We start from the raw sequence: 57,671 nt of genomic DNA on the forward strand, positions 1-57,671 counted from the left end.
TTGAAATGCCCCTGTTATCGATATCGGCCCGATACGGCGGTCAGCCGGATGAGGCGATAAGAAAGCGCTGACTGGCGCCTCTTATCAGTGTAGGAGATCTGCACAAAATTTTTCCAGCACTCTGTACGACATCCGCAATAAACGGAGGAAAATTCATGTTGATCCTGTTCGCAAAGACCGCAGGCTGCCACAACATCCTTTAACAAATTTCGCTATACTAAATCGTATCCCGCATGTATCAGAACTTACGCGAAAAGGAGTATTCATCATGGCTTACAAACATATTCTGATTGCTGTTGACCTGTCGCCTGAGAGTAAACTGCTGGTTGATAAAGCAGTATCGATGGCTCGTCCTTATGATGCAAAAGTCTCATTGATCCACGTTGATGTGAATTATTCCGACCTCTACACCGGTCTGATCGACGTTAATCTGGGTGATATGCAGAAACGGATTTCGGAAGAAACCCACACCGCGCTGACCGAGCTGTCCAACAGCGCCGGTTATCCGATTGCTGAAACCCTCAGCGGCAGCGGCGATCTCGGCCAGGTGCTGGTTGATGCGATTAAACAGTATCAGGTGGATTTAGTGGTCTGTGGCCACCATCAGGATTTCTGGAGCAAACTGATGTCTTCCGCCCGCCAGCTGATCAATACCGTGCACATTGATATGCTGATTGTGCCGCTGAACGACGAAGACGAAGACTAAGCTCGTTGTCTTGCACAGGCCGGGTTCGCCCGGCCTTTTTATTGCCGCCGTGCTTCAATCCAGTCCTGAACTTCCACCACGAACGTCTGCGGTGCCTTGCGGTACATCTTCAGCGCTAAATCCAGAATAGAGTGCTGCGCCAGCGACTCTTCCATGCGCTGCTGCGCCATCTCCATCACCGAACGCACCCCGCAAATTCCCGAACAGGCCCACTCCGGCGGGGTTTCATCAAAAATCACCGTGCGCTGGCGGATCTCGCGGCAGGCAAAAACCTGTTTTTCGCCGTCAATGGCGTTCACCACGTCGAGCAGCGTAATGTTGGCAGCAGGCAGCGCCAGCTGAAAACCGCCGCCCTTGCCTTCGCTGCTGCGCACCAGCCCCGCTTTTGACAGGCGGGTAAAGATCTTGGCCAGGTAGTCGTAGGGCACGTTTTGCAGATCGGCAATCTCCCGCACGCTCATTTCACGCGCGTCACCGCTGCTATCAACCATAAACATCAGGCTGTGAATGCCGTACTCAACGCCAGAACTATAGAAAGCCATGTACTTATCTCAACCCTGTTAACTCGCGCTAGTGTAGCGTTTTCAGCGCCGCCTTGCGCGCAAATCACCTTTGCCTTTTTAAACTACGACAAATATAATCCGAGTTAATAACCGTAACAAGAGTGACAGTAAAATGCGTAAACAGATTCTGATCGTCGGTGCTGGTTTCTCGGGTATGTGGTCAGCGCTAAGCGCCGCACGGCTGGCAGAGGGCAATGCCGATATCGACATCACCGTGATCGCCCCACAGCCGGAGCTGCGCGTGCGACCGCGTTTTTATGAAAGCGCCGTGCGTTCGCTGGTTGCCCCTTTGCAGCCGCTGTTCGACGTCACCGGAGTGAATTTCCTGCGCGGCACGGTCAGCCAGATCGATGCGGCGGATCGCCGGGTTAGCTGGCGTGACGAATCCGGCACCGTGCAGCAGCAGCGCTATGACCGCCTGATTCTGGCCAGCGGCAGCCACGTTAATCGTTCGCAGGTGGCGGGCGTGGCAGAGCACGCGTTCGACCTTGACCAGCTGGAGAGCGCCGAGGTACTGGAGCAGCACCTTAACGGCCTGGCTCAGCGCCCGGACAGCCCAACACGCAACACCGTGGTGGTCTGCGGCGGTGGCTTCACCGGTATTGAGATGGCGACCGAACTTCCGGCACGCCTGCGGGAGATCCTCGGCGCCCAGGCAAAAACCCGCGTGGTGGTCATTGAACGCGGCCCTCAGCCAGCCGCGCGATTCAGCGAGGAGCTACGCAATGTGATTATCGAGGCTTCAGCCGAGCTGGGCGTGGAGTGGAAGGTCAATGCGGAAGTGGAGCAGGTGACGGCGGAGGGCGTGACGCTGAAAGACGGGCAGACTATTGCTGCGCAGACCGTGATCTGGACCGTTGGCGTACAGGCCAACGATCTGACGGCACAGATTGACGCACCGCGCGATCGCCAGGGCCGCCTGCATGTTAACGCCCAGCTACAGGTCATCGGTCATGAAGAGATTTATGCCACCGGCGACGTGGCGTATGCCGCCACCGACGACAACGGCAACCACGCGCTGATGACCTGCCAGCACGCGATTCAGCTCGGTAAATTTGCCGGTAACAACGCGGCGGCGAGCCTGCTGGATATCGCACCGCTGCCTTATCGTCAGGAAAACTACGTCACCTGCCTCGATCTTGGCGCGTGGGGCGCGGTCTACAGTGAAGGCTGGGATCAGCAGGTCAAGCTGACGCGGGCGGAAGCGAAAAAGCTGAAAGTGTCGATCGTCAGTGAACTGATCTACCCACCGGCAGCGGATAAGGCCACCGCGTTCAGGATCGCCGACCCGCTCGCGCCGTTTGTGTGATCGCAGCCTGCCCTCCCTACTGACCAAAAAAAGGGCACGGCCTGAGTACAGGCGGTGCCCTCTGTTCCGATCGCCCCGTTACGCTGTTAGCGGCGCATAAATATCAAAGCGATGGCCTTTGGTTGTCACCGCGTTCGGCGTGGCCACATCGGCCAGCGGCGGCGCATAGTCCGGGCGCTTCACGACGACTCGTTTGGTCGCCAGCTGCCGCGCCGGTTGCAGCAGTCCGTCGGCATCGAGGTCCGGCCCCACCAGCGACTGAAACACCCGCATCTCTTTCTTAACCAACGCGCTTTTCTGTTTGTGTGGAAACATCGGATCAAGGTACACCACCTGCGGCCGTGGCGAGATATCCGTCAGCGCCGTCAGGCTGGAAGCGTGCAGCAGCGTCAGCCGCTCGCGCAGCCACGGGCCAATCTCCGCATCGGCATAGCCGCGCGCCAGGCCGTCATCCAGCAGCGCTGCCACAACAGGATTACGCTCCAGCATTCTCACGCGGCAGCCAACGGATGCCAGCACAAACGCATCGCGCCCCAGGCCCGCCGTGGCATCGACCACATCCGGCAGATAGCCACTTTTAATGCCGACGGCTTTTGCCACCGCCTCACCGCGACCGCCGCCAAACTTGCGGCGGTGCGCCATCGCACCACCGACGAAATCCACGAAAATACCGCCGAGCTTCGGCTCGTCGCGCTTGCGCAGTTCAAGGTGCGTGGCGGTCATCACCAGCGCCATCAGGGCACTGTCGTCATGCGTCAGCTGCCAGCGATCGGCCAGAATAGATAAGGCACCGTTTCCGGTGCCCGTTTCATCCAGTAAACAGATGTTCAAAACCGCTTATCCCTTGATGCCGTAGTGTTTCAGCATCGCATCCAGCTGCGGTTCGCGGCCACGGAAGCGTTTAAACAGCTCCATTGGCTCTTCGGAACCGCCGCGCGTCAGGATGTTATCGAGGAACGACTGCCCGGTTTCGCGGTTGAAGATCCCTTCCTGTTCAAAGCGAGAGTACGCATCCGCCGCCAGCACATCCGCCCACAGATAGCTGTAGTAGCCTGCGGCATAGCCACCGGCAAAGACGTGGCTGAAGGCGTGCGGGAAGCGGCCCCATGATGGACCTGGAACAACGGCTACCAGCGCTTTCACTTCTTTCAGCGTTTCCAGGATCTGCGCGCCTTTCGCCGGGTCGAACTCGGTATGCAGGCGGAAGTCGAACAGGCCGAACTCCAGCTGGCGCAGGATAAACAGCGCGGCCTGGTAGTTTTTCGCGGCCAGCATTTTTTCCAGCAGTTCCTGCGGCAGCGGCTCACCGGTTTCATAATGACCGGAGATAAACGCCAGCGCTTCCGGCTCCCAGCACCAGTTTTCCATAAACTGACTCGGCAGCTCGACCGCATCCCACGGCACACCGCTGATACCGGATACGCCCGGGGTTTCAATACGGGTCAGCATATGGTGCAGGCCGTGACCGAACTCATGGAACAGGGTGGTCACTTCGTTGTGGGTGAACAGCGCAGGCTTGCCGCCGAGCGGGCGGTTGAAGTTACAGGTCAGATAGGCCACCGGCTTTTGCAGGCTGCCGTCGGCTTTGCGCATCTGGCCAACGCAGTCATCCATCCAGGCACCGCCGCGCTTGTGCTCGCGTGCGTAAAGGTCCAGGTAGAAGCTGCCGCGCAGCTCGCCGCTTTCGTCAAACAGATCGAAGAAACGCACGTCGGGATGGTACACATCGACATCGTTGCGTTCGCTGGCGGTGATGCCGTAAATGCGTTTCACCACTTCAAACAGGCCGCTCAGCGCACGCTGCTCCGGGAAGTATGGGCGCAGCTGTTCGTCGCTGATCGAGTACAGGTGCTGTTTCTGCTTTTCACCGTAGTAAGTCAGATCCCACGGCTGCAGCTCGTCCACGCCGAACTCTTTTTTCGCAAAAGCGCGCAGCTCGGCCAGCTCCTGCTCCGCCTGCGGACGCGCACGTTTCGCCAGATCGGTCAGGAAGTCGATCACCTGCGCCGGGCTTTCCGCCATCTTGGTCGCCAGTGATTTATGTGCGAAGGAGTCAAAGCCCAGCAGCTGGGCCAGCTCGTGGCGCAGGGCCAGCTCTTCGGCCATCACTTCGCTGTTGTCCCATTTACCGGCGTTTGGACCCTGGTCAGAAGCGCGGGTGGAATAGGCGCGGTACAGTTCTTCACGCAGCGCCTGGTTGTCGCAGTAGGTCATCACCGGCAGATAGCTTGGGATGTCCAGGGTCAGCAACCAGCCCTGCTGCTCTTTCGCTTCCGCCTGCGCTTTCGCAGCGGCCAGCGCGCTTTCCGGCATCCCGGACAGTTCGCTTTCATCGCCGATCAGCTTGCTCCAGCCCATGGTCGCATCCAGCACGTTGTTGCTGTAGGTCGACCCCAGCTCGGAGAGGCGTGCGGCGATTTCACCGTAGCGCTGCTGCTTCTCTTTCGACAGGCCGATACCGGACAGTTCGAAATCACGCAGCGCGTTATCGACCGCTTTTTTCTGTGCCAGATCGAGTGCGGCGTAGTGGCTGCCCTCTTTCAGATCGCGATATGCCTGATAAAGCCCTTCATGCTGGCCCGCCCAGGTGCTGTATTCCGACAGCAGCGGCAGGGTTTGTTCGTAGGCCTGGCGCAGCTCGGGGCTGTTTTTTACCGAATTCAGGTGGCTGACCGGGGAGAACAGGCGGCTTAAACGATCGTCGACTTCTGCCAGCGGCTGCACCAGGTTATCCCAGCTGTAGGGCGCACCCTGGGCCACAGCTTTCTCAACCGCCGCACGGCAATCATCCAGTGCCTGGGTCACGGCGGGAACCACATGTTCAGGCTTGATGGCGGAAAACGGGGGAAGAGTAAACGAAGAAAGTAACGGGTTGGTCATAGCGCAGTAGTCCTTTAATCGGTGTAAGGAGCGCGTTTTTACGCACGATTTCTTTAACATGAGGCTAAGTGTAGCGAAAATCAATGGTTGCCAGCGTAACATCTCCCCTTCATCGGCTATCGGAGCGGCTTCTCACCGCACGTTCGGCTTTGCTGGTGCCGGGACGGCATTGCATACTCTTTCGCTTTGTTACGCTGTATTACTCATTTAAACAGGGAGTGAAATGATGTGGTTTTTGCTGGCGCTGTCTTTGCTGTTCTTGTCATTTAGTCTGCGCAGCTCACTGGTATTGTTATTTATTGCTCTGGCAATGGCGATTATCGATCAAACGCTGCTGCCACCGGGCATTATTGCTCTTGGCATTATGTTCTGCATCGCCATTTGCTGGGGATATCGCCAGCGGCAAACGCCGTTTGCGCTACCGGGCGAGATCCTGCTGGTCGCCGGCGCAATCGCGCTGGGGCTGCATATGATTCCGGGTTTTAATAATCAAATCGCGGCTTCAGGCGTGCAGGCCGGGCCGCAGAGCCTGCCGTTCACCTTCTATTTTAATCTTGATAAAGCGCTGATCCCGTTCCTGCTGCTGGGCTGCATGCCAACGCTGATCGCGCGTCCGTCACAGCAGCCGCAGAATCCGCTGTGGTGGTTGGTACTGCTGCTGTCGATGCCTCTGCTGCTGTTAGTGGCGACCGTAATCGGCGCGCTGCGGGTGGAGCCCCATATTCCAGCCTGGATTGGCTCGTTTATGCTCGCCAACCTGTTTTTCGTCTGCCTGGCGGAGGAAGCCCTGTTCCGTGGCTATATTCAGCAGCGCCTGAGCCAACTGCTGGGCGACAAGCGCGCGCTGTTGATTGCCTCGGTATTATTTGGCCTGGCGCACTTTTCTGGTGGACTGATGCTGGTATTTTTCGCCACGCTGACGGGCGTGATTTACGGTCTGGCCTGGCTGTGGAGCGGACGTCTTTGGGTGGCTACGCTGGTGCATTTTTCCTTTAATATGCTGCACCTGCTGTTCTTCACCTATCCTGTATGGCAACGCCTGCCGACCTGATATAATCGGCGCAATTCGTTCTCATGCTTTTTCCTGCATCCGTTGCTGTGCGCCGTTCTGTAGGGTAATCCGTGGGGTAATAATTGTAGAAAATTGATTCACCATCAATTAAAGCCGCATAAAATCAACAGGATAAATAATGCTCAGCTATCGCCACAGTTTTCACGCCGGCAACCACGCCGATGTACTTAAGCACACCGTACAAAGCCTGATTATCAGTTCGCTGAACGAGAAAGATAAACCCTATCTTTACCTCGACACCCACGCGGGCGCCGGTCGGTATCTGTTGAGCGGTGAGCATGCGGAGCGTACCGGCGAATATCTGGAAGGTATCGCCCGTATCTGGCAGCAGGACGATCTCCCTGCCGAGCTTGAGCCGTATATTAAAGCGGTCAAGGATCTGAACCCTAACGGTAAGCTGCGCTACTATCCGGGTTCTCCGCTGATTGCTCGCTACCTGCTGCGTGAATACGACAAGCTACAGCTGACCGAACTGCACTCCAGCGATTTCCCGCTGCTGCGCGGTGAGTTCCTGAAAGACAGCCGCGCGCGCACCGATCGTGCCGATGGCTATCAGCAGCTGAAAGCCAAGCTGCCGCCGCTGTCCCGCCGTGGTTTTGTGCTGATCGACCCGCCTTACGAGCTGAAAAGCGACTATCAGGCCGTCGTGAAGGGCATCGAGGAGGGCTATAAGCGCTTCAGTACCGGCGTTTACGCGCTGTGGTATCCGGTGGTGCTGCGTCAGCAGATTAAGCGCATGTGTAAAGATCTGGAAGCTACCGGTATTCGCCGTATTCTGCAGATCGAGCTGGGCGTGCGCCCGGACAGCGACCGTTTCGGCATGACTGCGTCGGGGATGATTGTGGTTAACCCGCCGTGGAAGCTGGAGCAGCAGATGAAGAATGTGCTGCCGTGGCTGGAAAAAGTGCTGGTACCGTCCGGGACCGGGCATTCTAAGGTTGAGTGGATCGTTCCGGAGTAATTTCTGCGGGTTCGCTGCGTGAGTCGTGCGAGAGCACGGTATTCAGTGCGGATGGCTGCGTGAGTCGTGCGGGAGCACGGTATTCAGTGCGGATGGCTGCGTGAGTCGTGCGGGAGCACGGTATTCAGTGCGGATGGCTGCGTGAGTCGTGCGGGAGCACGGTATTCAGTGCAGGTGGCTGCGTGAGTCGTGCGGGAGCACGGTATTCAGTGCAGGTGGCTGCGTGAGTCGTGCGGGAGTACGGCCTCTGCGGCGGCGGCGGGCGGTCCTCACGCCGCGCTTTGCGCGGTGCCCTCGTCTCCGGCATCTGACCGACGGACCGTTTGAGAGCGGGCTTCCTGCCCGCGCTCAAACTGACACCAGCGTCCCTGCTGTCGTCTCCTGGTCAGTTGCCTCCACCTCAGCGCTGCGGATTGCCACTTTGCCGCCGCAGAGGCCGTTCTCCTTCAGTTTTCGTGCTCGCTTTCCGTTAAGTCGGCGTTCGATCTTCGTTCGGCAAATCGGTTTTACTTCCTCATTTCCTCAACACCCAAACTGTGCGCAGGTAAAAGCACAGCATCGACATCGCCCGTTTCGCTGGCATCGTACTGATGCATCACATCAATGCTTTCGGATCTGAAGACAGCTCCGGGATCATAGCGCTGACGGGGCGTGGCCACGGCTGGCAATTCGCAGCGCTGAGCAGAGTGAGGAAGCCAGGATGTGCCCGCAGGACGCGGGCACAAGGCTCGGCCGGCACAGGGACGTGACGTCCGAGCCGGTCCGACAGGCTGACGAACGAAGCGAAGGCACCACGCAACGCGTGGCGCGAGGACCGCCAGACGTGGCCACGCCCCGTCAGCGCGGGCACCAGAACACCAGACTGCACAGCCCCCTTTTAGACAACAAACACCGCAAAATCATGCGCCATCTCCGTCGCCGGAAACACCGCCCGACACTCATCCAACAGCCGCTCACAGTCCTGGCGTAAATAACGCGAACTGAGATGGGTGATAATCAGCCGCTTCGCCCCGCTCTCCTTCGCCACCCTGGCCGCCTGCACCGTCGAGGAATGACCGCGACCGTTGGCTTTTTCTTCCATCGCCACTTCCAGCGTCGCCTCATGCACCATCAAATCAACACCCGCCGCCAGATCGGTGGCCGCCGCGGTGGGCGCCGTATCGCCAAAGATGGCCAGGCTGCGTCCTTTGATTGTGCTGCCAACATAATCCCAGCCATTCACCACCCGACCATCATCGAGCGTTACGCTGCGCCCCTGCTTTAAATCGTAATAGTAAGGGCCGGGCAGATAGCCGTCCGCTTTCAGCCGCCCCGCATCCAGCGCGCCGGGTTTGTCATGCTCATCAATCCGGTAGCCGTAACACTCCACCGGATGCGTCAGCGGAAACGCGGTCACACGAAACTGCTCGTCGTTGCACACCTCTCCGGCGGTAATCTCAACGATCTCCAGCGGGAAAGTCAGCCACGACCCGCTCAGCTGCAGCGAGGTTTCCACAAAGGTCTTAATCCCTACCGGACCGTATAGCGTTAACGGCTCGGTGGCACCGTTCATCGACCGGCTGGTCAGCAACCCCGGCAGGCCGAAAATATGATCGCCGTGCAGATGGGTAATAAAGATTTTCTCAATTTTCCCCGGCTTAATCGGCGTACGCAGGATCTGATGCTGGGTCCCTTCTCCGCAGTCAAACAGCCAGCTGCCGCGATTGTATTCACTCAGGTTTAGCGAAATGCTGGTAACATTTCGCTCGCGGCTCGGGGTACCGGCACCGGTACCTAAAAACTGTAATTCCATACGCTTTCTACTCCGTCATAGCGTTGTTTCCTGCAACGAGCAGGAGAAAAGGGGGCGAGTTTAGCACTGGTTATCCCCGTGCAGCTGCTCCCAGCTCAGATCGAAACGGGCCAGATACTTACGCAGGCGGTCGGCATCGTTGGGCTGCTTTTTCTGCTGGCGGGATACGGCAAACAGCCTGCGTCCGGCATCGGACAGCGACGATGACGTGCGGCAAATCGCCAGTACGCTTTCCAGCTGGGTACGATCAAAGAGATCCAGCTCGCCCATTCCTTCCGGCAGGCTGCCGCCCTCTACCTGATACCAACTGCGGCGCAGTCGGTCAATCTCCTCTTCCACCTGCTCGCTACCGATACGTCCTTCATCCGCCAGCGTCGCCATCCGCGTTACAGAAGCGCTTAACTCGCGAAAATTTCCCGGCCAGCGGGCTTCAGGCGAACAGGCAAACTGCAAAAAACGCTGCCTCGCTGGCGGTTCAAACCGCACCTGTGACTGGCTGTCGCCAGCATAGCGCAGCAGTTCATACTCCAGATTAGGCTCGATGTCCTCACGCCGCTGTGCCAGACCCGGCAGCGTAAAGGTCCACATATTAATGCGCGCGAAGAGATCTTCGCGAAAGCGCCCTTCCGCCACCCGCTGCCGCAGGTCGCGATGCGTACCGGCGATCAGCTGAAAATCGCTGCTCACCTCTTTATCACTGCCGAAAGGCAAAAAGCGTTTTTCTTCAATCGCCTTCAGCAGCATCGCCTGCTCATCCAGCCCCAGCTCGGCGATTTCATCAAGGAACAACATGCCACCGTCCGCTTCACGCAGCAGGCCGTTTCGCGCCTGCTGCGCACCGGTGAAGGCACCTTTCACATGGCCGAACAGCGTCGACATGGCATTATCACCGCGCAGGGTGGCGCAGTTAACGGCGACCAGCCTGCCTTTGACCCGATGCCGCGACTGGCGCAGCTGCCAGATGCGCTCGGCCAGAAACGATTTGCCCGCCCCGGTCGGGCCGGTAAGCAAAATGGGAGCCGTGGAACGCAGCGCCACCCGCTCAATCTGTTCGATAAGCGCGTTGAAGGTGGTGTTTCGCGTGGCAATACCGCCCTTCAACAACGAAACCGATGCGGCCTGTTCACGCATAAAACGGCTGGTCAGCGTGGCATAACGGCGCAGATCCAGATCGATAATCGAATAAGCCCCTGCCGTTTTGGGTTCACCCTCGTTCTGGCCCGGTCCGGTTTGCAGCAGGCGCGCGGGCAGATAGCGCGCTTCCGTGAGCAGGAACCAGCAGATCTGCACCACGTGTGTCCCGGTCGTAATGTGGACCAGATACTCTTCATTTTCCGTATCAAACGTATAGCGGCTGGCAAACTCAAGCAGTGCGCCGTACACCTCTTCAAAATCCCAGGGATCGCGGAGCACGATTTCGTTGAGCTTAACCTGCGTCGCCGGTGATACCTGCGCCACGTCTTCCACCACCTGCCCGGCCAGCTGCTGGCTGTTATCGCCGTGCAGCAGTTCCAGTCGGTCAATGGCAAAACCCGGCTGCATGCAAAGCCCGACGGTGGGGCGCCATTTGTTCCAGCGGTTATGGCGTTTCCCGCGTTTATCCAGCGTGGTGCCCAGCATGCCAATCACAACCCGGCGCTTCATGTTTATCCTTAAATATAAAAAGCGAGATAAAAAGATAATAATCTAACTTGCGGCATCAATATCGAACATCAAAAATATTTTTTAAAAACCATAAAATTCATAAATTTAAAAATAAATTCACAGCTAAAAACCGCAATGGCACGCTTCTGGCAATAGTGGTTCGTCACCCACGTTAAGCAAAAGGAATAACAGATGGCAAATGAATGGCAGCAGTTGCAGAACCCCGACGGCGCTGCGGTAAAAATGTGGACGCATGGCGTACCGGTCGATCCGAAAGCACAGCAGCAGCTGCTGAATACCGCCAAAATGCCGTTTATCTTTAAACATCTGGCAGTAATGCCGGACGTTCACGTCGGTAAAGGCTCCACGATTGGCAGCGTGATACCGACCAAAGGCGCGATTATCCCGGCAGCGGTCGGCGTGGATATTGGCTGCGGCATGATTGCCGTACGCACCTCGCTGACGGCAGCCGATCTGCCGGATAACCTGCACGGTATCCGCAGCGCAATTGAACGGGCGGTGCCTCACGGCCGCAGCAGCGGACGGTCGGGCCGGGATCGCGGCGCGTGGCAAAACCCACCGGGCGTGGTTGATAGCCACTGGCAGGCGCTGGAGCAGGGCTTCAAACGTATTACGGATAAGTATCCTGCACTGCTGAAAACCAATAACTACCAGCATCTCGGCACGCTCGGTACCGGTAATCACTTTATCGAACTCTGCCTGGATGAAGCCGAGCGGGTGTGGGTGATGCTGCACAGCGGGTCGCGCGGCGTTGGCAATGCCATCGGCAACCTGTTTATTACGCTGGCCCAGCAGGATATGCGCCAGCACATCGCCAACCTGCCGGACCGCGATCTGGCCTATTTTGCCGAAGGCAGCGCGCATTTTGATGACTATCTACAGGCGGTGGAATGGGCACAGGATTACGCCCGCCACAACCGCATGGTGATGATGCAGCAGACGCTGACGGCGCTGGCGCAGGCGGTAACCAAGCCGTTTATCGCCGAGGAACAGACGGTTAACTGTCACCACAACTACGTGCAGCGCGAACAGCATTTCGGCGAAGAGGTGCTGATCACACGTAAAGGTGCGGTCTCCGCGCGCAAAGGCGAAATGGGGATTATTCCCGGCTCGATGGGGGCGAAAAGCTTTATCGTGCGCGGGCTGGGCAACGAAGAGAGCTTCTGCTCATGCAGCCACGGTGCCGGGCGCGTGATGAGCCGTACCGAGGCGAAAAACCGTTTCACCGTAGCCGACCAGCAGCGCGCAACGGCTCACGTTGAGTGCCGTAAAGACAGCAACGTCATCGATGAAATCCCGATGGCCTACAAAGATATTGACGCGGTGATGGCCGCCCAGGCCTCGCTGGTAGAAATTGTCCACACCCTGCGCCAGGTGGTGTGCGTAAAAGGATAAGGAGTGAATGATGGAACAGACGATAAGCCGCGAAATGCGCGGCAGAATATTGGCAACGCTGGAAGAAACGGAAGCAAAGTACGGGGTGCGTATCCTGTACGCCTGCGAATCGGGCAGCCGCGGCTGGGGTTTTGCCTCACCGGATAGCGATTATGATGTGCGTTTCATTTATGTACATCAGCCGGAATGGTATCTGCGGGTGATGCCGCCGCGCGATGTGATCGAAATGCCGATAGATGACGAGCTGGACGTGTGCGGCTGGGAATTGCGTAAAACGCTTGGCCTGATGCAGGCCGCTAACCCCACGCTGATGGAGTGGCTGGACTCGCCGATCGTTTATCGCCAGCATACCGAAAGCAGCAGTGCGCTACAGGCGCTGGCCCGCGACTATTGTAGCGATCGACGTGCGCGCTACCATTACCTGTCGATGGCGAGAAAAAATTTTCGCGGCTATTTGCAGGGGGAGCAGGTACGACTCAAGAAATATTTCTACGTGCTGCGTCCACTGCTCGCCGTGATGTGGATCGAAGCCGGTCTGGGAACCCCGCCTATGCGGTTCGACAAACTGGTCGCGGGCACGGTGACCGAGCCGAAACTGCTGGCCGAGATAGAGTCGCTGCTGGTGATGAAACGCAACGCGAATGAAGCGGAATATGGCCCGCGCCGCCCTTACCTGCACGCCTTTATCCGCAGCCAGCTGGAGCAGCAGGATCGCCCAGCGCTGGCCGACAGTGAAAGGCGCGATGCGACAAAGCTGGATCGGTTCCTGCACGATACAGTCATGGCCCAGAGGTGAAATGGCAGAGGCATCGTTCGGCTCGGTGCCTCCGCCCTATCGCAATCATAGACGCAATCTTTGCGGCATTTGGCCGAGTGGCGTTACACTTATGCCCAGAAAAATAACTCACTTACTGAACTGGAAGATTCGATGACCAAACATTATGACTATCTCGCCATCGGCGGCGGCAGCGGCGGTATCGCCTCCATCAACCGTGCGGCCATGTACGGACAGAAATGTGCGCTGATCGAAGCGAAAGATCTTGGCGGCACCTGCGTGAACGTGGGCTGCGTACCGAAGAAAGTAATGTGGCATGCCGCACAGATTGCCGAAGCCATCCATCAATACGGCCCGGACTACGGCTTCGACACCACCGTTAACCAGCATAACTGGGACGTGCTGTTGAAGAACCGCAGTGCCTATATCGATCGTATCCACACCTCATACGATAACGTGCTGGGTAAAAACAACGTCGACGTGATCAAAGGCTTTGCGCGTTTTGTTGATGCGCACACCGTGGAAGTGAACGGCGAAAAGATTACCGCTGACCATATTCTGATTGCTACCGGCGGTCGCCCGGTTCAGCCGAACATTCCGGGTGCCGAGTACGGCATCAACTCCGACGGCTTCTTTGAGTTACAGGCGCTGCCGAAACGCACCGCCGTCGTAGGCGCAGGCTATATTGCGGTTGAAATTGCCGGCGTGCTGAACGCACTGGGTTCTGAAACCCACCTGTTCGTTCGTAAGCACGCGCCGCTGCGCACCTTCGATCCGCTGATCGTCGATACGCTGCTGGAAGTGATCAACACCGAAGGCCCGACGCTGCACACCGAATCTATTCCAAAAGCGGTGGTGAAGAATGCCGACGGCAGCCTGACCCTGCAGCTGGAAAATGGCAAAGAGCAGACCGTTGACTGCCTGATCTGGGCGATTGGCCGCGAGCCGATGACCGACAACCTGAACCTGGACGTCACCGGCGTTGCGCTGAACGACAAAGGCTATATCAACGTTGATAAGTATCAGAATACCAACGTGAAAGGCATCTACGCGGTGGGCGATAACACCGGTGCGGTAGAGCTGACTCCGGTGGCGGTTGCCGCCGGTCGTCGCCTGTCCGAGCGCCTGTTCAACAACAAACCGGACGAGCATCTGGACTACAGCAACGTGCCAACCGTCGTGTTCAGCCACCCGCCGATCGGCACCGTGGGCCTGACCGAGCCGGAAGCGCGCGAGAAGTTTGGTGATGACCAGGTCAAAGTGTACAAATCGGCCTTCACCGCGATGTACACCGCCGTCACTCAGCACCGCCAGCCCTGCCGTATGAAGCTGGTTTGCGTCGGTGCCGATGAGAAGATTGTCGGTATTCACGGTATCGGCTACGGCATGGATGAAATGTTACAGGGCTTTGCAGTAGCGCTGAAAATGGGTGCAACCAAGAAAGATTTCGATAACACCGTTGCGATCCACCCGACCGGCGCAGAAGAATTTGTGACTATGCGTTAAGCACTGTTCTGGTATTAAAGAAACACCTGCAGGGTATTCTGCAGGTGTTTCTTACTTAGTTTGAGGGTAATAGCAGAAAAAAAATAACCTGTTGATTATAAATGATTTAAAAAAAGTCGCTTAAGGAACCAGCCAATCGAAGAAAGATAAAAATACGAAAATAAAATTATTACCTGATTTTACATTATCATTATTCTGAAATTAAACTTCCCTGATGTATGACGCTGAAATATAAAAAATCTTTAAAATAATTGTTATACTCAACCCGCCAGAACAGTAACACACTTCACCTAAAGACGTAATCTGTCCAAAGGAACAGTCACCGGGCTGTACCTTCTACCTGTACCCGATAAAAACAGTGAACGGCAAGAATAAAAATAACCACACGTAGAATTTCTTTATTATATAATGGCAATCATAAATCTCTTGCTATCAAGGCTGAAATCCCCGATGAAAAGCAATAATGAAATTGAATTATTTATAAAGAATTATGTTGAAGATGCGCTGGGTGATTTTAGTGAGCTGACATGGGCATATGTTGTTCTGTCAAAGAGTGATATGTCATTAAATTTTTACGCGACAAATTACCCAGAAGAATGGGTAAACATTTATAAGGAAAACAGATTATATTATACCGATCCGGTTGTTATTACTGCACGCAACAGATTAACGCCTTTTGAATGGGATAAAGGTCTGATAGTTAACTCCGGATATCATTACACCGGGCTGTTTGATCAGGCTGAAGAGTTTGACTTAATTAAAGGAAGTACATTTGTTATTCATGACTTTAATAACAACTTCGCTACGTTAACCTTCATCATCACACAGAATAGTAAACCTGAGATAGTTAAGGCATTATTTCAAAAAAAGGGGGATATTTCATTACTTCTCGCATCCATACATGAAACATATCTTGCTCTGACTTATCCACCAACGGAAAACATCAATAAAGTCGATAAGAAAACCGTTTTCACGAAGAGAGAAAACGAAGTCCTTTACTGGTACAGCGTGGGTAAAACCTATCAGGAAACCAGTATTATTCTGGGGATCAAATTACGCACGGTCAAATTTCACATGTCGAACATTGTCAAAAAAATGGGTGTAACAAATGCACGACATGCCGTACGTTTTGGGATAGAGCATGGCTTGATAAAGCCCGAAATATAAAAATCAGTGGCAGCAATAATTAATCACCGCTATTGGAGCTAAAAACTCCACAGGGGTTCAATCCTGTCCCGATCTGGCATGGCTGCACTATGCTGCAATGCCAGAATCAGTGAGGCATTATCTCTGAGAAAGATATTTATTGCCCGTAATACGCATTCGCCCCGTGCTTACGCAGGAAGTGTTTATCCAGCAGCGTCTGCTGCATACTGTCAACGCCGGGCTGTAGCTGACGGGTGAACAGATTCATATAGGCGATCTCTTCCAGCACTACGGCATTATGCACGGCGTTATCCGCATCGGTGCCCCAGGCAAAAGGACCGTGGCCGTTGACCAGCACCGCAGGGATATCCTTCGCGCCAATCCCCTGCTGATTTACCGTTTCCACAATGACATTCCCGGTTTCGTGCTCATACTGACCGTTAATTTCCTCATCGCGCATCAGCCGGGTGCAGGGGATCGTGCCATAGAAATAATCGGCGTGAGTGGTGCCCAGCGCCTTCAGCGGCTGACCGGCCTGCGCCCAGATCGTCGCGTGGCGCGAGTGGGTGTGTACCACACCACCGATATGTTCAAAGGCACGATACAGCACCAGATGCGTTGCGGTATCGGAAGACGGTTTTTTATTCCCCTCCACCACTTTCCCGGTTTGCAGATCGACCACCACCATATCCTCCGGCTGCATATCTTTATAATCCACGCCGGAAGGTTTAATCACCACCAGACCGCGTTCACGATCGATTCCGCTGACGTTTCCCCAGGTAAAGGTAACCAGCTTGTGGGCGGGTAATAATAGGTTTGCTTCAAATACCTGTTGTTTTAATTTCTGCAGCATAGTTAAACCTCACGTAATAAATAATTTATTTGCAGATAACGACAAGGGCGCTGCAAATATCTATTTCATCAATTAATAAGGGAGTGGATGGGTTATTACGTTACGTCTAATACTTTGCTGCGAAAAGCCTGCGGGAATGGCAAAAGCCGCCAAACAAATACAAACGGTCGTATTCGGTCATGAATGGGCATTTATAACTTGACCGTTTATGTTGATTTAAAGCTGTTGATGATTTTTTATCTGCAATAACGCCCGTTTTTACGTGATAAAAATCACATTAAAATGCAAAAGAAACATCTCAGCTATCACTTAATAGTGATACTCATCACATTAAGGCATATGGAAAAACTAGCTAACGGGTTTCTTGAAATCAGTCACTTTAAAAAAAAGTGAAAAGTATGAATATTAGGCCATGTGATAAGCAATGGAATCGGGCTATTTATGTTACAGGCTGAGCGTTACAAGATGATTTGTAGCTATGTGCAACAAAATGGCTCCGCGCTGGTTGCTGAACTGTCGACTATGTGCAGCGTTTCGCAGGAAACCATCCGCCGAGATTTAAATCTGCTGGAACGTAACAAGAAACTGATCCGCAGCTTTGGCGGCGCAGTGTCGCTTGATGACTATGACGACCGTACCCGCCCCGTGCAGGACGCTTTCTACAAAGCGGATACTATCGATCGGGCAGAATCGTTACGTAAAAGAACGGAAGAGCATCCCGACGTTAAAATGAAGCTGGCCAAGGCGGCGCTACAGTTTATTCAGCCCGGCGACTGCATCCTGCTGGATAACAGCAGCACCTGCTGGTTCCTGGCACGGCAGATCCCGGATATTGATATCACCGTCGTAACCAACTCGGTCAAAATCATCCAGGCGCTGGCCTGCCGCGATAAGGTGCGTATCATCGGCTGCGGCGGTGAATACTCGGAGCGCCACGACGATTTCCACGGCCCGGTGGCGGAAAGCGCGATTCGTAACTTTCAGATCAATACCTTCTTTTTCTCCTGCCAGGGGCTGAATCTGGAAAACGGCATTCGTGACGGCAGTGAAATTAACGCCCGCTTAAAGCAGGTAATGCTACAGGTTTCCGGCAAGAAAATTCTGCTGGCCGACTCCAGCAAATTCGATCAGTTCGCGTTTTGTAAGATTTGCATGCTCGATGACATTGATATTTTAATCACCAATAAAGTGGCTGAAGAAAGAAACTGGGGAGACAGCCCTGAATTTAGTGTGATTGAAGTCGACAAGTAATTTTTTAGCGAAAATAAAATCCGCCCGTTCTGGCGCAATAAGCCAGAACGATTTTATTACCGTCAATGCCAGTGAAAGTTGCAATAAATAACCGGAACCGAAATACACCATCACCATTGTTTTATTCAATGGCTAAAGCGGATTAATGCATCCTTTGCGTTAGCCGCTGCCGCTCATTTGATTTAGCAACGCGCGGTGTAATGGCGAAGGGGAAACAAACCGAATAATGCACGATTCGGCACCCATGATAATTAAAATAACCTTCTGAGGATCTAATAATGAAAAAATTACTCTTACCCTGTGTAATCGCCTCACTGATCGCTTCATTTTCCACCCTGGCTGATGACGCAGCGGTCCCTCAAAAAGCCAACAAGCCTTTTACCATGGGCGTGGTGGTGAAAGTGGGGGGAATTCCCTGGTTTAACGTGATGGAACAGGGGATTAAAGAAGAAGGTAAAGCCCTGGGCGTGAACGCCTGGCAGGTGGGGCCAACCACCGCCGACCCGGCCGAGCAGGTACGCGCCATTGAAGATTTGATTGCCAAGAAAGTGGATGTGATTGGCGTGGTGCCAAACGATGCCAAAGTGCTGGAGCCGGTGCTGAAACGCGCGCAGGAAGCAGGCATCAAGGTGATTACCCACGAATCACCGGCACAGGCCAATGCGGACTGGGACTTTGAACTGCTCGATACCCAAACTATGGGCGCTAACCATATGAAAGATATGGCCGCCTGCATGGGTGAAGAAGGCAAATATGCCATGTTCGTGGGTAGCCTGACCGTTCCGCTGGTAAACGACTGGGCCAACGCGGCCATCGCCTATCAGAAAGAACACTACCCGAAAATGCAGCTGGTTGAAGACCGTTTTGGCGTTGCCGAATCGGTAGATGACTCCATGCGTACCGCCAATGACCTGATGTCCAAACACAAAGATCTGAAAGGCATTATGTCCTTCGGCTCGCAGGGCCCAATCGGCGCAGGCCGCGCGATCGACAAGCGCAAGAAAAACAATGATATCTGCGTCTTTGGTACGTTTACCCCGGGCCAGGGCATCAAGCTGCTGGAGAAAGGCGCGATCGATGGCGGCTATATCTCTAACCCGATGACCGCCGGCAAGGTCTTTGTGCAGGTGGCGACCGCGATGATGAACGGTGAACCGATCAAAGACGGCATCAAACTGGGCGACATGGGCGAAATCAAAATCAAAGGCAACACCATCCTCAGCGATAACCCGGAAAAACTGGATGTGGAAAACACCAAACGTCTGGTGAAACTGGGCCTCTGACCCTGAGCCGTATCGCCGGAGCCGTTGCGCTCCGGCTTTATTCACGTCTAACACCAGGGCAAGAACGATGCTTAATAATAACAATGTCGATAATGCCGCCGCGCTGATCACGCTGAACGCGCTGTCAAAAAGCTTTGGCGGTCATCAGGCATTAAAAAACATCACGCTGACCTTAAACCAGGGCGAAGTCCACTGCCTGGCCGGGGCCAACGGCTGCGGTAAAAGTACGCTGATTAAAACCATCAGCGGCGTCTACGCGCCCGATGCCGGCAGCGAAATCATCATCGACGACAAAACCCACACCCGCCTGACGCCCGATCGCGCCAGGGCTTTAGGCATTCAGGTGATTTATCAGGACCTGTCGCTGTTCCCGAATCTGACCGTCGCCGAAAACATTGCCTTCGAATACAACCTTAAGGGCTATTTCGGCTGGTTTAAGCAGAAAAAACTGGAAGAAAAAGCACAGCAGATCCTCAACGAGCTGGCGTTCAATATCGATCCGGACGCGCTGGTGCAGCATCTTCCCATAGCCCAACGCCAGCAGATCGCCATCTGCCGCGCGCTGGTTGCCGATGCCCGGCTGGTGATTATGGATGAGCCAACCGCTTCGCTGACGCGCACCGAAGTGAACCAGCTGCTGCGCACGGTGAACTACCTGCGGGATAAAAACATCACCGTGGTCTTCGTCAGCCACCGTCTGGATGAAGTGAAAGAGATTTCCGACCGTATTACCGTGATCCGCGACGGCGAGAAGATCGGCACCTGGGACGCCGCCGCGCTCTCTACCGGCAAAATCACCGAGCTGATGACAGGATTAGTCATTGAGCACCAGCAGAAGCTGCCGAACGCCGAGCTGGGTAAGGTGGTGCTGGAGCTGAATCACCTCAGCCGCAAAGGCCAGTTTGACGATATCTCCCTCAAGCTACATCGCGGCGAAGTACTGGGCCTATGCGGCCTGCTGGGCTCCGGCCGCACCGAACTGGCACTGAGCCTGTTTGGTATCACCCACCCCGATAGCGGTGAGATCCTGCTGGACGGTAAAAAGGTCCGGATCAAAGACAACACTCAGGCACGGGAAATGGGCATTGCCTATGTTTCAGAAGACCGTCTGACGCTGGGTGCCATTCTGCCGCAGTCGGTTGCCGACAACATGGTGATTTCCATTCTCGATGAGATCAAAACGCCGTGGCACATGATCGATGAACAGCGCAAAGACGCGCTGGTGCAGGAGTGGATCAAAGATCTGGATATCAAGGTGACCAATCCGGATAACCCGCTTTCAACCCTTTCCGGCGGCAACCAGCAAAAGGTGGTGCTGGCGAAATGGATACTCACCCGGCCAAAAGTGTTGATTCTTGATGCGCCCACCGTCGGCGTGGACATCGGTGCCAAAGACAGTATCTACAAGCTGATCCATCGCCTGTCCGGCGTCGGTATTTCGGTGCTGTTAATTACCGATGAAGCCCCGGAAGCCTATTACAACTGCGATCGCGTACTGCATATGAAGCAGGGAAAAATCGTTAACGAGTTAATTCCTTCAACGCTGAGCGAACCTCAACTCGCGGAGGCCATCAATGGCTAACATTTTTAAAATGCCACGTTCGGTCGAAGGCTGGCTGGGCTGGGTTATCGCATTAATGCTGGTGCTGTTTTCCACCTTAAGCAGCGAGTTTTTGTCGATCCAGAACCTGCTGGATTTGACCGAAAGCTATGCCGTAACCGGGATTTTCGCGCTGGGTTTATTTGTGGTGCTGGTGACCGGCGGCATTGATATTTCCTTCGCCGCCGTGGCTTCCGTCGCACAGTATTTTATTGCTTCGCTGTTGCTCAACGATGTGATTGCCAGCCCGCTGCTGTGTATCGTGCTGGCGATTGTCTGCGGTGTGGTCTTCGGGCTGATTAACGCCGTGCTGATCTACTACCTCAATATCGTCTCGATCATTATCACCATCAGCATGCAGTCGCTGCTGTTCGGCATGCTGATGTGGATCACCAACGGTCACAGCATTTACGACCTGCCCGACTGGTGGATCAACCAGCGCACTATCCTGCCCTTCGAATACGGTGGCGAAAGCTATCAGGTGGGCCTGCCGGTGGTGGTGATGCTGGGCATGGCGCTGCTGACCTGGCTGCTGCTAAATAAAACCCATATCGGTCGGCAGCTATACGCCGTCGGCGGCAGCAACGAATCCGCCCGTCGTATCGGCATCCGCGTCTCCGTTATCTATCTGTTTGCCTACGGCTATTTAGGCGCGGCGGCGGCGATTGGCGGCATGCTGCAGGCGTACCGCATGAGCGAAGTGGTGCCTAACGCGCTGGTCGGCGGCGAGCTGGATGTGCTGGCGGCGGCGGTGCTGGGCGGTGCCAGTCTCTCCGGCGGCAGAGGTTCGGTGATTGGCACGCTGATGGGCGTATTCCTGATCGGCATTCTGAAAAACGGCCTGAACCTGATCGGCGTTTCCAGCTATTTCGTCAACATCGTGATTGGCGTCGTTATCGTCGCCGCGATCTGCGTCACCCATTACAAGAAACGCAAAGAAACCGATGTCGGCTTCGTCTGACGGAGACTGTTTAATGAAAAATAAACCCTTTTTACCTCTGGACGGCACCAGCACCGGCCTGCTGGCTATCTGCCTGATCGCCACGGTGGCCTTTTCACTGGCGATGCCGGGCCGTTTTCTGACCGAAAACACCTTTCTGAGCATTGCGTTTCAGCTGCCGGAACTCGGCCTGCTGACCTTTGCGATGTTTGTCCCGATGCTGAGCGGCGGCCTGAATCTGTCGATTATCGGCACCGCCAACCTCACCAGCCTGTTTATGGCGTGGCTGCTGATCCACTACGTTCCGGTTGATGCCAGCGTTGGCGTGCAGCTGATGTGGCTGGTGCTGGCGCTGCTGGGTGCGGCAGTGATTGCGGTGCTGATTGGCGTACTGACCGGGCTGATGATTTCCCGCGTGGGTGCGCACCCGATTCTGGTGACTCTCGGCAGCATGACCATTATCAGCGGCATTGGGGTGTACCTGACCAAAGGCGCGGCGCTGAGCGGCATGCCGCCGATCGTGCGCAGTATGGGATCGGAAGTGGTCTGGGGAGTCCCGGTTCCGCTGATTATCTTTATCGTCGCCACCGTATTTTTGGCCCTGCTACTGGGCAGAACGCGCCTCGGCAAAAATATCTATATGTGCGGCAGCAACATCAACGCCACCTGGTTCAGCGGCATCCGCACCGACCGCATCATGATAGCGATTTACGCCATTTCCAGCCTGCTGTGCGTGCTGGCGGGGCTGATCATGATGGCCCGCTTTAACTCGGCGCGCATGGGCTACGGCGACTCGTATCTGCTGCTGACGGTGCTGGCGATTGTGCTGGGCGGGACCGACCCGTTCGGCGGCGTGGGCAAAGTGATCCACGTCTTCTGCGCGCTGCTGGTGCTGCAGGTGATCGCCACCGGGCTGAGCCTGGCGGGGGTCAGCCTGCACTTCAATCTGGCGGTATGGGGCATCACGCTGATTTTCGCCCTGGCGTTCAAATTCTTTAAAAACAAATGGCAGGCGCAGCGGGCGATGAAGCTGAACCGGAAAAAGCACCAGCAGCTGCTGGCAACACGTGGGGAAAGATAATGCGTAAGCATCCATTAGGGATTTACGAGAAGGCGCTGCCGAAAGGGACCAGCTGGGTGGAGAAGCTGGCCGTGGCGAAATCCTGCGGGTTTGATTTCGTCGAGATGTCGGTGGATGAAAGCGATGAACGCCTGGCGCGGCTGGACTGGACGCAGGCAGAGCGCATGGAGATCATCCAGGCGATTCAGCAGACCGGCGTGCGCATTCCCACCCTGTGCCTGTCGGCACACCGCCGCTTCCCGTTCGGCAGCCGCGATGCAGAGACCCGCCAGCAGGCGTATGCCATTATGGAGAAAGCGGTGCGGCTGGCGCAGGATCTGGGCATCCGTACCATTCAGTTGGCCGGCTACGATGTCTATTACGAACCGCAGGACGACGACACCATCGCCCGCTTCGAAGACTCCGTGGCGTGGGCCGTTGAGCTGGCCGCCGGGGCGCAGGTGATGTGCGCGGTGGAAATCATGGACACGCCGTTTATGAACTCCATCAGCAAGTGGCAGGCGCTGAATGCGAAAATTAACTCACCGTGGTTCACGGTTTATCCCGATATCGGCAACCTCAGCGCCTGGGGAAATGAGGTGGATAGCGAGCTGACCGGCGGTATCGATCGCATTGCGGCTATCCACCTGAAAGATACGCTGCCGGTCACGCCGGACTCGCCGGGCCAGTTCCGCGATGTGCCGTTTGGCGAGGGCTGCGTTGATTTCGTCCAGTTCTTTAAAACCCTGCGCCGCCTGAACTATCGCGGCACCTTCCTGATTGAGATGTGGACGGAAAAAGCCGACGAGCCGCTGCTGGAAATCATCCGCGCCCGTCAGTGGATTGAAGACAAAATGGCCGCAGCTGGCTGGGGTGAAACCCGTGGCGCGCTGCTCAGCCCGGAGGCAGTATGAGCCACTACTATATGGGCGTTGATTTAGGCGGGACGGTCACCAAGGCGGGGATTTACACCGCCGACGGCCAGGAGATCAAAGTCGTTGAGCTGGCGGTGCCGCTGCTCAGTGAACAGATGGGGTTCTGCGAACGGAATATGGCCGAGCTGTGGTCCGCCACTAGCCAGGTGATTCGCCAGGCGCTGAGCGAAAGCGGTATTGCGCCAGAGGCGATTCACGGCGTGAGCTTTTCCGCCCACGGTAAGGGTCTGTACCTGGTAGATAAGCAGGGCCAGCCGGTGCGTAACGGCATCGTTTCTTCCGACTCGCGCGCGCAGCCGCTGGTCAGCCGCTGGAAAAGTGAAGGCCGCGACGCCGAAGCTTACGGCCGCAGCCTGCAACAGCTGTGGCCGTCGCATCCGGCGGCGCTGCTCGGCTGGCTGAAGGAGCATGAGCCGGACAGCTATCAGCGCGCGGGCTATATTCTGATGGTCCACGACTATATCCGCTACTGCCTGACCGGCGAGTTCGCCTGCGAAGAAACCAATATCTCCGGCAGCAATTTGTTTAACCAGCAGCAGGGGGCATTCGACCCGACGCTGTTTAACATCTTCGGCATTGCCGAGATGGCGGAGAAATCGCCGCCGGTGATCGGTTCCGCCGAATGCGCCGGATACGTCACCGAACAGGCTGCCGCGCTGTGCGGTTTAAAAGCCGGAACCCCGGTGTTCGGCGGGTTATTTGACGTTGTTGGCGCGGCGCTGGCCTCGGGCGTGCACGACAGTTCCTGCCTCAGCGCCGTGGCGGGCACCTGGAGCATCGCCACCCGCGTTTTCGACCGTATTGAACCCTCTGACTATCCCTACGTGTGGGGGAAATACTGCATTCCCGGCACGTTCTTCGTTCATGAAGGCAGCCCGACCTCGGCCAGCAACCTCGCCTGGTTTGTGCAGCAGTTCTTCCCGGATCTGCCGGACAGCTATCGCCAGCTTAACCAGTGGGCAAAAAACGGCTATGAAAAAGATCTCAACATTCTGTTTTACCCGTGGCTGTACGGCTCCAACTTCCACGACAGCCTGCACGGCGGCTTCCTTGGCTTAAGCGGCCACCACAGCCGGGAAGATATGGTCTACGCCATTTATCAGGGCATCGTCTTCTCGCATCTGCTGCATCAGGACCGTGTGCAGAACCTCAGCGCGGGCAGCGATATCATCCGCTTTACCGGTGGGCCAACGCACTCGGATATCTGGATGCAGATGTTCTGCGACGCCAGCAACCTGCCGCTGGAAATCGTCGACGTGAAGCAGTCCGGCTGCCGCGCTGCGGCGATCTGTGCCGCGGTGGGCGCGGGTGAATACCGTGATTTCCAGACGGCGATGCAGCACTGCCAGCCGCCCACCCTTCGCCTGGAGCCAAACCCGGCTAAACACGCGATGCTGAGAAAACGCTTCGATCGCTTTAAGCGGATTGCCGAAGCATTAAGTGAAGTGAAGTAAACACGATCTCCCATCCCGGCCCGAGTGGCCGGGGTATCAGACGCTATGATGTTTTGCCAGCGGTGAAATACCGTATCAAGTATGACTCGCCGTCAGCCTCACAAGACAGGGATGAGTTATCCACTATTTTCTTAAATACGCTCATTCCTCGCACAATCCGCTGTCATTTTTTAACCCCACTTTCTATTGTGTAATGCCAGGCCACACTCCTCACAACAACACCTTCAGGAGCTTTCAATCATGAGCGATCCCCTGATAAAAAATAACGATCGGGATATTAACGGCGGCGAAAACACGTTAATTCAGCAAAGACGGCAGCAGGCGAATATCAGCGACGATCGTCCCGTCAGCGCGCTGGCGCTCTCCGGCGGCGGTATTCGCAGCGCCACCTTCTGCCTCGGCCTGGTGAGGGCGCTGGCGGCGAATAAAGTGCTGCGCCGGTTTGATTTTCTTTCCACGGTATCCGGCGGCGGTTATTTCGGCGGCATGCTCGGCCGCCTGTATAACGAAGATCAGCAAGCCGAAGCGGTGGAAGAAGGGCTGGCAGAAAAACGCTCATTCTTACTCTGGTGGCTGCGGAATAATGGCCGCTACCTGGCTCCGGCAGGATTTCGCGATGTCTCACAGGCGATGGCCTACACCCTGCGCGGCCTGCTGGCCTCGCACTTTGAGGCCGCGACGGTGATACTGTTCCTGGCGGCGCTGATGTTCTTTCCCGGCCTGCTGCTCACCGGTTTCAGCCCGGCCAGCGATGCGGCTCCGGCATGGCTCGGCCTGATGCTGATCCCCCTTGCCTGCGCCCTGTGGCAGATTTGTGCCTGGTGGATCATCCGGCCTGCCGGTGGAAAGGGCGATAGCACGGCAAAAGGCCGCTATCAGGATTACTACTCCACGATTTCCGTGCCCCTGGTTACCCTGGCGCTGCTGCTGGCCTGGCATTTCAGCCCGCACATGGTTTATCGTGATAAGTCGATATGGCTGGGGCCGATCGTCCTGCTGTTCTCCTGCCTGCCGCTGGCCGCTAAGCTGGTGCAGGATTTCTGTGCATTAAACATCACCACACTTTCTGTTCCTGAGCAGCGGCTTATTCGCACCAAAAAACTGGCCGTGGCGCTGCTCGCTGCGCTGGCCTGCCTGTTTTTCTACGGCGCCAGCGAATTCTGCTACTGGATAAAAGTCCGGGCGAACTTTCTCATCTTCCTGACCGCGCTGGCTCTGCTGCCGCCCGCAATTTCGCTGTTAAGGCACTGGGTAAAGCCCCCGACAAAAAATCCGGCAAAGAAAAAGCCGGTGGCAGGCATTATCAATCAGATCGGCTACCTGTTTTTACTGGCACTGTTCCTCACCTGGGCAACCGTGCTACTGATCCTGCTCACCGAACTGTATATCCCGGAAAAATCGTCCGGCTACCCGGCGCTGTTGATGGATGCTTTTTTCCTGGCGCTGATGGCGGTCTATTTCTGGCTGACCCGCAGGCGGGTTGATGTCCTGAATCTGTCCTCGATGCACAACTTATATCGCGCAAGGCTGGAACGCGCTTATATCTCAGTGGGTAACTATTTTCGCCCCAACAGGCCGGAAACCGCCGATGCGCGATTTCCGTTAACCCTGCTCTCCGCCTATGAGCGAAATCGGGTAGGGGAAAATCAGAAGTGGCGTATTACCGACGTGCAGCCCGGTGATGACGTACTGCTGCGCGACTATCATCCTCATCGCTACGGCGGGCCGCTGCACCTGATTAACTGCTGTATCAACCAGACCGTCGATGACCGCACCGGTAACTTTAACGCCGACCGGAAAGGCATAGCGCTAACGCTCAGCCCGCTGGGCATCGAGACCGGCACGCATCTGCCGCTGGCAACGGACTGGCAGGAGGAACATTTATCGAAATGGCTGGCGATCTCCGGCGCGGCGCTGGGTACGGGGATGGGTTCGAATACCCGCACGGGCACGGCCGCCCTGCTGTTTACCTCGGCAATTCGCCTGGGCTACTGGAATGAAAATCTGTTTGCCCGCAAGCATCAGCGTATTGCCACGACGGCAGAAAAGCAGGATCGGCCTAAGCGGGAAATTAAACCGGAGAAATTCCCTCATCTCAGGGCGCTGCTCGGTGAAATGCTGGCCTTTTTCCCCGGCATGAACAGCAGCCTGTGGTACGTATCGGACGGCGGTCATTTTGATAATACCGGCGTGTATGCCCTGCTGAAGCGCCGGGTGCCGCTGATTGTGCTGGCCGACTGCGGCGCAGACCCGGACTACGGCTATGAAGATATCGAAAACCTGGTCAGGAAGGCGCACATCGATTACGCCACCCGCATTGAGTTTCTTGATAGTGATGCGGTTGAGCCCACGATGTCGGCACTGTTCACCACGCCCGACTTGTTAAACAAAAGAGAGAATCCGGCTCCGTTTATGCTGGCGCGTATCGTCTACCCAGACCAGGAAGATTACGCCGCGCTGATCGTGGTGAAACCGCACCTGATTGAAAACCTCGGGCTGGACACCGAACGCTATGCCGACAGGCAACCCGCATTCCCGCAGCAGCCCACCAGCGATCAGTTCTTCGATGAAAACCAGTGGGAAGCCTGCCATGAACTCGGCTTGAAGATGGGGGAAAGGCTGAGTGGGGAGATTCTGGATAAGACCCTGGGCTGGGTAAATACGGCGCACGGGGATATCGGCAGATAATCTGCTCCCGGCCGGGGCTTTACCCAGGCCGGGAGCCGGAACCGTTAACCAGCACGGCGGACAAACCCAGCCGTCAGGCCGGAACGTACACTTCGTGAATGCCGTTGAAGTTTTGTAGCCGCTCGCGCCACCACATCGCTGCATTGCCGGTAGCGCTGGACTTCCACGCCAGAAACGCCTGGTCGCGGCGGGTTTCGCTATCCAGCTGGCGCTCAACCAGCGCGCCGCTTTCCAGATGCGGTGCAGCCAGATAGCGCGGCAGATAACCGCAGCCGAGCCCCGCCACCTGCGCCTGTACCTTATCGCTAAAGCTGTGCACGCTGAGGATCGGCTGATCGTCGAGAATCCTCAGATCCATCCCCTCAGCGTGGCGTGAGCTGTCGCGCACGACCACCGCACGATACTGGCGGATCTGATCGCGCAGCAGCGGTTCAGGCAGCGCGGCCAGCGGATGCTCCGGCGCAATGGCGAAGACATATTCCAGCCAGCCAATCGGCACGCACTCAACGCCCGCATGGCGCGCGGGCTGCTGCACGGCACCAAACACAATATCGGCATCGCCGTAGCTCAGCGCTTCCCAACATCCGGCCAGCACGTCGTGGCGGAACATCAGCCGCGTGTGCTGGTGCTGCTGGTAAAACTCATCAATCAGCCCGGAGAGCAGTGAAAACGGCACCGAGGCATCCAGACTAATGGTGAGCTTGCTCTCCCAGCCGCTTTCCACGTACTGCGCCTGCTGCTCAAGCTCGCCAACCGCCCGTAATAAAACGCGTCCTTTCTCCAGCATCAGCCTGCCGGTTGGCGTGAATGTCGCACGATGGCCGGAGCGATCCAGCAGCGTGATATTCAGGTCACTCTCCATTTTTTGTACGGTATAGCTCAGCGCGGAGGCCGTTTTAAACAGCCTGGCCGCCGCTGCGGCAAAGGTGCCGTGCCGGTCCAGCGCATCCAGAATCAGCAGCGCTTCAAGGTTTAATCGCATGGTGTTCCCCAAACCCAAAAATTGTTTAACAACAACCTAAATTCTTTCCGTTATCAACCAAAGCGCGCCTCTCGTATTGTGTAAACACGCAAGACGAACTGCAAACCAACAACTTAACGAGGATTAAAAAATGTCTAAACTTGACCTGCTGGACCCACAGAACTCCACCCTGATTTTCATCGACCACCAGCCACAAATGTCTTTCGGCGTCGCCAATATCGATCGCCAGCAGCTTAAAAATAACACCGTTGCTTTAGCCAAAGCAGGCAAAATTTTTAACGTGCCGACTATTTATACCTCGGTTGAAACCGAAAGCTTCAGCGGCTACATCTGGCCGGAGCTGCTGGCGGTTCACCCGGAGTCTACGCCGATTGAACGCACCTCGATGAACTCCTGGGAAGATGAAGCTTTCGTCAAAGCGGTGAAAGCCACCGGCCGCAAAAAGCTGATTATCTCCGCCCTGTGGACCGAAGTGTGCCTGACCTTCCCGGCGCTGATGGCGCTGAAAGAAGGCTTCGAAGTCTACGTGGTGACCGACACCTCCGGCGGCACCAGCGTGGATGCCCACGAGCGCTCCATCGATCGTATGGTGCAGGCCGGTGCGGTGCCGGTGACCTGGCAGCAGGTGCTGCTGGAGTACCAGCGCGACTGGTCACGTAAAGAAACCTACGACGCGGTGATGGACCTGGTACGTGAACACAGCGGTGCCTACGGCATGGGCGTGGATTACGCCTACACCATGGTCCACAAAGCCCCGGCCCGCAAAGCCTGATCCCCCGGCCCCCGGCTCGCATCCGGGGGCGTTTAGGAGAGTAACATGGATTATCCACATCAGCCTGAGCACGTGACCCTGGTTATCACCCACCGTCTGCTGGCGGGTAAGCAGCCGGAGTATGAACAGTGGCTGGAAAAAGTGATGCCGCAGGCGGCATTATTCGACGGCCACCTCGGCGTTAACATTTTAAGACCGGTTCACGGGGAACAGACGTATACGGTGCTGATCAGGTTTGACACGCTGGATAATCTTTACCGCTGGATTAACTCGACCCAGCGCCACGCGCTGATCGCCGAACTACCGGCCATGCTGTGCGGCCCGGAACATATTGAGCTAAGGCCGGGCGCGGCGTTCTGGTTTACCCCGCCAACCCCGGAGCGCAAAGCGCCGAAAAAGTGGAAGCAGTTTCTCATCACCCTGGCGGTGATCTATCCCTCCACCAATCTGGTGCCGTGGTTTTGGGGAACGGTACTGCCCGCGGCCAAAGGCACGCTGTGGGGACATTTTCTTAACGACGCATCCGTTGTCGCCCTGGTGGTGTTTCTGTGGATGCCGGTGGTAACACGTTTATTCGCTAACTGGCTCGCCCCGCGTGGGAAGTCGAACCTGGAGAGTAATAATGAATAGTGCTTCATTGATCCTGACCAACGGTAATTTCCACACCGTCGATCGTGAAAACCCACTGGCGACCGCCGTGGCCATCAAAGACGGCAAATTCCTCGCCGTCGGTAGCGAAGCGGAAGTGATGCAGTTTGCCGGTCACGACACCAAAGTTGTCGATCTGAAGGGCCACACCGGGATTCCGGGCCTGAACGACTCGCACCTGCATCTGATCCGCGGCGGCCTGAACTACAACCTCGAACTGCGCTGGGAAGGCGTGCCGTCGCTGGCCGACGCGCTGCGGATGCTGAAAGAGCAGGCGCTGCGTACCCCGAACCCACAGTGGGTGCGCGTGGTGGGCGGCTGGAACGAATTCCAGTTTGCCGAGCGCCGCATGCCGACGCTGGATGAGATCAATGAAGCGGCACCGGACACCCCGGTATTTATTCTGCACCTTTACGACCGTGCCCTGCTGAACCGCGCCGCCCTGCGCGTGGTGGGCTATACCCGCGATACGCCGAACCCGCCGGGGGGCGAGATCCAGCGCGACAGCAACGGTAATCCGACCGGCATGCTGATTGCCCGCCCGAATGCGATGCTGCTGTATTCAACGCTGGCAAAAGGGCCGAAGCTGCCGCTGGACCAGCAGGTGAACTCCACCCGCCAGTTTATGCGTGAGTTGAACCGTCTGGGCCTGACCAGCGCCATTGATGCGGGCGGCGGCTTCCAGAACTACCCGGACGATTACGAAGTGATCGCCGAGCTGCACGCGAAAAAGCAGCTGACGGTGCGTATCGCCTATAACCTGTTTACCCAGCGCCCCGGCCACGAGCTGGAAGATTTCGAGAAGTGGACCGATATGCTGAAACCGGGCCAGGGCACCGACTTCTATCGCCACAACGGTGCCGGTGAAATGCTGGTGTTCTCCGCCGCCGACTTCGAGGATTTCCTTGAGCCGCGCCCGGATCTGGCGCCGGGCATGGAAGATGAACTGGAGCGCGTGGTGCGCCACCTGGTTGAACACCGCTGGCCGTTCCGCCTGCACGCCACTTACAACGAATCGATCAGCCGCATGCTGGACGTGTTCGAGAAGGTGAACCGCGATATTCCGTTTAACGGCCTGCACTGGTTCTTTGACCATGCGGAAACCATTACCGAAGCCAACATCGATCGCGTTAAGGCGCTCGGCGGCGGTATCGCCGTGCAGCACCGTATGGCGTTCCAGGGCGAATACTTCGCCGATCGCTACGGTAAAGAAGCGGTGAAGCACACGCCGCCGGTGGCCAAAATGCTCAACGCCGGCGTGCCGGTAGGTCTGGGCACCGACGCCACCCGCGTGGCCAGCTACAATCCGTGGACCGCGCTTTACTGGCTGGTTTCCGGCCGCACCGTGGGCGGCATGGCGATGTACGACGACAGTGCCCGCCTGGATCGTGAAACCGCGCTGATGCTGTGGACCCAGGGCAGCTCCTGGTTCTCCAGCGAGCAGGGCAAAAAAGGCCAGATCAAAGTCGGCCAACTGGCGGACCTCGCCATTCTGTCGCAGGACTACTTCAGCGTGACGGAAGAGGCGATTAAAGGAATTGAGTCGGTGCTGACCGTGGTCGATGGCGAAATCGTTTATGCCGCTGGCGGCTTCACCCCGCTGTCGCCGCCGCCGGTGCCTGTGCTGCCAGAGTGGTCACCCGTGGTCACCGTACCCGGCCACTACCGCAGCGCCCCGCCGCAGGCCAACGGCCGTGCCGCCTTCGCCTCGCAGCCGCACCAGTGCAGCGGCCCCTGCGGTGTGCACAGCCACTCGCACGACGTGGCGCGCCGCTCAACGGTGCCGGTCTCGGATGACAATGCCTTCTGGGGCGCGCTGGGCTGTTCCTGCTTTGCGTTCTGATAGCGTCATCTGAGCGGAGAGAAAGCGCCTGAATGTAAAACGCCTGAGAAATATCCTCAGGCGTTTTGTCATATTTGGACCCTATCTGATTAAAATTTCAATAAAATGGTCATATTTGATTAAAAAACCTCTTAATAATTCATATTTAGACCATTTATCGGTTTTAACACCATAAAAGCTCAATATTGACACTTATGAACTTTAACGATTAAATTATGAGCTAATTGATTCGTCACCTTCGTAAAAAAGGTCATTAATGAACGCTCATTCTGATAACGCCACCGCCGCCAGACTGCGCGACATCACTAAACAGCTCAACGAGCTGCAGCACGACCTCGCCAAAGAAAGTCAGCAGGAATCTGCGGTGATAGCACGGGGAGCTATCGAATCACTGCCGTCGTTTGGCGCACGCCTGAATGAGCGTCGTAAAGACCTGGGCATCGATATGCTCACCCTTGAGCTACAAACCGGGGTATCGGCGTCCACGCTAAAGAGGCTGTTTAAAAACCCCGAACAGGTGAAATTCGGCACCGTTTATGCGGTAGCAGAAGCGCTGGGAGTCAGGCTATGCGCCGTCGTTTAACCATCTGGCTGTATGACGATCCCATAGGGACGTTATCGCAAAACGACGACGGCTACCTGTTTGAATACTATCCCGAATATGAAGGTCAGGCACTCTCACTTAGCCTGCCTGTACAACAGAGGCGATTCCCCAGCGCTGCTTTACATCCTTTTTTTGCCTCTCTGGCCCCGGAAGGATGGCTGAAAAGGCGCTACAGCCTGCTACAAAAAATCGATGAACACGATCTACTGGGTATGCTGCTGCACAATGGTGAAAACCTGATTGGCGCAGTGAAATTAACAGCGGAGGAAAAGGAATGACAGTTTGCCGCATATTGCTAACGCCGCTTAAAAGCGGGGAGGAAATGGCATCCGGCTATTCAGCTAAAGGATTAAAAGCGCTGGCGGGATCGACACGAACAAACACGCAGTTAGGGTTTACGCGCTCCGAATTTATTCAGAAACTGCCCGAGCGTCAACGAGGCATGAGTATTTCCGGCTATCAACCCAAGCTACAGATGATCTTACAAAATGATGCCTTCGCAGTGGTCGATCACCAGGGACAGTTCATCCTGAAACCCTCCCCCGATGAATTTCCCCATCTGGCAGAAAACGAACATGCCACGATGAGCGTTATGGCACGGTTGGGGTTCAACGTCCCGGTAAACGGACTGCTGCCCTTTATGCCTGCCAGCCAGCAGGATAAACCCGAATACGCTTTTGTTATTCGCCGCTTCGACCGCGATGGAAACGGTGAACCAATACATCAGGAGCAGCTGGATGCCGCTATGAATATCATGGAGAAGTACGGCAAAATCGGCAGCGACGGTAAGCAGTTCGTGAGCTATGAGCGGATTGCCCAATTTCTGGTGAAACAGGTGAATAACAACGTGGCTTTCAAGCGCGACCTGTTTCGGCGTATCGCTTATGCCTACCTGCTGGGTAACAACGACCTGCATTTGCGAAATTTTGGCCTGCTGCTGCCACGAGATAATCCGCCGCAGCTGTCGCCGGTCTACGATTTTGTCTCCGTCGCGCCCTATCGCGACTATTTTAATGCCAGCTATCTGGCGCTGCCGTTGCTTATCCGTGAAGAAGGTGAACAGGATATCGCCCCGGGGTTCAATACCGCATATGGGGAATATCTTGGTATGGACTTCCTGCTGCTGGGCGAAAGTCTTGGGCTAAACCCGCGATTAACCACCGCTCTGCTGCATGAGCTAAGCAACGAGAGTCAGATTGTTGAATCCACCTATCGCCGCTCATTTATGCCAGAGGAAGACATTGCGGCCACGCTACGCTGTTATCATCAGCGCCTGAGCCGTCTCCAGCTGCTATACGCCCCTTCGCTGTAATCCTTCAGGCATAAAAAAAGCCGGGCTAAGCGTCTGCTTACCCCGGCTCGATCGTTTTACGGAAAGTTACGGCAGCGCGTAAGCGATCACGTCATCGCCACGGTTGTCGTTGGTTCCGGTACGGGTTGCGCCACCCGCAACCACCACGATGTACTGCTTGCCGTCTTCACCGATATAGGTCATCGGTGCGCCCTGTCCGCCAACCGGCAGACGACCACGCCACAGCTCTTTACCGGTGTTGTTATCCAGTGCGCGCACGTAGTAGTCCAGAGAACCGTGGAAGAAGGTCAGGCCGCCTTTGGTCACCAGCGGGCCACCCATGGTTGGCATACCCAGTGGGATATCCAGACCCGGCGCTACGCCGTGGATTGGTGCATCCTTGATGGTGCCCATCGGAACCTGCCAGCGGGTTTTACCGGTCGCCAGATCGATAGCGGTCATCGAACCGAACGGCGGCTTGAAGCACGGTACGCCCAGTGGAGAGATAAACATGCCGCGCTCAACGCCCCACGGGGTGCCCAGCTGCTCGGAGTATTCCCCTTCGGTCGTTGCCTGCAGACCACGAGCATCGGCATCTTCACGCTTAATAAACTGGCCCCACTGCGCCATGCGGATATCGTTAACGATCAGCGTACCGGTAGAAACGTCAATCGCACCGCCGCCCCAGTTAAAGCCACCGTAGTAGCCCGGGTAGATCAGCGTACGTTTTTTATCGGACAGCGGGGTGAATTCGCCTTCCCAACGCATCTCTTTAAACTGCACGCGGCAGTAGAGCTGGTCGAAGATTGATGCGCCCCACATATCGGACTCTTTCAGCGCCTTGGTGCCCACGGAAATCGCCGAGTACGGCTGGGTTTCGGCCACTTTCATGCCCGGCATCGCGTCGGTCGACACTTTGCGCTGTTCCACTTCCACCACCGGCTTACCGGTGCGGCGGTCCAGTACAAACACCTGGCCACGTTTGGTCAGCTGGATCAGTACCGGCGTTACGGTGCCGTCTTTGCCCGGCATATCGTACAGAATCGGCTGGGAAGAAACGTCGTAGTCGAACTGATCCTGATTCGCGGTACGGAAGTGCCACACTTCTTTACCGGTTTTCAGCTCAACGGCCACCACGGAGTCGTTGTACTCGTCAGAGTATGGATGGCGGTTGCCGGTCCAGAAGTCGGGAGTTTGGTTGCCGGTAGGGAAGTAGGCAATGCCCAGCTTCGCATCGTAGGCCGCCGTACCCCAGAAGTTCGGAGTTTCAATCGGATAGATTTCGCCTTCAGGCAGCGGGGTGCTGTCTTTCGCTCCGCGTGACGCATCCCATGCCCACAGCAGTTTACCGCTGCGTGAGTCATAGCCGCGCACCACGCCGGAGGCTTCGCCGGTGGTCAGGTTGTCGTTCAGCTTACCGCCCACCATCACCACGCCATCGGCAGCCAGCGGCGCAGAGGTCAGGTAGTAAGAACCGTGCGCGGTTGGGCCCAGGCCGTTCAGCAGGTTAACAAAACCTTTGTCGCCGAAGCTCTCATCCAGCTTGCCGGTTTCGGCATCCAGCGAGAAGATACGGCCATCGTTGGTGGTGCTGATAATGCGCTTGTTACCGGCAATCGCTGGCTGGGTGCCGTCCTGCGGTGCCTCGCTCAGCTCGGTGTAAGCCACGCCACGGCAGCGTTTCCAGGTTTTATTCCCGGAAGTCTCTTCGATTTTTGGATCGAAGCGCCACTTCTCTTTACCCGTCACCGGGTCCAGCGCAATCACCTTGTTCAGCGGCGTACACACGTACATGGTGTTGCCGACTTTCAGTGGGGTGGTCTGGTACTCAGAACCGTTAATCGCCAGATCGCCGGTGTGATAGGTCCACGCCACTTTCAGATCTTTCACGTTAGCGGTGTTGATCTGGTCGAACTGTGCGAAGCGCTGCCCGCCGGTATTACGGCCGTAGGCGGTCCAGTCGTTGCCGCTGTCGTCGGCCGCTTTCTCATCCAGCACCGGCACTTTATCGGCGGTGGCTTCCACTTCAGGATGCGGACGGAACATACCGGCAAAGATAGCGATGATACTGATGGCCAGCACCGCAGAAACACCGGCGGCCAGCTTGCAGGAAATCACGCGGCCCAGGTCGGCTTTACGCAGGGTTGGCGCGCTCAGCGTCACCAGCAGCGCCACCACCAGGAAGGTGACCGTACGCGGCACCAGCTGCCAGAAGTCGGTACCGACTTCGCTGAATGCCCAGATCAGGCTGACGATCAGCAGTGCCCAGGCAACATACAGCGCCCAGCCTTTCTGGCGGATCAGGCCCAGACCGCTGGCGGCCATCGCCAGACCGGCAGGCAGATAGAACCAGGAGCCGCCGAGGGAGATCAGGTACGCGCCGCCCGCCGCCAGGCCTAAGCCCAGCAGCAGAAGCGCAATCCCGATGAGTGTAACCACAATTTTTTTACTGTTATTCATGATCAGATATTTTCCATTCAGAAAAAGTCATTCAGGAAGATAGGGAAAACGACTTTTGCCCAGCACAATGTAGTGTTCGATCTAATTATTTGATTTTAAAAACGTAATTCCCGGATTTCGTCCCCCCTCTGCACCCTTTCTGCGGCATATTCTCTGAACGCAGGCAACACTCTTCCCTAACCCATTACTTTTGTTGTGGGTTTGAGCCTGTCTGGTTAATTTATTTAAAAATATGATGCAGCAATGTTTGATGTTTGTGACTTAGATCAAATGTTACCGGAGTTTGCTACCGTTGGCAAAACTTTGCCAACGGTAGCAACGATAATTGTTCTCAATTTATCCAGCGAAGAAACGACGCAGCTAACACAATCACCAGCGCGTGCTGTCTCCGTGGTGAGGATTTGTTTATTCTGTGGCTCGTAATCTGAGGGCCACGAAGATAAAACGATGAAAAACAAAGTGAGAGAGAAGCAGCAGCAGAAAGCGACCGCCAGCGACGTTGCCGAACTGGTGGGCGTATCAAAATGGACGGTCCTGCGCGCCTTCAAAAACGGTGCATCTATCTCACCGAAAGTTCGGGAACAGGTACTGGAGGCCGCAAACCGACTAGGATTCCGCCCCAACCTGCTGGCCAGAGGACTGAAGCAGCGGAAAACCAATATTATCGGTGTGGTCACCGATGAATTTAACAACCCGCATACCCTGAAAATGCTCAGTGAAGTCAGCCATCAGCTGAACGAACGCGGCTATATGATGCTGCTGCTGAACACCGATTCGCAGGAAAACTATCGTTCGGTGCTGGAAATGGCCGGGCAGCTGCAGGTGGATGGCCTGCTGTTTCTCGCCACCATCCTCAGCGATGAACTGATCCTCACCGCCGAAAGCGTGCATCAGGTGCCATCGGTTCACGTCTGCCGCAATACCGATACGCCGGATGTAGAAGTGGTCAATATTGACGGCTTCGCCGCCGGGATGGAAATGGGGCAGCTGCTGCTGGACCAGGGCTATGAGCGCTATGGCTATATGGAAGGCCGCAACACGGAAACCACCCATTTACTGCGTATGGAAGGCTATGAATCGGTGCTACAGGCGGCGGGGAAAAAGCTGGATATCCTGCTGAAATGTAACCACTACGACCGCGAAATCGCGTATAGCGCCATGAGTGATTACTTACGGGTAACGCCTGCTGAATCGCGGATTGATGCGCTGTTTTGCGAGAACGACGTGCTGGCTTTCGGGGCAATGCAGGCGATTCGGGATTATGATGCCGACCTGCATATCGGCATTGTCGGCTTTGATGACGTGGAAGAAGCGCGAACCACCACCTGGAATCTGACCACCTGGGCGCAGCGCTCCGACCTGCAAATTGCCGAAGCGCTTAACCGGCTACTGGGTTCTCCGGCTGACGAGCAGGGTCCGTGGCGATATGGCGAGCTGCGTATCCGCCAGTCCCATCTTAACCCTGCCGCCGACCCCATCAGTGAAGCGAAATAAAGTGATGCACCTTCGGTTTATCCTCCCCCTGATGGAAGCGGGTCACGCTGCTCTGTAAATCAGCATCGGCATTCGATACCCGCTGGTGCTGGCGCAGATGCTCGTGCCAGGACTCCACCAGGAACCACTCCATCAGCGTGCCGCTATCGTGGCTGTGTTCCGCAATCCCCCAGGCATAGGCTCCGTCACGGCGGCGCGTCAGCGACAGCTTCTTAATTTCCGCCAGGAACGCCGGACGATCTTCCACCGCCACCTGATACTCAATCTGAATCATCACCGGGCCGCGATCGGTAGTCACTTCACCGCTCAGCTCGGGTGCATCCCAGTGGCCGGAAGGCTGCAGATCCGCTTCACCCGCTGGCAGTTTCAGGCGTAGACAGAGCAGTGCGGAAATCAGCAGCAGCAGCGCGGCAACAATCAGCGTCGGCACCAGGCCAATCTGCTGGCCCACCAGGCCCCAGACCAGGCTGCCCGCCGCCATCGCCCCGTTGAAAATCATCAGGTAGACCGCCAGTCCACGACCACGTACCCAGTCCGGCAGTACCGCCTGTGCCACGCCGTTCAGCGAGGTCAGCGCGGTGATCCAGCTGATACCCAGCAGGATCATCAGCGGCAGCGCCAGCGCTTTCACCGGCAGCAGGGCAATCACCACCATCACCAGCGCAGAGAGCACGGCGGAAAACAACATCAGTCCGTCAACGTTCATCCGCTGGCGCAGCGCAGGCATAATCAGCGCGCCGACGATAGCACCGGTACCCACCGCGCCGAGCATAATGCCGTAGAATCCGGCGCTGCCCTGCAGCAGGTTACGCGCCACCAGCGGCAGCATCGCCCAGATTGCGCTGGCAAAGAAGAAGTAGATAGCCGCCCGTAACAGCACGCGGTGCAGTTCGCGGCTGGCCTTCACATAACGAATCCCCGCCCGGAACGCGCCGAGGAAATGCTCGGACAGCTCGTTCTGTGCCTTATGCGGACGCTTCCACCAGATCAGCGCGGCAATAACAAACACGTAGCTCATCACATCGGCACCGTAGGCTGCCCAGGCACCCAGTGCCGCCAGCAGCAGACCGCCGGCAGCCGGACCAACCGCACGGGCAATGTTGATTCCCAGCGAGTTGAGCGCGACGGCGTTTTTCAACTGTGGGCGCGGCACCAGCTCCGGCACAATTGCCTGCCAGGCTGGACCCATCAGCGCGGCGCCAATCCCGCCGATAAAGGTTAACGCCACCAGATATTCCACGGTCAGCATGTTGTTATGCGACAAAATCAGCAGCGTTCCGCTGACGCTGGCCAGCAGCAGCTGCACAAAAATCAGCAGGCGGCGGCGGTCCAGGATATCCGACAGCACCCCGGCAGGGATCGCCAGCAGGAAGATCGGTAAGGTCGCGGCGGTCTGCATCAGCGCAACGGCCGCCGGGTTGGAAGACAGCCCGGTCACCAGCCAGGAACTGGCGACATCGCGCATAAAGCTCCCGGTATTGCCGAGGATAGTTGCCGCCCAGATGGCGGCGAACAGCCCCTGTTTCAGCGGAGCGAAGGCCCCTGATTGCGTACTGGTGGTCATTTGCTGTTCCTCAAATCATTGCAGGCGACGTAAACCAGCGCACCCGCCAGTCCAAGGTGTTCAAAAAATCCGTTCATAACCATGCCACGCTCCGCTACCGGCACCTGCCAGAACGCGTTAGCCATAAAGGTCGCGGCGACGGTAAACAGGGCCAGGGCCAGTGCGCCCAGCCAGCGCAGGCGGCCGCTAAGGATCATCAGTGATGCCCCCAGTTCCAGCACAATCACCGCAGCGGCCATCGGTGCCGCCGGTGACAGACCAAAATGCTGCATCTCGGCTATCGCGCCGGGGAAGTCCAGCAGCTTGACTAGGCCGCCCTGAATATAGGCGGAACAGAGGGCTAACAGCGCCAGCCAGCGAACGGCCGGGAACGGCACGCGGGACGTTAAAGCAGGAATAAGGGCATTACGCATGATTCTCTCCTGCCGGAGCCGCCTTCAGGTCGGCTCCGGCATCGGGTTAATGGATCAGGCCTTGCGGGCCGGGGCTTTGTGAACCAGGGTGTAGGCGTAATCCACGCCCATGCCGTAGGCACCGCTGTGCTCGCGTACCAGATCCATCACCGCGTCGTAGGTCTCTTTACGTGACCAGTCGCGCTGGTACTCCAGCAGCACCTGCTGCCAGGTCACCGGCACCGCACCGGCCTGCACCATACGGTCAATGGAGCGCTCGTGGGCATCCACGCTGGTGCCGCCGGAGGTGTCGGTCACCACGTAGACTTCGAAGCCTTCTTTCAGCGCCATCAGCGCCGGGAAGGTCAGGCACACTTCGGTCCACAGGGCGGAGATAATCAGCTTTTTGCGGCCGGTGGCTTTCACCGCCTTCACGAAAGCTTCATCTTCCCAGGAGTTCATTGAGGTACGCTCAATCGGCGTGGATTCAGGGTGAACCGCTAACAGTTCAGGCCAGATGTAGCCGCTGAAGCTTTCGGTTTCAACGGAGGTGTAGATGGTCGGCACGTTAAAAATCTTGCCCGCTTTGGCTAAAGCGACGGTGTTATTTTTAAGCTGCTGGCGATCGATGTTGGCAACACCGAAGGACATCTGCGGCTGATGGTCGATGAAAATCAGGGTGGAGTTCTGTGGGTCCAGCAGGTCGAATTTAGACATTTTCAATTCCTCTTAATGTTTAGTTTTTCAATTTTGTGAGTGATGTTGTGCTGCTGGAAATAAGATTACGGCAGGAGATAAAAAGCGGATAGCGGAAAGAATTTAGCAACTCGTTAAGTTTTTTTTGACAGGTTTTCAGCCATTATATAGAAGAGATTATCTATACATATCATAAAGATAAGTTGATAAGAATTTTCTAACAAGTTATCAAAATCTCTGCGTTATCTATCATTCGACAGGGCATCTAAGATTAATTCCAACAAGACGTAATTAACCTAATTAATGATTCGAGGAAATAACCATGAGCACATTCAATACGCAAGACGGCACGCAAATCTATTACAAAGACTGGGGTACAGGTAAGCCGGTACTGTTCAGCCACGGCTGGCCGCTGGATGCCGACATGTGGGATAGCCAGATGAATTTCCTCGCCGAGCGCGGCTACCGCGTGATTGCTTTTGACCGCCGTGGTTTTGGCCGCTCAGAGCAGCCGTGGGAAGGCTACAACTACGATACGTTCGCTTCCGACATCAACGACCTGATCCAGCACCTTGACCTGACCGACGTGACCCTGGTGGGCTTCTCGATGGGCGGCGGCGACGTGTCCCGCTACATCGGCCGCTACGGCAGCGAGCGCATCAACGCACTGGTACTGCTCGGTGCCGTTACGCCAATCTTCGGCCAGACTGAAGATCACCCGGAAGGGGTTGAGCAGTCGGTGTTCGCCGGTATTCGTGACGGCCTGCGTAAAGACCGCGCTCAGTTTATCAGCGACTTCAGCACGCCGTTCTTCGGCACCAACGCAGGCCAGACCGTGTCTGAAGGCGTACTGACCCAGACGCTGAATATCGCCCTGCTGGCTTCGCTCAAAGGGACCATTGACTGTGTGACCGCCTTCTCGGAAACCGATTTCCGCGGCGATATGGCGAAGATTGACGTGCCAACGCTGGTTATCCACGGCAGCAACGACCAGATCGTACCGTTTGAAGCCACCGGTAAACTGGCGGCAGAGATGATTAAAGGCTCAACGCTGAAAGTGTATGATAATGCCCCACACGGCTTCGCGGTCACGCATCAGGACCAGCTGAACCAGGATCTGCTGGCCTTCCTGCAGCGCTAATCTTACTTCTCATTAAAGGGGGCGATTATGGCAATCGCCCCCTTTTTTATTACTCAGGTTTTTTCCAAAGCAAAAATCACCCGCGCGCCGCCAGCCACACCGCATAGGCTTCATCCCAGATTGCGGCCGGGGTGCCCACCTTACCCAGACCAAAACCGTGGCCGCCCTTGGAAATGCGGATCATCTGTACTGAAACGCCCATCCGACGGCAGGTATCGTGCATGATCACGCTGTTTTCCGGGTTAGAGGTGGTGTCGTCTTCCGCCTGCGCCATAAACAGCGGCGGATAGGCGCGGGTCACGTAGTTTTGTACCGACCAGCTGGCCTCTTCGGCAGGAGAAGGATGATTGCCCACCAGCGACAGGTGGGTATTGGTATGGGTGTAAGGCGCTTCGAGAGTGATCACCGGATAAATCAGCCCCACGCTGTCGACCTTCGGCACCAGTTCGTCCAGCGCATCCTGCGGCTGATAGGAATCGTATTCGGGCCGGGCGGCGGCCATACCGAACAGATGTCCCCCGGCGGAGAACCCGAGCAGATGTACGCTGCGCTCCATTGAGCGCACCAGACGGATCGCCCGCTGAGCATCCTGCAACGAAACGAGGTTGCCGTCCTGCCAGTGTTCACCAGGCAGACGATAGCTGAGTACATAGGCAGTAAAGCCCTTCGACGTCAGCCAGCGCGCCACCGGCCAGCCTTCGCGCCCCATGCCGATCCAGCGATATCCCCCACCGGCAGCAATCAACACGGCTTTTCCATTCGGCACTTCCGGCTGAAAACGCTGGATGCCGGGGCTGACGATATTCGACCACGAGCCGTTAGGCGAGATGCGCAGCGCCCCTTTAGGGCCCCCACCGCCCGGCGGATCGTCCGGCCACAGAGGAAAAAAGTCCTGACGTGCGAACAGGTTATCGGTGCTCATGGCAAGGACAAACGCGCCGGAGCCAAGCAGCAGGCGGCGGCGACTAATCATCGTACATATCCAACATTCTCAGCAGGAAACAGGGAGGTTATTGTTGAGCGCCAGGACGGCGGATCTCAGTGGCGAAATAGTATTCACAAGCGTGGTAAATTGCTACAGGCGTCACACTTTTTTCATCACTAAATGTGGGATTACTCAGACGGGAACAGGCAATAGCGGGTCCTGTAGATTCAGGACCCGGCAGGAAGGTTACTTCACGTTCTTTTTGGCAAAGTCCGCATAGTTTTCTTTGGTGATCACCTGATACGGTATCCACATAAATTTGTCTTTATTGGTACCGTCAATCACCTGCTTCGCCATGGTCACCGCGCCCACACCCTGGCCCGCCGCATCCTGGAACACGGTTAACGCCAGCTTGCCATTTTTAATAAACTGCAGGGCATCCGGGGTACCGTCGATACCGGCGACCAGGATATCTTTATTCCCGCTCTGGCCGAGAGCCATAATCGCACCGATCGCCATCTCATCGTTGTTGGCGGCAATCGCATCGATCTTATCGCCTGAGAGCAGCCAGCCGGAGGTCACATCCACCGCTTCATTACGCATCCACTGGGCGGACTGCTTCTCGATCACTTTCATATCTTTATATTTGGCGATCACTTCTTCCGTGGCTTTAGTACGCTGGCGCGCTTCCTCCGCCGACAGCGCCCCCATCAGAATGGCGACGTTGCCTTTGTAATTCATCTTTTTCGCCAGCGCTTCCATCTCCATCTGGCCGCCCAGCAGCGAGTCGGAGCCCACGTAGGCCATCTTGCCGGTTAGCTCAACTTCCGGCTTACGGTTAACAAAGATCAGCGGGATATTGGCTTTGGTGGCCGCATCCATCATGCGTTTAACGCCCTGAGTATCCACCGGGTTCAGAATAATCGCGTCAACGCCCTGGTTAATAAAGTTCTCAACCTGCTGAACCTGGACCGCCACATCGCCCTTGGCATCTTCAAACTGTCCCTGAATGTTCTCTTTCTTCATCTCGTTAGCCATCTGGGTACGCAGAATGGAGACAAAGTTAAGATCGAAGTTGGCCAGCGCAACGCCAATGCGCAGGTCTTTCGCCTGGGAAGCCGGTGCCAGCGCCATAGCGCAAACGAGCAGTGCGATTTTTTTAGTGTTCATAGCATGATTCCTGTAGGTATAGGTAAGTTATTATTTTTTAACTACAAAACATCGGGTGAACGTCTTACTTCTTGGAAAAAAAATTGCGGCCAGGGCTGGCCGCATCGGTACTGCATTACTCAAAGTGCGCTTTAAAGCTTGCCAGAGCGGTTTCAGTGTCCCCTGACGCCCAGCCTTCCAGCGCAATTACCCCCCGGTAATTCATGGCACGCAGCGCTTTCGCCACCGCGCGATAGTTGATCTCTCCGGTGCCCGGCTCGCAGCGGCCCGGCACGTCCGCCACCTGAATTTCACCGATCGCATTACCGCTGCGCTGTACCAGCTCAATCAGGTTGCCCTCGCCGATCTGCGCGTGGTAGAGGTCCAGATTCATCTTCAAATACGGGCTGTTGACCGCTTCCACCAGCGCCAGGGTATCCGCCGCTTTGGCGAACGGCGTACGCGGATGATCGACGGCGGTATTAAGGTTTTCCAGGGTGAACACCCGCCCGGCTTTCTCGCCCAGCGCCGCCAGCTTCTCCAGCGTTCTTACCGCTTTCACCCACATCTCACCGGTGACGATGTCCACCGGCTTGACCGGCAGGCCCTTATTATCCAGCCCGGTGCCATGCAGATTCAGCGACGGGCAGTTCAGCCGCTCGGCCACCGCCAGCGATTCGGCGGCGCTGCTCAGCAGGTTTTCAATTTCCGCATCGTCGGTCAGGTTGCCGGTCAGATAACCGGTCATCGAGGTGAAGCGTGCACCGGTCGCCGCCAGCGCATCGATATCTTTATTTTCCCAGTGCCAGATCTCCACGCCGAAGCCCAGCTGGTTAATGCGCTGCACGCGTTCAATAAACGGCAGATCGAGGAAAACCATTTCGGCACTGACGGACAGGCTGTAATCGGACATGGTGACGATCCTTATAATTTAACCGGGAGGTTTTGCTGTACGGAGGCGATACAGGCCAGCGCAATCGCCAGCGCATTCCGCGCATCTTCACCGGTGGCACGCGGGGTTTCGCCGGTGGCAGCGCAGCGTACAAACTCAGTGAGTTCAGCAATGTAGGCGTCGGCCAGCAGATCGGTGTCCTGGCGCGACGTATCAATCGAGATACCTTCCGCCGTGTAGCGCACCGCGTTGTTGACGTTGATATTGCCGATTTGCAGCATGCCGTTGCTGCCGAACACTTCGCCGCGTACGTCATAGCCGTACACCGCCTGGAAGTTGGCTTCGGCAATGGCGATCGCGCCGTTATCAAAGCGGATGGTGACCACGGAGGTATCCAGCAGGCCTTTGTCCTTGAAGTCCGGGCGCACCAGCGCGTCGGCGATAGCATAGACTTCCACCGGTTTCGCGCCCGGGTTGCAGTGCAGCAGGGTGTCGAAATCGTGGATCAGCGTTTCCAGATAAATCGTCCACGGTGGGATTGGCGTAGGATCGCGCAGCGGGGCCGGATCGCGGGTCAGCGAGCGCAGCAGCTGCGGCGTACCGATTTTACCGGCCTTGATTTCCGCCAGCGCGGCAGCAAATCCGCTGGCAAAGCGGCGGTTGAAGCCCACCTGCAGTACCACACCGGCCTCGCGGGCGGCGGCAATGGCGCGATCGGCTTCTTCAAGGGTCACGGCCATCGGTTTTTCGCAGAAGACGTGCTTACCGGCGCGCGCGGCGGCAACCACCAGTTCAGCATGAGTGCGCGCCGGGGAAACGATGACCACCGCGTCAATATCCGGGCTGTCGAGCATCGCCTGCGGTTCGCTGTAGAAGCGCTCCACGCCGAGTTTCTCCGCCAGGCGCTGGGCCGCGCCCGGGACCGGATCGGCCACCGCCGCCAGTACTGCACCCGGTACACGCTGAGCCAGAGAGGTCGCGTGGAAGCTCCCCATCCGTCCCGCGCCAATCAGACCTACGCGTATAATTTTTTTTGTTGCAGACATCTTGTTCCCCTTCAGGTTACTGGCAGACATTCGTTGTTCTTTGTCATAAGCAAAGGCTATGCCAGCCTGACAATCCCCTGATGGCGCGCTTTTCTCTGCCCGCTGCGATCACAAAATGGACATAAAAAAAACATGTCAACTTAACATGTCGATAAAATGGACACTCGATTAGCGGAGGGAAGAGCATGAATCATCAACCCGTTCTGAGGGCAGCCATTGGCGCAGAGTGCGACGGTAAGCTGAGCCTGCCGGAAAACAGCCAGGAAGCCCGGCGCTGGGATGCGCTGCTTGAGCAGGCACGCCGTGATTTTGATGCCGGTAAAGAGCCGGATTTCGTGCGCCCCGACATTCTGAACTCGTGGAAATACAGCCGCGATGCCGGTATCGATCCGGCTTTTTTTGCCTACACCTTCCCACCGCAGGAAGAGGTGAAGCAGATTCTGGCGGATAACGCCGTGCTGATTGAGGTGGCGAGAGGGATTATGGAAAATCTGCTGGCCTATAATCCCGACGGCCATATCAATCTCACCGACGCCAACGGCATCACCCTCTCCTACTGCGGGCTGGATATCACCCCGGTGGGCAGTATCCTGCGTGAATCCGAGATGGGGACCAACTGCACCGCGCGCTGCCTGAAGCAGCAGCGGGTGGTCTATCTGCTCAGCGGTGAAAACTGGAAGTTTGCCCTGCGCAGCCGCCACTATCCCTGTGCCGCCGCGCCAATCCGCGATGCCGAAGGGCGGATGATTGGCGTACTGACGCTGACCGCCACCCAGGATAACTTCCACTATCACACCCTCGGTACCGTGCAGGCGGCGGCGGAAGCGGTGGGCCAGCAGCTGATCCTGCGCGCCCTGCTGGCGGAGCAGAAGTCGATCCTGGAAACATTGAATGAAGGGGTGATCGTGCTGGATCGCAGCGGGACGATCAAAACCATCAACCGCTACGCGCGGCAGATCTTCCACGGCTTCGCCCGCACCGGCCATCAGGTGGATGCGGTGCTGAATCCGCAAAACGCGCGGCTGGCGACCATGACCTTCTGCAACGACCGCGAAGTGGTGTTTGTACCGTCAGAAAATCAGCACGTCTCCTGCCTGGTGTCGGTGATGCCCGCGCCGACCGGCGGCAAGATTATCGCCCTGCGGGAAAACCAGCGTATTCGCGCCATTACTCGCCGGGTGATGGGCGTTAACGCCAGCTATACCTTCGACATGCTGTGCGGCAGCGCACCCACGCTGATGGCGGCGATGGAAAAAGCGCGCAGCTGCTGCCGCAGTGACAGTACGGTACTGCTGACCGGCGAGAGCGGCACCGGCAAAGAGCTGTTTGCCCAGGCGATCCACAATGAAAGCCTGCGCAGCGGCGAAGCGTTTATCGCCGTGAACTGCGGCGCGCTGCCGCGCGATCTGGTGCAGAGCGAGCTGTTTGGCTACGCCGACGGCGCGTTTACCGGATCGCGGCGCGGCGGGGCGGCGGGGAAATTTGAGCTGGCCGACGGCGGCACGTTATTCCTTGATGAGATTGGCGATATGCCGCTGGAGGCGCAAACCAGCCTGCTGCGCGTATTGCAGGAGAGTGAAGTGGTGCGCATCGGCGCGTCGCAGGCGGTGAAGGTGAACGTGCGGATTATCGCCGCGACCAACTGCAATCTGCTGAAAGCGGTGGAAACCGGCGCGTTTCGCCGCGACCTGTACTACCGGCTGAACGTCATCTCGATCCCCATTCCGGCACTGCGCGAGCGCAGCAGCGATATTCCGGCACTCACCGAATGGTTCCGGGAAAAGGTCTGCACCCAGCTGAAAAAGGTGAACGTGCAGTTTACGCCACGGGCGATTGAGGCGCTGTGCCAGTATCCGTGGCCGGGCAACGTGCGCGAGCTGGAAAACATCGTCGAGCGGGTGATCAATACCCATAACGGGCTGCATATTGACGCCGCCGATCTACCGGAAGAGGTGATCCAGGCAGGCCGCTCACAGCCGGAATTGGCGGTTTCACGGGGCACCGCCACCCACGCCGTGCGGCTGGATGAAAATGAGCGGGTGCATATTATTGCCACGCTGAATTCGCTCAACGGTAATCTGCGGCAGGCCGCACAGCAGATGGGGCTGTCGCGCGCCGGGCTGTATAACAAACTGAAGAAGTACGCGATCAGCGTGGATGAGTTTCGCCGGTAGCGCAGTGCTACCGGCGAGAGTCTGAGAAAATCAGATTAAGGTTTTGTCTTTATCTTTGCGCGACATGCTGTCGAGGTAGCCCATCACAAAGGCGGACAGCACGAAGGTCAGGTGAATAATCACGTACCACAGCAGCTTGTTGTCGGGTACGTTGCGCGCGTCCATAAAGATCCGCAGCAGGTGGATCGAAGAGATCGCCACGATCGACGCCGCGACTTTGTTCTTCAACGAGCCGGAGTCCATTTTACCGAGCCAGCTGAGCTTTTCACGGTGCTCGTCCAGATCCAGCTTGGAGACGAAGTTTTCATAGCCGGAGAGCATCACCATCACCAGCAGCCCACCGACCAGGGTCATGTCGATCATCGACAGCAGCATCAGCACCATGTCGTTTTCGGTCATCTCGATCACGTGCGGCAGCAGGTGGAAGACTTCCTGGAAAAACTTAATGCCCAGCGCCAGCAATCCCAGCGACAGCCCAAGGTAGATTGGAGCCAACAGCCAACGCGAGGTGTAAATCAGATTTTCAACGAAACGTTCCATAGCATCCAGTTCAGAGTTCAACACGGCGCACAGTATAACTGATGGTCGATGAACTTTAGCAGGCACCGGAGGCCGGATTCGGAACAATTTAAACGACTTTACGTTGCGGGAAAGCGATCCCGCAGCGAAGGCAGCTGGCCACCGGGTGGCGAAAGGCGTTAGTGATACTGGCGATACTGCACGCGGTAGTCGCGCGGAGTGACGTTGAAGTGCTTTTTAAACACCCGCTGGAAGCACTGCTGGGAAGAGAAGCCCAGATCCATCGAAATGGTCATAATGCTTTTGGTGGAATTAATCAGGCACTGTGCGGCCTGATCCAGGCGGCGGCTGCGGATAAAACTCGCCAGCGTAATGCCTTTTTTCTCTTTGAACGCGCGCTGTAAATGCCACTTGGAGTAGCCTGATTTGGCCGCAACGGCTTCGATATTCAGCCCTTCTTCCAGATGTTCATCAATCCAGTCTACGATGACGTCTACGATTTCATTTTTCATTTCTACACACTCCACAACGGCAGCGAATTACCCGCATCTGCTTCTGCCATTCATTTTTACGATGGAATTATCTTTTTGATTTATATAATGAAACAGGTGATATGCAAAAATTAACGGAACATATCAATAAAAAGTAGAAAGGATGTTATTAGCAAGTTTAAAATAGCTCAAATAGATAATTTGAATCTGCTGATATAGACAGGAACTATATAACCCTATGATGGATCTTAATCTGGTTCGGGTTTTCATCGCCATTTATGAAACCCGCAGCGTCAGCGGTGCTGCCGATCGGCTGTTCATCACGCAGCCTTCTGCTAGCTATGCGCTAGCCCGGCTGCGGTCTGCGACGGATAACGAGCTGTTTAAACGCAGCCGAAAAGGGATGCTGCCGACGCCGGTTGCCAGCCATCTGTATAAGGTTTTTAAGCAGTCACTCAGCGGGATTGAAACCGCCGTGGCGGATACCCGCAGCTTCTCTCCGGAAACATCTTTTCACAAATTTAGCCTCGCGCTCTCCGACCTCGGCGAGCAGCTGCTGCTGCCAAGGCTGGTTAAACATCTGCGAGAGCTGGCGCCGAATGTGCAGCTGGAAGTACTGCCGATCGAGATGATGCGCATTGATGAATGGCTATTGACCGGGAAGGTGGATGCCACGCTGTGCAGCCGCAACGAGAGCATTTCACCGATTGCCCAGCGCGACAGAATTATGGATGAGCGCTACGTCTGCCTGGTGAATAACCAGCATCCGCGCATCGGCGGCGAGCTGACGCTGCATGACTATCTGGCCGAGCAGCACATTATCGTGTCGACCATCAGCGGGCATCATATGGTGGAGGCGCAAATTAAGGAGTATGGCTTTGAGCGGCGCATCGCGCTGGAGGTGCCGCACTTTACCGCGCTGGGCGAGATTATCGCCAGCAGCGAACTGCTGGTGACCATTCCGCTCAGCGCGGCGAAAATCTATGCCGCGCGCGGCAACGGGCGCATCGTCGAACTGCCGTTCCAGCTGCCGAATCTGGAGGTTTATCTCTACGGCCATACCGAGATCGGCGACATCACCGCCAAGACCTGGTTCTATAACACGCTGAAAGAAGCCTGCCCGGTACTGATGGAGAACTGACCCGGCAATCAGCCTTTGCGGCGCGGGCCACGGCTCCAGTAGGCCATAAAGCTGATGCAGTCCTGGGCCAGACCGCGCTCGCCGATCAGGTAGCGGCGCAGATGCTTCACCGCGCTCGATTCAGCCGCCACCCAGCCGTGGAAGCGCACGTCGTCGTGGTCGGCGCGGTCCCACACCAGCTGCCCTTCGGCCTCTTCGCGCAGATCTTCCCGCGCCAGCGCACTGTCCGGCAGGCGCACGTGCTCGCGCACCGCGCTCAGCAATGCTTCACCGTAGCTGGCTCCGCTGGCGTCACGCGGCAGCCAGTGAATATCGGCAAAGGCGTACTGGCTGAGATCGACGCAGTCGCCGCGCTCGGGCACTTCCAGGAACACCTGTAGCTGCGGCGGGTTCTGCCAGCTGGAGAGCTGCTCAAGAATCGCCTTCGCCGCCGGTAGCGCGGTTTCATCGGCCACCACCAGCCCCTGCTTCACCTGCTCGTGCGGATTCCATTCGTAGCCGCCGCTGTCCTGACCGTATTCGCGGTTCGGCGCGGCGATTTGCATCGCGTCGCCCGGCTGCGCGTCCAGCGCCCAGGCCGATGCCGGGCCTTCGGTGCCGTGCATCACGAATTCCACTTCCATCTCCGGCACCTCGGCGTCGGCGTTAACGTGGCGAATGGTATAGGTGCGCATGATCGGGCGATCTTCCACCGCCAGCTTGCCCATGTTCTCCCACCACGTCAGGCCGTTATCGACCGGCTCAAAGTGCTTGCCGCTTGGCGGTGGCAGCAGCAGCTTGATGCGCTGGTCCGGCGCATCCATCTTCATCTGGCGCACTTCCTCACCGCTAAACACGCAGCACAGCATCGAAGGAGACAGTACCTGCTTGCGCGCCAGTACGACATTGAATAAGCGATAACTCTGAGCAGCCATAGATCCACCTTGTTAACCGAAAGCCGTGCGCGCGTGCCGCACATAAGGGCAGCAAGAATAGCAAAGGCAAATGATAATGAGAATGCGTATTACCCCAATCCGTATCCTGCTGCATTTATCCGCGTGTGCCACCCGGGCGGAAGGCGTTGATCTCCGTCGCGAAAGCGTTCAACGTAAGGTTTTTCTTTATCGTGGAGTGTATCGATGTCGTTAAGCCTTCTGACGCAGCTGGCCGATATCCCGGCCAGTCAGTGGGATGCCCTGGCCCCCAACGACCAGCCCTTTGTGCGCCACGCTTTCCTCAGCGCGCTGGAAGAGAGCGGCTCGGTCGGCGGGCGCAGCGGCTGGCAGCCGCAGCATGTGCTGTGGCGCGAGGGTGACCGCGTGCTGGCGGCAATGCCGGGCTACGGTAAACGGCACTCCATGGGTGAATACGTCTTCGATCACGCCTGGGCGGATGCCAGCCAGCGGGCGGGCATTTCCTGGTATCCCAAGTGGCTGTCGGCGGTGCCGTTCAGCCCGGTGGGCGGCGCGCGGCTGCTGGGCGAAGCGCAGGCAGCCGACCGGCTGCTACAGGCGGTGCCGGAATTTCTCGCCACCCAGGGTTTTTACAACGGGCATATCAATTTTAACGACGCTGCGCTCGGCGATCGGCTGGCGGAGGACGGCCGCTGGCTGCCGCGCCTCGGCTGCCAGTATCACTGGCACAATCGCGGCTACCGCGATTTTCAGGATTTTCTCGACGTGCTGACCTCGCGCAAGCGTAAACAGCTGCGCAAGGAGCGCGAAGGCGTACGCCAGCAGGGCATTGAGTTTTGCTGGTATCAGGGGCACGAACTGAGCGAAGCGCAGTGGGATTTTGTCTACGCCTGCTACGCCAACACCTACTTCGTTCGCGGCCGTCAGCCCTATCTCACCCGCGCGTTCTTCAGCCTGCTGGCAGAGCGCATGCCGGAAGCGCTGCGCATCACCATCGCCAGCCAGCATCGCCAGCCGGTGGCGATGGCGCTAAGCCTGGTCGACGGCAGTACCTTCTACGGCCGCTACTGGGGCTGCCTGGCGGAGTTTAACCACCTGCATTTTGAAACCTGTTTCTATCAGGGGATGGAATATGCGATCGATAACGGACTACAGCGCTTTGACGCCGGGGCGCAGGGGGAGCACAAGCTGATACGCGGTTTTGAACCGGTGCTGACCGAATCCTGGCACCTGCTGCGCCACGGCGGCCTGCACGACGCCGTGGCGGATTTTCTGCAGCAGGAGCGCGACGGCGTGCGCGCCTGGGCTGAGGAAGCCCGCGACGCGCTGCCGTACCGGCTTAACGCCGGATAACGCTACTGTTCGCCGACGAAGCCGCCGGTCTGATGCCGCCACAGCCGCGCATACAGGCCGTCCTTCGCCAGCAGCTCGGCGTGGCTGCCGATCTCAACAATGCGACCCTGCTCCAGCACCACCAGCCGGTCCATGCGGGCGATGGTTGACAGGCGGTGGGCGATGGCAATCACCGTTTTGCCGCCCATCAGCCCTTCCAGGCTCTCCTGAATCGCCGCTTCCACTTCGGAATCCAGCGCCGAGGTGGCCTCATCCATAATCAGGATCGGCGCATCCTTCAGCAGCACGCGGGCGATGGCGATACGCTGGCGCTGACCGCCGGAAAGCTTCACGCCGCGTTCGCCGACGTGTGCATCCAGTCCGGTGCGGCCCTGGAGATCCGACAGTAGCGGAATAAACTCATCGGCCTTCGCCCGGTGGATCGCCTGCAGCATCTCCTCTTCGCTGGCGCCGGGGCGGCCATACAGCAGGTTTTCGCGGATGGAGCGGTGCAGCAGCGAGGTATCCTGAGTGATCATCCCAATCTGCGCGCGCAGGCTCTCCTGGCTGACGTCGGCAATGTTCTGCCCGTCGATCAGAATCCGCCCGCCGTTAAGGTCGTAGAGCCGCAGCAGCAGGTTAACCAGCGTCGATTTCCCGGCACCCGACGGGCCAATCAGGCCAATTTTCTCGCCGGGACGAATGTCCAGCTGCAGGCCGTCAATCACCCGCCGCTCGCCGCCGTAGTTAAAGGTAATGCCGTCGAAATGGATCTCGCCACGACTGACATCCAGCGCCGCCGCATCGGGTTTATCACTGACGCTCAGCGGCTGGGAGATGGTTTTCAGGCCGTCCTGCACCATGCCGATGTTTTCGAAGATGCCGTTCACCACCCACATGATCCAGCCGGACATATTCACGATGCGGATCACCAGCCCGGTGGCCAGCGCGATCGCGCCGACGCTGATCAGCGACTGGCCCCACAGCCACAGCGACAGCCCGGTGGTGCTGACAATCAGCAGGCCGTTAAGCGTGGTGACCACCACATCCATCCCGGTCACCATTCGCCCCTGGCTGCGGGTTTTCTGCGTCTGATCGTCCAGCGCTTCCCGCGCGTAGCGGCGCTCCAGATCGCCGTGGGCAAACAGCTTGAGGGTAGCGATATTGGTGTAGCCATCCACGATAAAGCCCATCAGCCGCGAGCGCGAATCCGAGGAGGCCACCGAACGCGCTTTAATCCTCGGCACAAAATACTTCAGGCACAGCACGTAACCGATAATCCACAGGATCAGCGGAATGGTCAGCCGCCAGTCGGCTTCGGCGAACAGCACCAGCGTGGTCACCGCGTAGATCACCACGTGCCACAGCGCGTCGACCATCTGCACAGCAGAATCGCGCAGCGCGCTGCCGGTCTGCATAATGCGCTGGGCGATGCGCCCGGCAAAGTCGTTCTGGAAAAAGTTCAGGCTCTGGCGCAGCACGTAGTTATGATGCTGCCAGCGGATCATATTGGTCATGCCGGGGTTAATGGTCTGGTGCACCAGCAGGTCGTGCAGGCCGATAAACAGTGGGCGCAGCAGCAGCGCGACCGCCGCCATCCACATCAGCTCGCCGTAGTGATCCTGGAAGAAGCTGGCGGCCGGGGTACTGTTCACCAGATCGATAATCCGGCTGAGATAGCGAAACAGCGAAACTTCGATCAAGGACGCAATCAGGCCAATTACCAGCAGCAGCGCAAAGACCGGCCACACCTGGCGCAGATAGAACAGATAGAAAGGCCACACGCTGTCGGGCGGCGTGGTGCCCCGGGCTTCCCTGAAGGTATCGATCATCCTTTCAACACGGTGATAAAACATAAGACAGGCTCAGTTGACCAACGGAACCCTGAAGCTTAGTGCATCAGGCCGATCGTCAGGCGTCAGTCAGTGCCTTTGTATCGTAAATAATCCACCGGCGCGGCGACCGGGCGGTGAAATACAGATTCCTGGATGCACAACGACCGCAAAGGCTGCTTTAATAACGCCAGCGCCTGCGGCCCGGAAAACTCTATCCGCAGGCATTTCTGCCCCTCGGAATCAGGAAAAGCATGTGGAACGTCTGGACTGCGATCGGATGTTTGTAGCGGTAATGGAACTGGGCAGCTTCGCGGCGGCGGCCGCGCGGCTGGGCACCAGCAGCGGGCAGGCGTCCAAGCTGGTCGCCAGGCTGGAAAGCGAGCTGGGCGTGCAGCTGCTCAAGCGCAGCACCCGCGCCCTGTCGCCGACCGAAGTCGGGCTCGCCTACTTCGACCGCATTAAAAATCTGCTAGAAGAGTGGGACGCGCTGGATGCCTCGGTGCGCCATGCTGCGGGGAAACCAACCGGGCGCATCAAGCTCAGCGCGCCAATTACCTTTGGTGCCAGCCAGCTGGCCCCGGTGCTGATCGCCTTTGCCCGCGAATACCCGGAAATCGAGCTGGACGTTAACTTCTCCGATCGGCTGGTCAACATCGTGGATGAAGGCTTTGACGTGGCGATCCGCATCGGCAGGCTGAGCGACAGCCGCCTGATCGCCCGCCACCTTAGCGATATGCGGGTGGTGATTGCCGCCAGCGATGAGTACCTGAGCGAGCACGGCACGCCAACTCATTATCAGCAGTTAGTCGATCATAGCTGCATTATCGATACCAACTTCCGCGATCCGTTCAACTGGCCGTTCAGCGTTGACGGCGAAGCGGTTACCCTGCCGGTGCGCGGCAGGCTGCATTTTTCCAACGCCGAAGCCAGCCTGACGGCGGCGCTAAGCGGGCTGGGCATTGCCCGGCTGCCGACCTTCATCGCAGGCCCGGCGCTGCGGGCGGGCACCATCCGCCCCCTGCTGCGCCACAGCGAAATCCCGCCGCTCGGGCTGTACGCGGTGTATCCCCCGGCGCGCCATCTGGCGCATAAGGTCCGGGCGCTGATCGACTTCCTGGTCAGCCACTACGCCGGTGAGCCGGAATGGGATCGCGGCTGGTAATTACTTCCAAAATGGAAGTAATGTTTGCGTTTCTGACGGGATAATCAGCGTCAGGGAATCAGTGTAGAGTGCTTTTCATCGACTCCCCTATGGCACACTGAATAAGGTAAATAACATGACTGATACCCGCACCGCTCCCTGGGCCGCGCTCATTCTGCGTCTTTCTCTCGGCATCCTGTTCCTCGCCCACGCCGGTCTGAAACTGTTTGTCTTTACGCCCGCAGGCACCGCAAAATTCTTCGCCTCGCTGGGTCTGCCCGGCGGCCTGGCCTACGTGACTATCGTCTGGGAAATTCTCGGTGCGGTGGCGCTGATCGTCGGCTACCGCCCGCGCATCGCTGCAATTGTGCTGATCCCGGTGCTGCTCGGTGCGATTTTCACCGTACACGGTCCGGCAGGATTCTGGTTCACTAACCCGAACGGTGGCTGGGAATATCCGGTATTCTGGGCCATCAGCCTGGTGGTACTGGCGCTGATCGGTGACGGTAAGTACGCGCTGAAAGCCTCCCTGCCTTCTTCACGTCTGCGTTAAGGAAGTTGCTATGCTGGTAAACGGTAAATGGACGGCGGACTGGCACCCGGTGCAGGCCACCGATGAGAAAGGCGGCTTCGTTCGCCAGATCTCCAGCTTCCGCCACTGGGTGACGCCCGATGGTGCACCCGGCCCCACCGGTGACGGCGGGTTTGCCGCCGAAGCGGATCGCTATCACCTGTACGTGGCGCTGATCTGTCCGTGGGCATCACGCACGCTGATCGCCCGTAGCCTGAAAGGTCTGCAGGATGTGGTCAGCGTCTCGGTGGTGGAGCCGAAGCTGACCGATGAAGGCTGGCGCTTCGGCGACTATCCGGGTTCCGACCGCGATACGCTAAATCACGCCGAGTATCTGCATCAGCTTTACACCCGCGCCGACGACAGCTTTACCGGCCGCGCAACGGTGCCGGTGCTGTGGGATAAAAAAACCGCTACCATCGTCAGCAACGAATCCGCCGACATTCTGCGGATGTTTAACAGCGGTTTCGGCAGCCTGGCGAGCGACAGCATCGACCTCTGTCCGCTGGCGCTGCGGGACGAGATCGACGCTCTGAACGCGGAAATCTATCCCCGGCTGAACAACGGCGTGTATCGCGCCGGGTTTGCCACGACCGAGGTCAGCTACCGCGAAGCCTTTAACGACGTTTTCGGTATGCTGGATACGCTGGAGATGCGCCTGAGCCAGCGCGGCCCGTGGCTGTTTGGCGAGTCGCTGACCGAGGCCGATATCCGCCTGTTCGTGACCCTGATCCGCTTTGACGTGGCCTATCACGGCATCTTTAAGTGCAATCAGCGGCAGCTGCGTGATTACCCGGCGCTAAACGGCTTCCTGCTGGGCATGCTGGCGCTGCCGGGCGTTCGCGAAACGGTGAGTATCGACCATATTAAGCAGGGCTATTACTCGATTAAGAGCCTGAACCCGAACGGAATTGTGCCTGCCGGTCCCGATATGACCGCGTACGGTTTGTAATTTGCATCAGGAGAAATGTCATGACAGGTCTGGTTATTTTACTGCACGGCGTGGGCAGCAACGGCAACGATCTGGCCGGGCTGGGTCGCCACTGGGCACCGAGCCTGCCGGGCGTGAGTTTCGCCAGCCCTGACGCGCCGTTCCATTTTGAGCACGGCGCGGGCTATCAGTGGTTCAGCCTGGCCGGTATTACGCCGGCTAACCGCCCGGCGCGCGTGGCTGCAGCGCGGGAAGCATTTGACCGCGAGCTGACGGCGATCCTTGAACAGCATCAGATGAGCGATAAGCTCGACAAGGTGGTGCTGGTCGGTTTCTCGCAGGGGTCGATTATGGCGCTGGATACGCTGGTGTCCGGCCGCTGGCCGGTCGCCGGGATTGTGGCCTTCTCCGGCCGCCTTGCTTCACCGCAGCCGTTGACTCCGGCGCTCAATACTCCGGTACTGCTGATCCACGGTATGGCCGACGGCGTGATCCCGGTAGCGGAAAGCGAAGTGGCGGCGGAGACGCTGCGCGTTCTGGGCATCAGCGCCCGCAGCGACTTTGAGCCGGGGACCGGGCATACCATCTCGGCACGCGGTGCGCAGCTTGCGGCGGAGTTTATTGCCGGGCTTTTAAAATAATTGAGTTCATAATATAAGTTTCATTTATCTCCCGGTCGGCCACCCAACATTAGTGATAGGCTGGCCGCCTTCCTTCAGTCTTCTTCATTCTATCCCGGGCTCTCATTACAGACTAAATGAAAAGGCACATTGTTGTTATCCTCTTTTTCATTTTCAAACTGCTAGTTATAAAAAATTTGATTAGCTTACATTTTATTATTCTTAAAATTATTCGTATGGTTTTCATAAAAAACAAACATGTTATTTTTATAAAAATCTTAATTTAATTT

50 protein-coding genes are annotated in these 57,671 nt (G+C 57.0%); 31 read left to right on the forward strand and 19 right to left on the reverse strand.

Annotation, left to right across the window (positions count from 1 at the left end):
- Positions 1 to 268: 268 nt before the first annotated feature.
- The gene (gene uspA, locus JOE09_RS22190; RefSeq protein WP_105595727.1) at positions 269 to 706 is read left to right on the forward strand and encodes a universal stress protein UspA; all 438 of its coding nucleotides are present in this window, start codon (positions 269 to 271) and stop codon (positions 704 to 706) included.
- 38 nt (positions 707 to 744) lie between these two features.
- Here uspA and JOE09_RS22195 read toward each other — a convergent pair whose 3' ends face one another.
- On the reverse strand, positions 745 to 1,248 hold the full coding sequence (locus JOE09_RS22195) for an RrF2 family transcriptional regulator (protein ID WP_200563184.1): 504 nt from the start codon (positions 1,246 to 1,248) through the stop codon (positions 745 to 747).
- 133 nt (positions 1,249 to 1,381) lie between these two features.
- Here JOE09_RS22195 and JOE09_RS22200 point away from each other — a divergent pair, with 133 nt between their 5' ends.
- Positions 1,382 to 2,578 (forward strand): NAD(P)/FAD-dependent oxidoreductase, encoded by a 1,197-nt coding sequence (locus tag JOE09_RS22200; protein ID WP_205067358.1) that lies wholly within the window; start codon positions 1,382 to 1,384, stop codon positions 2,576 to 2,578.
- Between the two features lie 78 nt (positions 2,579 to 2,656).
- Here JOE09_RS22200 and rsmJ read toward each other — a convergent pair whose 3' ends face one another.
- Both rsmJ and prlC read right to left on the reverse strand, forming a co-directional pair.
- Positions 2,657 to 3,409, reverse strand: coding sequence for a 16S rRNA (guanine(1516)-N(2))-methyltransferase RsmJ (rsmJ, locus tag JOE09_RS22205; protein WP_205067359.1), 753 nt, complete (start codon positions 3,407 to 3,409; stop codon positions 2,657 to 2,659).
- Between the two features lie 6 nt (positions 3,410 to 3,415).
- Positions 3,416 to 5,458 (reverse strand): oligopeptidase A, encoded by a 2,043-nt coding sequence (gene prlC, locus JOE09_RS22210; protein WP_205067360.1) that lies wholly within the window; start codon positions 5,456 to 5,458, stop codon positions 3,416 to 3,418.
- A gap of 226 nt (positions 5,459 to 5,684) precedes the next feature.
- Between prlC and JOE09_RS22215 the strand changes: the two genes are divergently transcribed.
- Positions 5,685 to 6,509, forward strand: a complete 825-nt coding sequence (locus tag JOE09_RS22215) for a CPBP family intramembrane glutamic endopeptidase (protein WP_205067449.1) — start codon at positions 5,685 to 5,687, stop codon at positions 6,507 to 6,509.
- Positions 6,510 to 6,648: 139 nt separating this feature from the next.
- Positions 6,649 to 7,491, forward strand: a complete 843-nt coding sequence (locus JOE09_RS22220; RefSeq protein ID WP_200547197.1) for a 23S rRNA (adenine(2030)-N(6))-methyltransferase RlmJ — start codon at positions 6,649 to 6,651, stop codon at positions 7,489 to 7,491.
- Between the two features lie 877 nt (positions 7,492 to 8,368).
- Here JOE09_RS22220 and rnz read toward each other — a convergent pair.
- Positions 8,369 to 9,283: a ribonuclease Z gene (gene rnz / locus JOE09_RS22225; protein WP_205067361.1), complete on the reverse strand. Its 915-nt coding sequence runs from the start codon at positions 9,281 to 9,283 to the stop codon at positions 8,369 to 8,371.
- 60 nt (positions 9,284 to 9,343) lie between these two features.
- The gene (gene rtcR, locus JOE09_RS22230; protein WP_205067362.1) at positions 9,344 to 10,927 is read right to left on the reverse strand and encodes an RNA repair transcriptional activator RtcR; all 1,584 of its coding nucleotides are present in this window, start codon (positions 10,925 to 10,927) and stop codon (positions 9,344 to 9,346) included.
- Positions 10,928 to 11,119: 192 nt separating this feature from the next.
- On the opposite strand from rtcR, the gene JOE09_RS22235 reads away from it, so the two are divergent.
- The 4 genes from JOE09_RS22235 to JOE09_RS22250 all read left to right on the forward strand — a co-directional run bounded on the left by JOE09_RS22235 (position 11,120) and on the right by JOE09_RS22250 (position 15,791).
- Complete coding sequence (locus JOE09_RS22235; protein WP_205067363.1) at positions 11,120 to 12,343, forward strand: RtcB family protein; 1,224 nt, start codon at positions 11,120 to 11,122, stop codon at positions 12,341 to 12,343.
- A gap of 7 nt (positions 12,344 to 12,350) precedes the next feature.
- Complete coding sequence (locus JOE09_RS22240; RefSeq protein WP_205067364.1) at positions 12,351 to 13,139, forward strand: nucleotidyltransferase domain-containing protein; 789 nt, start codon at positions 12,351 to 12,353, stop codon at positions 13,137 to 13,139.
- A gap of 132 nt (positions 13,140 to 13,271) precedes the next feature.
- Positions 13,272 to 14,624: a glutathione-disulfide reductase gene (gene gorA / locus JOE09_RS22245; RefSeq protein WP_205067365.1), complete on the forward strand. Its 1,353-nt coding sequence runs from the start codon at positions 13,272 to 13,274 to the stop codon at positions 14,622 to 14,624.
- Positions 14,625 to 15,074: 450 nt separating this feature from the next.
- Entirely contained in the window at positions 15,075 to 15,791 is a 717-nt protein-coding gene (locus JOE09_RS22250) for a helix-turn-helix transcriptional regulator (RefSeq protein ID WP_205067366.1), read from the forward strand.
- Positions 15,792 to 15,927: 136 nt separating this feature from the next.
- Here the strand turns inward: JOE09_RS22250 and araD are convergent, their stop codons facing one another.
- The gene (araD, locus tag JOE09_RS22255; protein WP_205067367.1) at positions 15,928 to 16,623 is read right to left on the reverse strand and encodes an L-ribulose-5-phosphate 4-epimerase; all 696 of its coding nucleotides are present in this window, start codon (positions 16,621 to 16,623) and stop codon (positions 15,928 to 15,930) included.
- A gap of 441 nt (positions 16,624 to 17,064) precedes the next feature.
- On the opposite strand from araD, the gene JOE09_RS22260 reads away from it, so the two are divergent.
- The 8 genes from JOE09_RS22260 to JOE09_RS22295 all read left to right on the forward strand — a co-directional run bounded on the left by JOE09_RS22260 (position 17,065) and on the right by JOE09_RS22295 (position 27,834).
- Positions 17,065 to 17,874, forward strand: a complete 810-nt coding sequence (locus JOE09_RS22260) for a DeoR/GlpR family DNA-binding transcription regulator (RefSeq protein WP_200547205.1) — start codon at positions 17,065 to 17,067, stop codon at positions 17,872 to 17,874.
- 278 nt (positions 17,875 to 18,152) lie between these two features.
- Positions 18,153 to 19,157 carry a substrate-binding domain-containing protein gene (locus JOE09_RS22265; RefSeq protein ID WP_205067368.1) on the forward strand — a complete coding sequence of 335 codons (1,005 nt, stop codon included), beginning with the start codon at positions 18,153 to 18,155 and terminating at the stop codon, positions 19,155 to 19,157.
- Positions 19,158 to 19,224: 67 nt separating this feature from the next.
- Positions 19,225 to 20,739, forward strand: a complete 1,515-nt coding sequence (locus JOE09_RS22270) for a sugar ABC transporter ATP-binding protein (RefSeq protein WP_205067369.1) — start codon at positions 19,225 to 19,227, stop codon at positions 20,737 to 20,739.
- Complete coding sequence (locus tag JOE09_RS22275) at positions 20,732 to 21,718, forward strand: ABC transporter permease (protein ID WP_205067370.1); 987 nt, start codon at positions 20,732 to 20,734, stop codon at positions 21,716 to 21,718. Before JOE09_RS22270 ends, JOE09_RS22275 begins: the two co-directional genes overlap by 8 nt.
- A gap of 13 nt (positions 21,719 to 21,731) precedes the next feature.
- Positions 21,732 to 22,778, forward strand: coding sequence for an ABC transporter permease (locus JOE09_RS22280; protein WP_205067371.1), 1,047 nt, complete (start codon positions 21,732 to 21,734; stop codon positions 22,776 to 22,778).
- Positions 22,778 to 23,671 carry an L-ribulose-5-phosphate 3-epimerase gene (locus tag JOE09_RS22285; RefSeq protein WP_205067372.1) on the forward strand — a complete coding sequence of 298 codons (894 nt, stop codon included), beginning with the start codon at positions 22,778 to 22,780 and terminating at the stop codon, positions 23,669 to 23,671. The genes JOE09_RS22280 and JOE09_RS22285 overlap by 1 nt, the downstream gene beginning before the upstream one ends.
- On the forward strand, positions 23,668 to 25,146 hold the full coding sequence (locus JOE09_RS22290; protein ID WP_205067373.1) for an FGGY-family carbohydrate kinase: 1,479 nt from the start codon (positions 23,668 to 23,670) through the stop codon (positions 25,144 to 25,146). The genes JOE09_RS22285 and JOE09_RS22290 overlap by 4 nt, the downstream gene beginning before the upstream one ends.
- A gap of 240 nt (positions 25,147 to 25,386) precedes the next feature.
- Positions 25,387 to 27,834 (forward strand): patatin-like phospholipase family protein, encoded by a 2,448-nt coding sequence (locus JOE09_RS22295; RefSeq protein ID WP_205067374.1) that lies wholly within the window; start codon positions 25,387 to 25,389, stop codon positions 27,832 to 27,834.
- 73 nt (positions 27,835 to 27,907) lie between these two features.
- Here JOE09_RS22295 and JOE09_RS22300 read toward each other — a convergent pair whose 3' ends face one another.
- Complete coding sequence (locus tag JOE09_RS22300; RefSeq protein ID WP_105595721.1) at positions 27,908 to 28,816, reverse strand: LysR family transcriptional regulator; 909 nt, start codon at positions 28,814 to 28,816, stop codon at positions 27,908 to 27,910.
- A 130-nt stretch (positions 28,817 to 28,946) separates the two neighbouring features.
- Here JOE09_RS22300 and JOE09_RS22305 point away from each other — a divergent pair, with 130 nt between their 5' ends.
- The 6 genes from JOE09_RS22305 (at position 28,947) to JOE09_RS22330 (ending at position 33,995) form a co-directional block, all read left to right on the forward strand.
- Positions 28,947 to 29,588, forward strand: coding sequence for a hydrolase (locus JOE09_RS22305; RefSeq protein ID WP_105595705.1), 642 nt, complete (start codon positions 28,947 to 28,949; stop codon positions 29,586 to 29,588).
- A gap of 45 nt (positions 29,589 to 29,633) precedes the next feature.
- Positions 29,634 to 30,218, forward strand: coding sequence for an antibiotic biosynthesis monooxygenase (locus JOE09_RS22310; protein ID WP_205067375.1), 585 nt, complete (start codon positions 29,634 to 29,636; stop codon positions 30,216 to 30,218).
- Positions 30,211 to 32,079 carry an amidohydrolase gene (locus JOE09_RS22315; protein WP_205067376.1) on the forward strand — a complete coding sequence of 623 codons (1,869 nt, stop codon included), beginning with the start codon at positions 30,211 to 30,213 and terminating at the stop codon, positions 32,077 to 32,079. Before JOE09_RS22310 ends, JOE09_RS22315 begins: the two co-directional genes overlap by 8 nt.
- A 256-nt stretch (positions 32,080 to 32,335) precedes the next feature.
- Complete coding sequence (locus JOE09_RS22320; RefSeq protein ID WP_205067377.1) at positions 32,336 to 32,662, forward strand: helix-turn-helix domain-containing protein; 327 nt, start codon at positions 32,336 to 32,338, stop codon at positions 32,660 to 32,662.
- Positions 32,647 to 32,961, forward strand: a complete 315-nt coding sequence (locus JOE09_RS22325) for a HipA N-terminal domain-containing protein (RefSeq protein WP_205067378.1) — start codon at positions 32,647 to 32,649, stop codon at positions 32,959 to 32,961. Before JOE09_RS22320 ends, JOE09_RS22325 begins: the two co-directional genes overlap by 16 nt.
- On the forward strand, positions 32,958 to 33,995 hold the full coding sequence (locus JOE09_RS22330) for a HipA domain-containing protein (protein WP_205067379.1): 1,038 nt from the start codon (positions 32,958 to 32,960) through the stop codon (positions 33,993 to 33,995). The genes JOE09_RS22325 and JOE09_RS22330 overlap by 4 nt, the downstream gene beginning before the upstream one ends.
- 66 nt (positions 33,996 to 34,061) lie before the next feature.
- Here JOE09_RS22330 and JOE09_RS22335 read toward each other — a convergent pair whose 3' ends face one another.
- A complete protein-coding gene (locus JOE09_RS22335; protein WP_205067380.1) occupies positions 34,062 to 36,434 on the reverse strand; it encodes a membrane-bound PQQ-dependent dehydrogenase, glucose/quinate/shikimate family in 2,373 nt (790 codons plus the stop codon).
- Positions 36,435 to 36,881: 447 nt separating this feature from the next.
- Between JOE09_RS22335 and JOE09_RS22340 the strand changes: the two genes are divergently transcribed.
- A complete protein-coding gene (locus JOE09_RS22340; RefSeq protein ID WP_205067381.1) occupies positions 36,882 to 37,928 on the forward strand; it encodes a LacI family DNA-binding transcriptional regulator in 1,047 nt (348 codons plus the stop codon).
- Here the strand turns inward: JOE09_RS22340 and JOE09_RS22345 are convergent.
- From JOE09_RS22345 to JOE09_RS22355, 3 genes are read right to left on the reverse strand one after another with little or no spacing between them, the layout of a single operon-like run.
- Positions 37,912 to 39,492, reverse strand: a complete 1,581-nt coding sequence (locus tag JOE09_RS22345; protein ID WP_200563163.1) for an MFS transporter — start codon at positions 39,490 to 39,492, stop codon at positions 37,912 to 37,914. The two genes, JOE09_RS22340 and JOE09_RS22345, sit on opposite strands and share 17 nt — an antisense overlap.
- Positions 39,489 to 39,905: a DoxX family protein gene (locus JOE09_RS22350; protein ID WP_105593566.1), complete on the reverse strand. Its 417-nt coding sequence runs from the start codon at positions 39,903 to 39,905 to the stop codon at positions 39,489 to 39,491. Before JOE09_RS22350 ends, JOE09_RS22345 begins: the two co-directional genes overlap by 4 nt.
- Before the next feature lie 54 nt (positions 39,906 to 39,959).
- Positions 39,960 to 40,601, reverse strand: coding sequence for a hydrolase (locus JOE09_RS22355; RefSeq protein WP_105593567.1), 642 nt, complete (start codon positions 40,599 to 40,601; stop codon positions 39,960 to 39,962).
- 301 nt (positions 40,602 to 40,902) lie between these two features.
- Here JOE09_RS22355 and JOE09_RS22360 point away from each other — a divergent pair, with 301 nt between their 5' ends.
- The gene (locus JOE09_RS22360; protein WP_200547218.1) at positions 40,903 to 41,721 is read left to right on the forward strand and encodes an alpha/beta fold hydrolase; all 819 of its coding nucleotides are present in this window, start codon (positions 40,903 to 40,905) and stop codon (positions 41,719 to 41,721) included.
- Between the two features lie 76 nt (positions 41,722 to 41,797).
- On the opposite strand, the gene JOE09_RS22365 is transcribed toward JOE09_RS22360, so the two are convergent.
- The 4 genes from JOE09_RS22365 to JOE09_RS22380 form a co-directional block, all read right to left on the reverse strand.
- Complete coding sequence (locus JOE09_RS22365) at positions 41,798 to 42,694, reverse strand: alpha/beta hydrolase (protein WP_105593569.1); 897 nt, start codon at positions 42,692 to 42,694, stop codon at positions 41,798 to 41,800.
- 198 nt (positions 42,695 to 42,892) lie between these two features.
- The gene (locus tag JOE09_RS22370) at positions 42,893 to 43,816 is read right to left on the reverse strand and encodes a substrate-binding domain-containing protein (protein ID WP_205067382.1); all 924 of its coding nucleotides are present in this window, start codon (positions 43,814 to 43,816) and stop codon (positions 42,893 to 42,895) included.
- A gap of 115 nt (positions 43,817 to 43,931) precedes the next feature.
- On the reverse strand, positions 43,932 to 44,708 hold the full coding sequence (locus JOE09_RS22375) for a TIM barrel protein (protein ID WP_205067383.1): 777 nt from the start codon (positions 44,706 to 44,708) through the stop codon (positions 43,932 to 43,934).
- A gap of 11 nt (positions 44,709 to 44,719) precedes the next feature.
- Positions 44,720 to 45,733, reverse strand: a complete 1,014-nt coding sequence (locus tag JOE09_RS22380; protein WP_105593572.1) for a Gfo/Idh/MocA family oxidoreductase — start codon at positions 45,731 to 45,733, stop codon at positions 44,720 to 44,722.
- Positions 45,734 to 45,918: 185 nt separating this feature from the next.
- On the opposite strand from JOE09_RS22380, the gene JOE09_RS22385 reads away from it, so the two are divergent.
- Positions 45,919 to 47,907, forward strand: coding sequence for a sigma-54-dependent Fis family transcriptional regulator (locus JOE09_RS22385; RefSeq protein ID WP_205067384.1), 1,989 nt, complete (start codon positions 45,919 to 45,921; stop codon positions 47,905 to 47,907).
- Between the two features lie 30 nt (positions 47,908 to 47,937).
- On the opposite strand, the gene JOE09_RS22390 is transcribed toward JOE09_RS22385, so the two are convergent.
- A complete protein-coding gene (locus tag JOE09_RS22390; protein ID WP_105593574.1) occupies positions 47,938 to 48,447 on the reverse strand; it encodes a TIGR00645 family protein in 510 nt (169 codons plus the stop codon).
- Positions 48,448 to 48,605: 158 nt separating this feature from the next.
- Positions 48,606 to 48,938: a helix-turn-helix domain-containing protein gene (locus tag JOE09_RS22395; protein WP_200563158.1), complete on the reverse strand. Its 333-nt coding sequence runs from the start codon at positions 48,936 to 48,938 to the stop codon at positions 48,606 to 48,608.
- Between the two features lie 217 nt (positions 48,939 to 49,155).
- On the opposite strand from JOE09_RS22395, the gene JOE09_RS22400 reads away from it, so the two are divergent.
- Positions 49,156 to 50,058: a LysR family transcriptional regulator gene (locus JOE09_RS22400; protein ID WP_105593576.1), complete on the forward strand. Its 903-nt coding sequence runs from the start codon at positions 49,156 to 49,158 to the stop codon at positions 50,056 to 50,058.
- A gap of 8 nt (positions 50,059 to 50,066) precedes the next feature.
- On the opposite strand, the gene JOE09_RS22405 is transcribed toward JOE09_RS22400, so the two are convergent.
- Entirely contained in the window at positions 50,067 to 50,972 is a 906-nt protein-coding gene (locus tag JOE09_RS22405; protein ID WP_205067385.1) for a siderophore-interacting protein, read from the reverse strand.
- Between the two features lie 204 nt (positions 50,973 to 51,176).
- On the opposite strand from JOE09_RS22405, the gene JOE09_RS22410 reads away from it, so the two are divergent.
- Positions 51,177 to 52,304, forward strand: a complete 1,128-nt coding sequence (locus JOE09_RS22410; protein WP_205067386.1) for a GNAT family N-acetyltransferase — start codon at positions 51,177 to 51,179, stop codon at positions 52,302 to 52,304.
- A 2-nt stretch (positions 52,305 to 52,306) separates the two neighbouring features.
- On the opposite strand, the gene JOE09_RS22415 is transcribed toward JOE09_RS22410, so the two are convergent.
- Positions 52,307 to 54,139, reverse strand: a complete 1,833-nt coding sequence (locus JOE09_RS22415) for an ABC transporter ATP-binding protein (RefSeq protein WP_205067387.1) — start codon at positions 54,137 to 54,139, stop codon at positions 52,307 to 52,309.
- Between the two features lie 232 nt (positions 54,140 to 54,371).
- Between JOE09_RS22415 and JOE09_RS22420 the strand changes: the two genes are divergently transcribed.
- The 4 genes from JOE09_RS22420 to JOE09_RS22435 all read left to right on the forward strand — a co-directional run bounded on the left by JOE09_RS22420 (position 54,372) and on the right by JOE09_RS22435 (position 57,402).
- On the forward strand, positions 54,372 to 55,280 hold the full coding sequence (locus JOE09_RS22420; protein WP_205067388.1) for a LysR substrate-binding domain-containing protein: 909 nt from the start codon (positions 54,372 to 54,374) through the stop codon (positions 55,278 to 55,280).
- Positions 55,281 to 55,395: 115 nt separating this feature from the next.
- Entirely contained in the window at positions 55,396 to 55,812 is a 417-nt protein-coding gene (locus JOE09_RS22425; protein WP_123334348.1) for a DoxX family protein, read from the forward strand.
- Between the two features lie 10 nt (positions 55,813 to 55,822).
- Complete coding sequence (locus JOE09_RS22430) at positions 55,823 to 56,782, forward strand: glutathione S-transferase family protein (protein ID WP_105593582.1); 960 nt, start codon at positions 55,823 to 55,825, stop codon at positions 56,780 to 56,782.
- A gap of 20 nt (positions 56,783 to 56,802) precedes the next feature.
- The gene (locus JOE09_RS22435) at positions 56,803 to 57,402 is read left to right on the forward strand and encodes an alpha/beta hydrolase (RefSeq protein WP_205067389.1); all 600 of its coding nucleotides are present in this window, start codon (positions 56,803 to 56,805) and stop codon (positions 57,400 to 57,402) included.
- The last annotated feature ends 269 nt before the right edge of the window (positions 57,403 to 57,671 follow it).

Origin of the sequence: Pantoea coffeiphila (assembly GCF_016909495.1) — a bacterium.
GTDB lineage: Bacteria > Pseudomonadota > Gammaproteobacteria > Enterobacterales > Enterobacteriaceae > Erwinia > Erwinia coffeiphila.

Bases quoted from the DNA above. Each gene is read 5' to 3' on its own strand.
- uspA (WP_105595727.1), top strand. From the start codon at position 269: ATGGCTTACAAACATATTCTGATTGCTGTTGACCTGTCGCCTGAGAGT.
- JOE09_RS22195 (WP_200563184.1), bottom strand. From the start codon at position 1,248: ATGGCTTTCTATAGTTCTGGCGTTGAGTACGGCATTCACAGCCTGATG.
- JOE09_RS22200 (WP_205067358.1), top strand. From the start codon at position 1,382: ATGCGTAAACAGATTCTGATCGTCGGTGCTGGTTTCTCGGGTATGTGG.
- prlC (WP_205067360.1), bottom strand. From the start codon at position 5,458: ATGACCAACCCGTTACTTTCTTCGTTTACTCTTCCCCCGTTTTCCGCC.
- JOE09_RS22215 (WP_205067449.1), top strand. From the start codon at position 5,685: ATGTGGTTTTTGCTGGCGCTGTCTTTGCTGTTCTTGTCATTTAGTCTG.
- JOE09_RS22220 (WP_200547197.1), top strand. From the start codon at position 6,649: ATGCTCAGCTATCGCCACAGTTTTCACGCCGGCAACCACGCCGATGTA.
- rnz (WP_205067361.1), bottom strand. From the start codon at position 9,283: ATGGAATTACAGTTTTTAGGTACCGGTGCCGGTACCCCGAGCCGCGAG.
- rtcR (WP_205067362.1), bottom strand. From the start codon at position 10,927: ATGAAGCGCCGGGTTGTGATTGGCATGCTGGGCACCACGCTGGATAAA.
- JOE09_RS22235 (WP_205067363.1), top strand. From the start codon at position 11,120: ATGGCAAATGAATGGCAGCAGTTGCAGAACCCCGACGGCGCTGCGGTA.
- JOE09_RS22240 (WP_205067364.1), top strand. From the start codon at position 12,351: ATGATGGAACAGACGATAAGCCGCGAAATGCGCGGCAGAATATTGGCA.
- gorA (WP_205067365.1), top strand. From the start codon at position 13,272: ATGACCAAACATTATGACTATCTCGCCATCGGCGGCGGCAGCGGCGGT.
- JOE09_RS22250 (WP_205067366.1), top strand. From the start codon at position 15,075: ATGAAAAGCAATAATGAAATTGAATTATTTATAAAGAATTATGTTGAA.
- araD (WP_205067367.1), bottom strand. From the start codon at position 16,623: ATGCTGCAGAAATTAAAACAACAGGTATTTGAAGCAAACCTATTATTA.
- JOE09_RS22260 (WP_200547205.1), top strand. From the start codon at position 17,065: ATGTTACAGGCTGAGCGTTACAAGATGATTTGTAGCTATGTGCAACAA.
- JOE09_RS22265 (WP_205067368.1), top strand. From the start codon at position 18,153: ATGAAAAAATTACTCTTACCCTGTGTAATCGCCTCACTGATCGCTTCA.
- JOE09_RS22270 (WP_205067369.1), top strand. From the start codon at position 19,225: ATGCTTAATAATAACAATGTCGATAATGCCGCCGCGCTGATCACGCTG.
- JOE09_RS22275 (WP_205067370.1), top strand. From the start codon at position 20,732: ATGGCTAACATTTTTAAAATGCCACGTTCGGTCGAAGGCTGGCTGGGC.
- JOE09_RS22280 (WP_205067371.1), top strand. From the start codon at position 21,732: ATGAAAAATAAACCCTTTTTACCTCTGGACGGCACCAGCACCGGCCTG.
- JOE09_RS22285 (WP_205067372.1), top strand. From the start codon at position 22,778: ATGCGTAAGCATCCATTAGGGATTTACGAGAAGGCGCTGCCGAAAGGG.
- JOE09_RS22290 (WP_205067373.1), top strand. From the start codon at position 23,668: ATGAGCCACTACTATATGGGCGTTGATTTAGGCGGGACGGTCACCAAG.
- JOE09_RS22295 (WP_205067374.1), top strand. From the start codon at position 25,387: ATGAGCGATCCCCTGATAAAAAATAACGATCGGGATATTAACGGCGGC.
- JOE09_RS22300 (WP_105595721.1), bottom strand. From the start codon at position 28,816: ATGCGATTAAACCTTGAAGCGCTGCTGATTCTGGATGCGCTGGACCGG.
- JOE09_RS22305 (WP_105595705.1), top strand. From the start codon at position 28,947: ATGTCTAAACTTGACCTGCTGGACCCACAGAACTCCACCCTGATTTTC.
- JOE09_RS22310 (WP_205067375.1), top strand. From the start codon at position 29,634: ATGGATTATCCACATCAGCCTGAGCACGTGACCCTGGTTATCACCCAC.
- JOE09_RS22315 (WP_205067376.1), top strand. From the start codon at position 30,211: ATGAATAGTGCTTCATTGATCCTGACCAACGGTAATTTCCACACCGTC.
- JOE09_RS22320 (WP_205067377.1), top strand. From the start codon at position 32,336: ATGAACGCTCATTCTGATAACGCCACCGCCGCCAGACTGCGCGACATC.
- JOE09_RS22325 (WP_205067378.1), top strand. From the start codon at position 32,647: ATGCGCCGTCGTTTAACCATCTGGCTGTATGACGATCCCATAGGGACG.
- JOE09_RS22330 (WP_205067379.1), top strand. From the start codon at position 32,958: ATGACAGTTTGCCGCATATTGCTAACGCCGCTTAAAAGCGGGGAGGAA.
- JOE09_RS22335 (WP_205067380.1), bottom strand. From the start codon at position 36,434: ATGAATAACAGTAAAAAAATTGTGGTTACACTCATCGGGATTGCGCTT.
- JOE09_RS22340 (WP_205067381.1), top strand. From the start codon at position 36,882: ATGAAAAACAAAGTGAGAGAGAAGCAGCAGCAGAAAGCGACCGCCAGC.
- JOE09_RS22345 (WP_200563163.1), bottom strand. From the start codon at position 39,492: ATGACCACCAGTACGCAATCAGGGGCCTTCGCTCCGCTGAAACAGGGG.
- JOE09_RS22350 (WP_105593566.1), bottom strand. From the start codon at position 39,905: ATGCGTAATGCCCTTATTCCTGCTTTAACGTCCCGCGTGCCGTTCCCG.
- JOE09_RS22355 (WP_105593567.1), bottom strand. From the start codon at position 40,601: ATGTCTAAATTCGACCTGCTGGACCCACAGAACTCCACCCTGATTTTC.
- JOE09_RS22360 (WP_200547218.1), top strand. From the start codon at position 40,903: ATGAGCACATTCAATACGCAAGACGGCACGCAAATCTATTACAAAGAC.
- JOE09_RS22365 (WP_105593569.1), bottom strand. From the start codon at position 42,694: ATGATTAGTCGCCGCCGCCTGCTGCTTGGCTCCGGCGCGTTTGTCCTT.
- JOE09_RS22370 (WP_205067382.1), bottom strand. From the start codon at position 43,816: ATGAACACTAAAAAAATCGCACTGCTCGTTTGCGCTATGGCGCTGGCA.
- JOE09_RS22375 (WP_205067383.1), bottom strand. From the start codon at position 44,708: ATGTCCGATTACAGCCTGTCCGTCAGTGCCGAAATGGTTTTCCTCGAT.
- JOE09_RS22380 (WP_105593572.1), bottom strand. From the start codon at position 45,733: ATGTCTGCAACAAAAAAAATTATACGCGTAGGTCTGATTGGCGCGGGA.
- JOE09_RS22385 (WP_205067384.1), top strand. From the start codon at position 45,919: ATGAATCATCAACCCGTTCTGAGGGCAGCCATTGGCGCAGAGTGCGAC.
- JOE09_RS22390 (WP_105593574.1), bottom strand. From the start codon at position 48,447: ATGGAACGTTTCGTTGAAAATCTGATTTACACCTCGCGTTGGCTGTTG.
- JOE09_RS22395 (WP_200563158.1), bottom strand. From the start codon at position 48,938: ATGAAAAATGAAATCGTAGACGTCATCGTAGACTGGATTGATGAACAT.
- JOE09_RS22400 (WP_105593576.1), top strand. From the start codon at position 49,156: ATGATGGATCTTAATCTGGTTCGGGTTTTCATCGCCATTTATGAAACC.
- JOE09_RS22405 (WP_205067385.1), bottom strand. From the start codon at position 50,972: ATGGCTGCTCAGAGTTATCGCTTATTCAATGTCGTACTGGCGCGCAAG.
- JOE09_RS22410 (WP_205067386.1), top strand. From the start codon at position 51,177: ATGTCGTTAAGCCTTCTGACGCAGCTGGCCGATATCCCGGCCAGTCAG.
- JOE09_RS22415 (WP_205067387.1), bottom strand. From the start codon at position 54,139: ATGTTTTATCACCGTGTTGAAAGGATGATCGATACCTTCAGGGAAGCC.
- JOE09_RS22425 (WP_123334348.1), top strand. From the start codon at position 55,396: ATGACTGATACCCGCACCGCTCCCTGGGCCGCGCTCATTCTGCGTCTT.
- JOE09_RS22430 (WP_105593582.1), top strand. From the start codon at position 55,823: ATGCTGGTAAACGGTAAATGGACGGCGGACTGGCACCCGGTGCAGGCC.
- JOE09_RS22435 (WP_205067389.1), top strand. From the start codon at position 56,803: ATGACAGGTCTGGTTATTTTACTGCACGGCGTGGGCAGCAACGGCAAC.